General features: G+C 65.4%; 52 protein-coding genes and 1 pseudogene (2 of these 53 cut by a window edge). 34 read left to right on the top strand and 19 right to left on the bottom strand.

Going from position 1 to position 55,318, the window contains the following annotated elements:
• The 3 genes from ACVIYL_RS18785 to ACVIYL_RS18775 all read left to right on the top strand — a co-directional run.
• Positions 1–1,029 carry the 3' portion of a cytochrome P450 gene (locus ACVIYL_RS18785; protein ID WP_456779429.1) on the top strand. Its footprint begins 243 nt before the window's first position, so the window shows 1,029 of its 1,272 coding nt (coding positions 244–1,272); the start codon falls outside the window, past its left edge; it ends in the stop codon at positions 1,027–1,029.
• A 30-nt stretch (positions 1,030–1,059) separates the two neighbouring features.
• Complete coding sequence (locus ACVIYL_RS18780) at positions 1,060–2,334, top strand: cytochrome P450 (protein ID WP_092090081.1); 1,275 nt, start codon at positions 1,060–1,062, stop codon at positions 2,332–2,334.
• Positions 2,335–2,433: 99 nt separating this feature from the next.
• Positions 2,434–4,275 carry a methyltransferase domain-containing protein gene (locus ACVIYL_RS18775; RefSeq protein ID WP_456779428.1) on the top strand — a complete coding sequence of 614 codons (1,842 nt, stop codon included), beginning with the start codon at positions 2,434–2,436 and terminating at the stop codon, positions 4,273–4,275.
• A 239-nt stretch (positions 4,276–4,514) separates the two neighbouring features.
• On the opposite strand, the gene ACVIYL_RS18770 is transcribed toward ACVIYL_RS18775, so the two are convergent.
• Positions 4,515–5,024, bottom strand: a complete 510-nt coding sequence (locus ACVIYL_RS18770) for a MarR family winged helix-turn-helix transcriptional regulator (protein ID WP_456779427.1) — start codon at positions 5,022–5,024, stop codon at positions 4,515–4,517.
• Positions 5,025–5,130: 106 nt separating this feature from the next.
• Here ACVIYL_RS18770 and ACVIYL_RS18765 point away from each other — a divergent pair, with 106 nt between their 5' ends.
• Both ACVIYL_RS18765 and ACVIYL_RS18760 read left to right on the top strand, forming a co-directional pair.
• Positions 5,131–6,030, top strand: coding sequence for an alpha/beta fold hydrolase (locus ACVIYL_RS18765; protein ID WP_456779426.1), 900 nt, complete (start codon positions 5,131–5,133; stop codon positions 6,028–6,030).
• A gap of 68 nt (positions 6,031–6,098) precedes the next feature.
• On the top strand, positions 6,099–6,902 hold the full coding sequence (locus tag ACVIYL_RS18760; protein ID WP_456779425.1) for an isocitrate lyase/PEP mutase family protein: 804 nt from the start codon (positions 6,099–6,101) through the stop codon (positions 6,900–6,902).
• A 79-nt stretch (positions 6,903–6,981) separates the two neighbouring features.
• Here the strand turns inward: ACVIYL_RS18760 and ACVIYL_RS18755 are convergent, their stop codons facing one another.
• Together ACVIYL_RS18755 and ACVIYL_RS18750 are read right to left on the bottom strand one after the other, a co-directional pair.
• Positions 6,982–7,935 carry an ABC transporter substrate-binding protein gene (locus ACVIYL_RS18755; protein WP_456779424.1) on the bottom strand — a complete coding sequence of 318 codons (954 nt, stop codon included), beginning with the start codon at positions 7,933–7,935 and terminating at the stop codon, positions 6,982–6,984.
• 179 nt (positions 7,936–8,114) lie between these two features.
• Positions 8,115–9,833 (bottom strand): adenylate/guanylate cyclase domain-containing protein, encoded by a 1,719-nt coding sequence (locus ACVIYL_RS18750; protein ID WP_456781854.1) that lies wholly within the window; start codon positions 9,831–9,833, stop codon positions 8,115–8,117.
• 366 nt (positions 9,834–10,199) lie between these two features.
• Between ACVIYL_RS18750 and ACVIYL_RS18745 the strand changes: the two genes are divergently transcribed.
• Positions 10,200–10,760: a thiamine pyrophosphate-binding protein gene (locus ACVIYL_RS18745; RefSeq protein ID WP_456779423.1), complete on the top strand. Its 561-nt coding sequence runs from the start codon at positions 10,200–10,202 to the stop codon at positions 10,758–10,760.
• Positions 10,760–11,353 carry a thiamine pyrophosphate-dependent enzyme gene (locus tag ACVIYL_RS18740; RefSeq protein WP_456779422.1) on the top strand — a complete coding sequence of 198 codons (594 nt, stop codon included), beginning with the start codon at positions 10,760–10,762 and terminating at the stop codon, positions 11,351–11,353. The genes ACVIYL_RS18745 and ACVIYL_RS18740 overlap by 1 nt, the downstream gene beginning before the upstream one ends.
• Before the next feature lie 111 nt (positions 11,354–11,464).
• On the opposite strand, the gene ACVIYL_RS18735 is transcribed toward ACVIYL_RS18740, so the two are convergent.
• The gene (locus ACVIYL_RS18735) at positions 11,465–12,388 is read right to left on the bottom strand and encodes a LysR substrate-binding domain-containing protein (protein WP_456779421.1); all 924 of its coding nucleotides are present in this window, start codon (positions 12,386–12,388) and stop codon (positions 11,465–11,467) included.
• 152 nt (positions 12,389–12,540) lie between these two features.
• Here ACVIYL_RS18735 and ACVIYL_RS18730 point away from each other — a divergent pair, with 152 nt between their 5' ends.
• The 6 genes from ACVIYL_RS18730 (at position 12,541) to ACVIYL_RS18705 (ending at position 18,133) form a co-directional block, all read left to right on the top strand.
• Positions 12,541–13,710 carry an acyl-CoA dehydrogenase family protein gene (locus ACVIYL_RS18730; RefSeq protein WP_456779420.1) on the top strand — a complete coding sequence of 390 codons (1,170 nt, stop codon included), beginning with the start codon at positions 12,541–12,543 and terminating at the stop codon, positions 13,708–13,710.
• Positions 13,711–13,721: 11 nt separating this feature from the next.
• Positions 13,722–14,822, top strand: coding sequence for a CaiB/BaiF CoA transferase family protein (locus tag ACVIYL_RS18725; protein WP_057019286.1), 1,101 nt, complete (start codon positions 13,722–13,724; stop codon positions 14,820–14,822).
• A 27-nt stretch (positions 14,823–14,849) separates the two neighbouring features.
• Positions 14,850–15,704 (top strand): FAS1-like dehydratase domain-containing protein, encoded by an 855-nt coding sequence (locus tag ACVIYL_RS18720; protein ID WP_310880184.1) that lies wholly within the window; start codon positions 14,850–14,852, stop codon positions 15,702–15,704.
• A gap of 103 nt (positions 15,705–15,807) precedes the next feature.
• Positions 15,808–16,860 (top strand): histidinol-phosphate transaminase, encoded by a 1,053-nt coding sequence (hisC, locus tag ACVIYL_RS18715; protein ID WP_456779419.1) that lies wholly within the window; start codon positions 15,808–15,810, stop codon positions 16,858–16,860.
• Positions 16,861–16,946: 86 nt separating this feature from the next.
• Positions 16,947–17,837 carry an MBL fold metallo-hydrolase gene (locus ACVIYL_RS18710; RefSeq protein WP_456779418.1) on the top strand — a complete coding sequence of 297 codons (891 nt, stop codon included), beginning with the start codon at positions 16,947–16,949 and terminating at the stop codon, positions 17,835–17,837.
• Between the two features lie 107 nt (positions 17,838–17,944).
• Positions 17,945–18,133 carry a Rossmann-fold NAD(P)-binding domain-containing protein gene (locus ACVIYL_RS18705; protein WP_038386258.1) on the top strand — a complete coding sequence of 63 codons (189 nt, stop codon included), beginning with the start codon at positions 17,945–17,947 and terminating at the stop codon, positions 18,131–18,133.
• A gap of 118 nt (positions 18,134–18,251) precedes the next feature.
• On the opposite strand, the gene ACVIYL_RS18700 is transcribed toward ACVIYL_RS18705, so the two are convergent.
• Positions 18,252–18,851 carry a VOC family protein gene (locus tag ACVIYL_RS18700; RefSeq protein ID WP_456779417.1) on the bottom strand — a complete coding sequence of 200 codons (600 nt, stop codon included), beginning with the start codon at positions 18,849–18,851 and terminating at the stop codon, positions 18,252–18,254.
• Between the two features lie 113 nt (positions 18,852–18,964).
• On the opposite strand from ACVIYL_RS18700, the gene ACVIYL_RS18695 reads away from it, so the two are divergent.
• From ACVIYL_RS18695 to mdlC, 4 genes are all read left to right on the top strand, one after another.
• The gene (locus ACVIYL_RS18695) at positions 18,965–19,471 is read left to right on the top strand and encodes a winged helix-turn-helix transcriptional regulator (protein WP_092090099.1); all 507 of its coding nucleotides are present in this window, start codon (positions 18,965–18,967) and stop codon (positions 19,469–19,471) included.
• Positions 19,472–19,569: 98 nt separating this feature from the next.
• The gene (locus ACVIYL_RS18690) at positions 19,570–19,953 is read left to right on the top strand and encodes a tautomerase family protein (RefSeq protein WP_225160548.1); all 384 of its coding nucleotides are present in this window, start codon (positions 19,570–19,572) and stop codon (positions 19,951–19,953) included.
• Between the two features lie 128 nt (positions 19,954–20,081).
• The gene (blaBJP, locus tag ACVIYL_RS18685) at positions 20,082–20,969 is read left to right on the top strand and encodes a BJP family subclass B3 metallo-beta-lactamase (RefSeq protein WP_456779416.1); all 888 of its coding nucleotides are present in this window, start codon (positions 20,082–20,084) and stop codon (positions 20,967–20,969) included.
• A gap of 264 nt (positions 20,970–21,233) precedes the next feature.
• The gene (gene mdlC / locus ACVIYL_RS18680) at positions 21,234–22,862 is read left to right on the top strand and encodes a benzoylformate decarboxylase (protein ID WP_456779415.1); all 1,629 of its coding nucleotides are present in this window, start codon (positions 21,234–21,236) and stop codon (positions 22,860–22,862) included.
• Between the two features lie 124 nt (positions 22,863–22,986).
• Here the strand turns inward: mdlC and ACVIYL_RS18675 are convergent, their stop codons facing one another.
• On the bottom strand, positions 22,987–24,531 hold the full coding sequence (locus ACVIYL_RS18675) for a 4-hydroxyphenylacetate 3-hydroxylase family protein (RefSeq protein WP_456779414.1): 1,545 nt from the start codon (positions 24,529–24,531) through the stop codon (positions 22,987–22,989).
• 90 nt (positions 24,532–24,621) lie between these two features.
• On the opposite strand from ACVIYL_RS18675, the gene ACVIYL_RS18670 reads away from it, so the two are divergent.
• Positions 24,622–24,999 carry a TetR family transcriptional regulator gene (locus ACVIYL_RS18670; protein ID WP_456779413.1) on the top strand — a complete coding sequence of 126 codons (378 nt, stop codon included), beginning with the start codon at positions 24,622–24,624 and terminating at the stop codon, positions 24,997–24,999.
• The gene (locus ACVIYL_RS18665; RefSeq protein ID WP_456779412.1) at positions 24,974–25,237 is read left to right on the top strand and encodes a hypothetical protein; all 264 of its coding nucleotides are present in this window, start codon (positions 24,974–24,976) and stop codon (positions 25,235–25,237) included. Before ACVIYL_RS18670 ends, ACVIYL_RS18665 begins: the two co-directional genes overlap by 26 nt.
• 113 nt (positions 25,238–25,350) lie before the next feature.
• Here the strand turns inward: ACVIYL_RS18665 and ACVIYL_RS18660 are convergent, their stop codons facing one another.
• Together ACVIYL_RS18660 and trhA are read right to left on the bottom strand one after the other, a co-directional pair.
• Positions 25,351–26,145: an SDR family oxidoreductase gene (locus ACVIYL_RS18660; RefSeq protein WP_092081736.1), complete on the bottom strand. Its 795-nt coding sequence runs from the start codon at positions 26,143–26,145 to the stop codon at positions 25,351–25,353.
• Positions 26,146–26,293: 148 nt separating this feature from the next.
• Positions 26,294–26,989 (bottom strand): PAQR family membrane homeostasis protein TrhA, encoded by a 696-nt coding sequence (gene trhA, locus ACVIYL_RS18655; RefSeq protein WP_057019273.1) that lies wholly within the window; start codon positions 26,987–26,989, stop codon positions 26,294–26,296.
• A 194-nt stretch (positions 26,990–27,183) separates the two neighbouring features.
• On the opposite strand from trhA, the gene ACVIYL_RS18650 reads away from it, so the two are divergent.
• Entirely contained in the window at positions 27,184–28,647 is a 1,464-nt protein-coding gene (locus ACVIYL_RS18650) for a YcjX family protein (protein ID WP_456779411.1), read from the top strand.
• Entirely contained in the window at positions 28,644–29,675 is a 1,032-nt protein-coding gene (locus tag ACVIYL_RS18645) for a YcjF family protein (protein WP_456779410.1), read from the top strand. Before ACVIYL_RS18650 ends, ACVIYL_RS18645 begins: the two co-directional genes overlap by 4 nt.
• A gap of 115 nt (positions 29,676–29,790) precedes the next feature.
• Here ACVIYL_RS18645 and ACVIYL_RS18640 read toward each other — a convergent pair whose 3' ends face one another.
• Positions 29,791–31,332 carry a glycosyltransferase family 39 protein gene (locus tag ACVIYL_RS18640; protein WP_456781853.1) on the bottom strand — a complete coding sequence of 514 codons (1,542 nt, stop codon included), beginning with the start codon at positions 31,330–31,332 and terminating at the stop codon, positions 29,791–29,793.
• Positions 31,333–31,552: 220 nt separating this feature from the next.
• On the opposite strand from ACVIYL_RS18640, the gene ACVIYL_RS18635 reads away from it, so the two are divergent.
• From ACVIYL_RS18635 to ACVIYL_RS18615, 5 genes are all read left to right on the top strand, one after another.
• On the top strand, positions 31,553–33,298 hold the full coding sequence (locus ACVIYL_RS18635; protein ID WP_456779409.1) for an adenylate/guanylate cyclase domain-containing protein: 1,746 nt from the start codon (positions 31,553–31,555) through the stop codon (positions 33,296–33,298).
• Positions 33,299–33,460: 162 nt separating this feature from the next.
• Positions 33,461–33,688, top strand: coding sequence for a hypothetical protein (locus ACVIYL_RS18630; RefSeq protein WP_229192994.1), 228 nt, complete (start codon positions 33,461–33,463; stop codon positions 33,686–33,688).
• Between the two features lie 208 nt (positions 33,689–33,896).
• Entirely contained in the window at positions 33,897–35,096 is a 1,200-nt protein-coding gene (sorA, locus tag ACVIYL_RS18625) for a SorA family sulfite dehydrogenase catalytic subunit (RefSeq protein WP_057019321.1), read from the top strand.
• 11 nt (positions 35,097–35,107) lie between these two features.
• Complete coding sequence (sorB, locus tag ACVIYL_RS18620) at positions 35,108–35,419, top strand: SorB family sulfite dehydrogenase c-type cytochrome subunit (RefSeq protein WP_050386875.1); 312 nt, start codon at positions 35,108–35,110, stop codon at positions 35,417–35,419.
• A gap of 283 nt (positions 35,420–35,702) precedes the next feature.
• Positions 35,703–35,903: a cold-shock protein gene (locus tag ACVIYL_RS18615; protein ID WP_057019268.1), complete on the top strand. Its 201-nt coding sequence runs from the start codon at positions 35,703–35,705 to the stop codon at positions 35,901–35,903.
• A 213-nt stretch (positions 35,904–36,116) separates the two neighbouring features.
• Here the strand turns inward: ACVIYL_RS18615 and ACVIYL_RS18610 are convergent, their stop codons facing one another.
• From ACVIYL_RS18610 to ACVIYL_RS18600, 3 genes are all read right to left on the bottom strand, one after another.
• The gene (locus ACVIYL_RS18610) at positions 36,117–38,192 is read right to left on the bottom strand and encodes a tetratricopeptide repeat protein (protein ID WP_456779408.1); all 2,076 of its coding nucleotides are present in this window, start codon (positions 38,190–38,192) and stop codon (positions 36,117–36,119) included.
• A 209-nt stretch (positions 38,193–38,401) separates the two neighbouring features.
• Positions 38,402–39,025, bottom strand: coding sequence for a hypothetical protein (locus ACVIYL_RS18605; protein WP_375166689.1), 624 nt, complete (start codon positions 39,023–39,025; stop codon positions 38,402–38,404).
• A gap of 104 nt (positions 39,026–39,129) precedes the next feature.
• Entirely contained in the window at positions 39,130–39,591 is a 462-nt protein-coding gene (locus tag ACVIYL_RS18600) for an Lrp/AsnC ligand binding domain-containing protein (protein WP_038386239.1), read from the bottom strand.
• A 114-nt stretch (positions 39,592–39,705) separates the two neighbouring features.
• Here ACVIYL_RS18600 and putA point away from each other — a divergent pair, with 114 nt between their 5' ends.
• Positions 39,706–42,714: a bifunctional proline dehydrogenase/L-glutamate gamma-semialdehyde dehydrogenase PutA gene (putA, locus tag ACVIYL_RS18595; protein WP_456779407.1), complete on the top strand. Its 3,009-nt coding sequence runs from the start codon at positions 39,706–39,708 to the stop codon at positions 42,712–42,714.
• Between the two features lie 171 nt (positions 42,715–42,885).
• A complete protein-coding gene (locus ACVIYL_RS18590; protein ID WP_225646481.1) occupies positions 42,886–44,091 on the top strand; it encodes a CaiB/BaiF CoA transferase family protein in 1,206 nt (401 codons plus the stop codon).
• Between the two features lie 153 nt (positions 44,092–44,244).
• On the opposite strand, the gene ACVIYL_RS18585 is transcribed toward ACVIYL_RS18590, so the two are convergent.
• From ACVIYL_RS18585 to ACVIYL_RS18575, 3 genes and pseudogenes are all read right to left on the bottom strand, one after another.
• The gene (locus ACVIYL_RS18585; protein ID WP_456779406.1) at positions 44,245–44,409 is read right to left on the bottom strand and encodes a hypothetical protein; all 165 of its coding nucleotides are present in this window, start codon (positions 44,407–44,409) and stop codon (positions 44,245–44,247) included.
• Positions 44,410–44,508: 99 nt separating this feature from the next.
• Positions 44,509–46,056: a hypothetical protein gene (locus ACVIYL_RS18580; RefSeq protein ID WP_456779405.1), complete on the bottom strand. Its 1,548-nt coding sequence runs from the start codon at positions 46,054–46,056 to the stop codon at positions 44,509–44,511.
• Between the two features lie 194 nt (positions 46,057–46,250).
• Positions 46,251–47,325 (bottom strand): annotated as a pseudogene (locus ACVIYL_RS18575) (hypothetical protein).
• 204 nt (positions 47,326–47,529) lie between these two features.
• On the opposite strand from ACVIYL_RS18575, the gene ACVIYL_RS18570 reads away from it, so the two are divergent.
• From ACVIYL_RS18570 to ACVIYL_RS18560, 3 genes are all read left to right on the top strand, one after another.
• Positions 47,530–47,904: a Crp/Fnr family transcriptional regulator gene (locus ACVIYL_RS18570; RefSeq protein WP_456779404.1), complete on the top strand. Its 375-nt coding sequence runs from the start codon at positions 47,530–47,532 to the stop codon at positions 47,902–47,904.
• Positions 47,901–48,710: an MBL fold metallo-hydrolase gene (locus tag ACVIYL_RS18565; protein ID WP_028334939.1), complete on the top strand. Its 810-nt coding sequence runs from the start codon at positions 47,901–47,903 to the stop codon at positions 48,708–48,710. The genes ACVIYL_RS18570 and ACVIYL_RS18565 overlap by 4 nt, the downstream gene beginning before the upstream one ends.
• Before the next feature lie 139 nt (positions 48,711–48,849).
• The gene (locus ACVIYL_RS18560; protein ID WP_225646486.1) at positions 48,850–49,464 is read left to right on the top strand and encodes a glutathione S-transferase family protein; all 615 of its coding nucleotides are present in this window, start codon (positions 48,850–48,852) and stop codon (positions 49,462–49,464) included.
• A gap of 198 nt (positions 49,465–49,662) precedes the next feature.
• On the opposite strand, the gene ACVIYL_RS18555 is transcribed toward ACVIYL_RS18560, so the two are convergent.
• From ACVIYL_RS18555 to ACVIYL_RS18545, 3 genes are read right to left on the bottom strand one after another with little or no spacing between them, the layout of a single operon-like run.
• Positions 49,663–50,157: a TPM domain-containing protein gene (locus ACVIYL_RS18555; RefSeq protein WP_456779403.1), complete on the bottom strand. Its 495-nt coding sequence runs from the start codon at positions 50,155–50,157 to the stop codon at positions 49,663–49,665.
• 2 nt (positions 50,158–50,159) lie between these two features.
• Entirely contained in the window at positions 50,160–51,056 is an 897-nt protein-coding gene (locus ACVIYL_RS18550) for a TPM domain-containing protein (protein ID WP_456779402.1), read from the bottom strand.
• A 19-nt stretch (positions 51,057–51,075) separates the two neighbouring features.
• Positions 51,076–51,693 carry a LemA family protein gene (locus ACVIYL_RS18545; protein ID WP_028334935.1) on the bottom strand — a complete coding sequence of 206 codons (618 nt, stop codon included), beginning with the start codon at positions 51,691–51,693 and terminating at the stop codon, positions 51,076–51,078.
• Between the two features lie 160 nt (positions 51,694–51,853).
• Between ACVIYL_RS18545 and ACVIYL_RS18540 the strand changes: the two genes are divergently transcribed.
• From ACVIYL_RS18540 to ACVIYL_RS18530, 3 genes are read left to right on the top strand one after another with little or no spacing between them, the layout of a single operon-like run.
• Positions 51,854–52,708, top strand: coding sequence for an enoyl-CoA hydratase (locus tag ACVIYL_RS18540; protein WP_038386235.1), 855 nt, complete (start codon positions 51,854–51,856; stop codon positions 52,706–52,708).
• An 8-nt stretch (positions 52,709–52,716) separates the two neighbouring features.
• A complete protein-coding gene (locus ACVIYL_RS18535) occupies positions 52,717–53,862 on the top strand; it encodes an acyl-CoA dehydrogenase family protein (protein ID WP_456779401.1) in 1,146 nt (381 codons plus the stop codon).
• Positions 53,863–53,875: 13 nt separating this feature from the next.
• Positions 53,876–55,072 (top strand): acyl-CoA dehydrogenase family protein, encoded by a 1,197-nt coding sequence (locus tag ACVIYL_RS18530; RefSeq protein WP_456779400.1) that lies wholly within the window; start codon positions 53,876–53,878, stop codon positions 55,070–55,072.
• Between the two features lie 140 nt (positions 55,073–55,212).
• On the opposite strand, the gene ACVIYL_RS18525 is transcribed toward ACVIYL_RS18530, so the two are convergent.
• A protein-coding gene (locus tag ACVIYL_RS18525) for a xanthine dehydrogenase family protein molybdopterin-binding subunit (RefSeq protein ID WP_456779399.1) crosses the window boundary here: on the bottom strand, positions 55,213–55,318 show its 3' portion. Its footprint extends 2,222 nt past the window's final position; 106 of the gene's 2,328 nt are visible here — the last part of the coding sequence; its start codon lies beyond the right edge, outside the window; its stop codon occupies positions 55,213–55,215.

Here is a 55,318-nt window from a genome sequence, read left to right as displayed (position 1 = left end):
TCGGTGTTCTCCTCGGCTGCCTCGCTCGGCGGCATCACCATCCGCGACGTGCCGCCGGATCTGCGCCGCGAAAGCTTCATCGCGATGGACCAGCCGCGCCATTCGGCGCAGCGCAAGACCGTGGCGCCGATGTTCACGCCGACCCACCTTGACGAGCTCGCCACCAACATCCGCAAGCGCTCGACCGAGTGCCTCGACAATCTGCCGCGCGGCGAGGTGTTCGACTGGGTCGACAAGGTCTCGATCGAGCTGACGACCCAGATGCTCGCGGTGCTGTTCGACTTCCCCTGGGAAGACCGCCGCAAGCTGACGCGCTGGTCCGACGTCGCGACCACCCTGCCCGGCGCCGGCGGCCTCGTCACCACCGAAGACGAGCGGCAGGCCGAACTGATGGAATGCGCGAGCTATTTCGCAAGGCTGTGGAAGGAGCGCGCGAGCCAGCCGCCGAAGAGCGATCTGCTCTCGATGATGGCGCACAGCGACGCCACGCGGAACATGGACCCGAAGAACTTCCTCGGCAATCTGATCCTGCTGATCGTCGGCGGCAACGACACCACGCGCAACACGCTGTCCGGCAGCATCTATGCGCTGAGCAAGCATCCGGAGCAGTACCGCAAGCTGCGGGAGAACCCGGCGCTGATCGACAGCTTCGTGCCCGAGGTGATCCGCTGGCAGACGCCGCTCGCCCATATGCGGCGCACCGCGCTCGCCGACTACGAGTTCCGCGGACGCCAGATCAAGGAGGGCGACAAGGTGGTGATGTGGTACGTCTCGGGCAACCGCGACGAGGAAGCGATCGAGAAGCCCTACGAGTTCCTGATCGACCGCGCCCGGCCGCGCACCCATATCTCGTTCGGCTTCGGCATCCACCGCTGCGTCGGCCTGCGGCTTGCCGAGTTGCAGCTCAAGATCATCTGGGAGGAGATCCTCAAGCGCTTCGACACCATCGAGGTGGTGGAGGAGCCGCAGCGGGTGTATTCCAGCTTCATCAAGGGCTACGAGACGCTGCCAGTGCGCATCGCCGCCTGACGCGTCGCGAGCCAACCGGGATCAAGGAACATGAACGTCCAGACCGCCATCCGTGCCGACCGGGCCGAGCTGCTGCGCCAGGCCCGCGAGGAAGCGTATTCGACACCGCTCAAGGACTTTCATCCCGGCGCGCCAAAGCTGTTCCAGAACGACACGCTGTGGCCGTGGTTCGAGCGGCTGCGCCAGGAAGAGCCGGTGCACTACTGCACCAATGCGCCGATCGAGCCGTACTGGTCGGTGGTGAAGTACAACGACATCATGCATGTCGACACCAGCCACGGCATCTTCTCCTCGGACTCCACGCTCGGCGGCATCTCGATCCGCGACGTGCCGCCCGGCTACGACTATCCGAGCTTCATTGCGATGGACCAGCCGAGGCACGCCCATCAGCGCAAGACCGTGTCGCCGATGTTCACGCCCACGCATCTCGACGAGCTGGCAAAGCTGATCCGGCAGCGCTCGGCCAGCGTGCTCGACAATCTGCCGCGCAACGAGACCTTCAACTTCGTCGAGCGCGTCTCGATCGAATTGACCACCCAGATGCTGGCGACGCTGTTCGACTTCCCCTGGGAGGAGCGGCGCAAGCTGACGCGCTGGTCCGACGTCTCCACCGCGCTGCCGAAGAGCGGCGTCGTCAACTCGCCGGAGGAGCGGCGGCAGGAGATGGACGAGTGCTACGCCTATTTCTCGAAGCTCTGGAACGAGCGCGTCAACGCCCCGCCGCGCAACGACCTTTTGTCGATGATGGCGCATAGCGACGCCACGCGGCACATGGACCCCGACAATCTGATGGGCAACATCATCCTGCTCATCGTCGGCGGCAACGACACCACGCGCAACACCATGAGCGGCTCGGTGCTGGCGCTGCACGAGCATCCCGACCAGTTCAGGAAGCTGAAGGAGAATCCCGCACTGATCGACACCATGGTGCCGGAGGTGATCCGCTGGCAGACGCCGCTGGCGCATATGCGGCGCACCGCGCTTCAGGACACCGAGATCGGCGGCAAGACGATCAGGAAGGGCGACCGCGTCGTGATGTGGTATGTCTCCGGCAACCGCGACGACGAGGTGATCGATCGTCCGAACGAGTTCATCATCGACCGCCCGCGGCCGCGCATCCACCTGTCGTTCGGCTTCGGCATCCACCGCTGCGTCGGCATGCGGCTCGCCGAGCTGCAGCTTCGGATCGTCTGGGAAGAGATGCTGAAGCGCTTCGACCGCATCGAGGTGGTCGGTGAGCCGAAGCGGGTCTATTCCAGCTTCGTCCGCGGCATCGAGAACCTGCCGGTGCGGATCCCGGGCTGAAGCCAGATTGTCCTTGGCCACAAAGACGATCGGCCCTATGTCTTCCCGGGCGTGGTAGTTGATGCACCGCGTCTTGCAGTTCGGGCCAGTTGACGGAACATGAACCGAAAAGAGCGGCGTGCGGCCGGGAAGCAACGGGACGCGTCCAGCAAGAACGCACCTGCCTTCGGCTCTACGGGTCTCAACATTGGCGGCCTCGCCGCTGAGGCCAGCCGCTTCTACGCGAAGCGCCGCTTCAAGGAAGCGCAGGAGATCTGCCGGCAGATTCTCGCACGCGAGCCTGGCCATGTGCAGAGCCTCAATCTTCTCGGCCTGATGGCGCAGGCTGCCGGCGATCACCGGGCTGCCGCGAAGATGTTCACCAAGGCGATTGCCTCGGACGACGTCAACGCCGCCTGCCATTACAACGCCGGCAACTCCTACCAGGCGCTGGGCAATCGCAGCAAGGCGGCCGCGCATTTCAGCAAGGCGCTGGCGCTCGGCATGGACGCGAAGGCGGTCGGCTTCATCCTGCAGAGCCCGACCGTCACCAGCTATGTCGGGCGGATTGCAAGCAAGTGGCCGCTACCGGTCACAAGCGCCGAATTGTTCGGCAGCGAGGGCGTCGCCCCGCTCGCGAACGACCTGTTCCTGCGCTGCGCGATGGAAACGACGACGCTGGCGAGCATGCAGCTTGAGGTGCTGTTCGGATATGCGCGGGCCGAGCTGTTGCGGCTCGCGAGCAAGCCGGATCAGGATGACGTCGACGACGATATCGTAGCCTTTGCCTGCGCGCTCGCGCGGCAATGCTTCATCAACGAACATGTCTATGCGCAGACCGCAGCGGAAAGCGAAGGCGCGGGCGCGCTGCACGACCGGTTGCTGCAGGACCTGGCATCAGGCGCTGCGATCACGCCGCTCACGCTGGCCGTTGTCGCCGCTTACTTCCCGCTTCATAGCCTGCCCGCGGCGGACGCGCTGCTGCGCCGGGATTGGCCCGCGACCGTCGCCGGCTTGTTGCGGGTGCAGCTTCGCGAACCCCGCGAGGAGATCGAAGAGCGCACCGCCGTGGCGACGCTCACACCGATCAAGAACAGCGTGTCGGTCGACGTGATGCGCCAATACGAGGAGAATCCCTATCCGCGCTGGACCGTCAACCCGTTGACGGCCTTCGCGGCCGATCGGGCGCGGGGACGAACCGTCGCAACCGCGGACCAGCAAGCCGAACGGGATATCCTGATCGCGGGTTGCGGCACCGGCTCGCACGCGATCCAGATCGCTCAGGTCTATCCCAACGCCCGCTTGCTCGCGGTCGACATCAGCAGGACCAGCCTCGCCTATGCGCGCCGCAAGACGCGGGAATTCGGCTTGCGCAACATCGACTATGCGCAGGCGGACATCCTGGAATTGGGCTCGATCGGCCGCAGCTTCGACAGCATCGAGTCGGTCGGCGTGCTGCATCATCTTGCCGACCCCTTGGCCGGCTGGCGCGTGCTGGTCTCGCTGCTGCGGCCGGGCGGCACGATGCGCATCGGGCTCTACAGCGATCTGGCGCGCCGCGTCATCGTCCAGGCCCGCGATCGCATCGCGGCGCGCAATTATCGCGCCACCGCCGACGACATCAGACGTTGCCGGCAGGACATCTTCCGCGAAGCCGACAAATGGAAACCCCTGATCGGCGCCAAGGATTTCTACAGCATGAGCGGCTGCCGCGATCTGCTGTTCAACGTCATGGAACACCGCCTGACGATTCCGGCGATCGCGGCATTCCTGAACGAGCATGGCCTGTCGTTCGAGGGGTTCGAGCCGTTTGACGATCCGGCGGTCCTCGACCGATTCCGCAAGCAGTTTCAGGGCACGGCCGACGAGACCAATCTCGATCAGTGGCACCGCTTCGAGGTCGATCATCCCGAGACGTTCTGGGACATGTACGTGTTCATGGCGGGCAAGAGCGCGCGCTGACGGCAAGCTGCTGGAGCGTGAGGAGATGAGGTCAAATAGCGGCCGCGATGGCACCGCGCTCCCTCTCCCCGTTCTTACGGGGAGAGGGTTGGGGTGAGGGGCACTCTCCGCATAAGCGGTGATAGCTGTGTTTGCGGAAACTCCCCCTCACCCGGAACGCATCTAGCGATGCGTTCCGACCTCTCCCCGCACGCGGGGCGAGGTGAGCGGAGTTGGCCGCTCGATTCAGAGTAACCTCTCTAGCGCGCGTGCTGGCCCTTGTTGGTCGGCAACGGGCAATTGGTGCAGACGCGGTCGTCGCACATCCGGCAGATCGTGAAGCGATCCATCTCTGATGTATCCTGCCTTGCCAGCAGCTCGCGGATCAGCGTTGCGAGCTGCTTCCGCTCAGCGACCGACAGCACGTCGAGCAGCGACGTCACGGCCGAAATCCGCGACGCCAGCAGTTCGTTGCGGGACGCGGCGCCCGATGCCGTCAGGTGCAAGGCGACCTCGCGGCCGTCCTTGCCGGCCCGGCGTTCGACAAGCCGATCCGAAACCAGCCGATCGACCAGGCGGACCGTTCCGGAGTGCGACAGGCCAAGGATCCGCCTCAGCTTGTCGTTGGTCATGCCCTGACCATAGCCGATGACGATGAGCGCCGCGGGCGTTTCGCCGCCACGGCCGACGACCTCGCGCGCGCCTTGCTCGATCCGATCCATCACGGCGAGCGACAGCGCGCCCAGCAGATTAGCGATTCCGTTTTCCATGCCGGGAATAATATGTGCGCTGCGCACAAAAAACAACTTGACCAGATATGTGCGCTACGCACATATTTGCCCGGGAGCGCAACGACGACACAAATGGAGAGCAGCGATGACGACCCGAAGCACCGCCCTGGCAACTTCTGACGCCGCCGGCAGCGAACCCGCCCTGAAATACGTGCAGGCCAACGGCGTGCGGTTTGCCTATCTCGAACAGGGCAGCGGACCGCTCGTCATGTTCATGCATGGCTTTCCCGACAACGCCTGGTCGTACCGAAAGCAGCTGCAGGTGTTCGCGGATGCCGGCTATCGCGCGGTCGCGCCGTTCCTGCGCGGCTATGCGCCGACGGAGATTCCGGCCGACGGCATTTTCGATCCGATCGCGCTGGGCAAGGATCTCGAAGCGTTGATCGCGGCGCTGAGCGACGACGGACAGGCCTACGTCGTCGGCATGGATTGGGGCGGTGCGTCAACCTTCCAGGCGCTGGCCACGGCGCCGTCGGCGATCAAGGCCGCGGTGGTCATGAACACCGCGCACCCGATCACAATCCCAAGCCTCCGGAGCGACCCCGATGCCGTTCGATCGGTTTTCCATGTCTATTTCTTCACGGTGCCTGGCGCTCACTCGGCGGTCAACATCGAGGGACTTCCCTTCGTCGACTACCTTTGGAAGCTGTGGTCGCCAACCCTGCAGAACGACGAGCATCTCCGCTCGGTCAAGGAGACGCTCAGCTCTCCCGGCACCATGAAGGCGGCGCTGAAATACTACAATGGCCTGGTCGATGCGGGAGTTGCGGGCCGGCTACCGATCAACGACATGCATACACCAACGCTGACAATCTATGGCGGCAACGATCCGACGGCGCGGTATTCGATCAAGGAAGAGCCGCTCTTCAAGGGACCACATCGGCGCATCGTCCTGCCCGACGTCGGACACTTCCCGCATCTCGAGCGCGAGGCCGAGGTCACAGGTCTGATCATGGACTGGTTCACCACCCACGCCCCCAACTGAACGCCGGCGCGCGAGCAGCGGCCGCGTCAGTCGATATCTGTCAATTTCCCTGAGAAGGAGTGCGCGCAATGGACGCCACGACACAGCAGCACTACGCCGAAGCGTTTCACCGACTTCACAAGCAGGGCGATCCGCTCGTCCTGTTCAACGCCTGGGACGTCGCCACCGCCAAGGCGATCGCGAAGACTTCGCCGGCCATCGCAACTAGCAGCGGCGCGGTCGCGGCCGCACTCGGCTACGCCGACGGCGAAAATGCCCCGCTCGACATCGTGGAAGGCTTGGTCTCGCGGATGACCGCGTCGGTGCCGGTTCCGCTGTCGATCGATCTGGAGGCGGGATATGGCGACACGCCGGATGCCGCCGCGCATTCGGCGGCGAGGATCCTGAAGGCCGGCGCGATCGGCATCAACATCGAGGACGGGCTTGTCGGCGGAAAGCGGCAGCTCGTCGCTCCGGAGCAGCATGCCGCGAAGATCAGGGCGGTACGGGACGCCGCGCAGGAACTCGGCGTTCACCTCTTCATCAATGCGCGAACCGATCCGTTTCTGCTGAAGTTCGGCTCGCCCGAGCAATGCCTGAATGAGGCGGCAAGGCGCGCGGAAGCTTATGCCGATGCGGGCGCCGACGGAATTTTTGTGCCGGGGCTCACCGACCTTGCACTGATCGCGAGGCTCGTTCAGCTCACGCCGCTGCCGGTCAACATCATGGTAACGCAAGGTGTGCCCGAAATCGGGGAGCTCGCCCGCGCCGGTGTTCGCAGGGTGAGCCTTGGGCCGTGGCCGATGATGGCGGCAATGCGTGTCATCGGACAGGCGGCCGCCGCGGTCGCCACGAGCAAGCAATACGGCGCGTTTCTACAGCCCGGCAGTTGAGCACGTGAGCGCACGCGATGTCACGGTCCGGCCGGACCGTTCAGCCCGTGCCGGCCGGACTACCAGGTTCATGAACGAGTCACTCGATCACTTCGTCTGCGCCGCTGACGACTGAAGCAGAGAACTCGTGGCCAAGCAGTTTGGCGGTCTTCAGGTTGATGACGAACTCGACCTTGGTGACCAGCTGAACCGGAAGATCGGCAGGCTTCTCACCCTTCAGAACGCGGCCGGCGTAGACGCCCGCGCGTCGATGCGACTGCACGAAATCTCCGCCATAGCTCATCAAGCCTCCGGCTGTCGGGAAATCCCGGGTCTGCGTGATTGCGGGAACACGATACTTCAGTGCGAGATCGGCCAATCGCCGGCTGCGAAATGCAAAATAGGGATCGGAGGTGAAAACAAGCGCGTTTGTCGAATCTCTCTCTACGGAAGCGAATACGGCTTCGAACTCCTCCTCCTTGCTTGCCCTCGATATCTGCAGATGGACCCCTAAAGTTTCGGCAGCGGCCTGAAGCCTCTGCAGTTGCGAGCTGGCGGTTGGACTTGTCGGGTTGGTCACGACCCCCAACGTTTTCGCCGCCGGCAGAAGTTCGTGCATCAACTCGAGCCGCTTCGGCGACACGTCGACGCTCAGGCTCGAGATTCCCGTGATGTTGCCTCCCGGCCGCGACAGGCTGTCCACCACACCCAGCTGAACGGGGTCGCCGCCCATCTCGAAGACGATTGTCTTGGTGACGCCGGCAGCCTTGGCGGCGAGCGCGACGGGCGCGCCGCCGGGCGCAACCACCACATCGACGTCGCGCGCGATCAATTCGCCGGCCAGTGCAGGTAACCGGGCATATTGCCCATTGGCCCATCGATATTCGATCGCAACGTCGCGGCCCTCGACAAAGCCGGCTTCACGAAGTCCCTGGTGGAAAGCGTTCAGCCGGCTGCCAAACAACTGCGGCGATTCCGGACAAAGATAGCCGATCACAGGCATCGACGGCTTCTGCGCCCGCGAGGATGTGGTCCAGGCCGCGGCGGTGGCCATCAACAACAGGACCTCACGCCGGCTGCCGCGTCCGTGGGATGTGGCTGCACGAGAGTGAGCGCAACTCATGCTCTATCGACCCGCTGGCGTTCGCCGTCGGCGGAAGTATATCCCACGATCCGAAGCCAGTCGCCAATGGACTGCACCGAACCGCTCCTCGCGGCATCTGCCAACGCACATCAAAAAGATATTCCGAACACCGGAATGGCGTCATCGAAGCCCTTGATTTGCCGGCTCCCGATATCCTCGAGGGAGCGCTTGCCTCTGACGCTTGCGGCGGTCCCTGCGTCCATCAGGATTTCCCGATCTGCGGCAGATGCGCACAGGCGGGCGGCGAGATTCACGACACTGCCGATGGCCGTGTAATCGAGTCGGTCTTCGTAGCCGATCCGGCCAACCGTCGCCGATCCACTGGCAAGCCCTATTCCAAAGCCAACCTGGTAGCCCCGCGACCGCCAGCCGCCGATCAAGCCTTGCACGCGCTTCTGCATTTCGGTCGCAAGGTCGACAGCTCTCAGCGCCGGCTCCTCGACCGGCACGGGTGCGTTCACCAGCACCATCAGCCCGTCTCCCGAGAAGCTGATGAGTGTTGCTTCGAACCGCGCAATGACCCTGCCCAGAACCTCATAATATTCGGACAGCACGCTCATGACCTCCTCGGGAGCGACGCCTGCGGAAAACGCGGTGAACCCGCGCAAGTCACAGAACACAACGACGACGTCGGTGCGGCGGCCATCCAGCACGCTGTCATCGCCGGCACGATCGACGAGATCGGCGACTTGAGGCGCGAGAAATCGCTTGAGCTTCGCGATCCGCTCCTGGTGCTGCTGCGCCAGCGCGAGCTCGCCGGCCATCCTGTTGAAGCTGCTTGCCAGGCGCTGAAATTCATCCCCGGTCTGGATCGAAATGCGGTGCTCGAACGATCCGGCGCCGATCCGCTCCGTCCCCTCCTCGAGCAGCCTGATCGGCTCGGTCATCCGGTGCGCGAATGCATAAGCGAGCAGCCCTGCAAATACGGTGCTGCCTGCGAGAAGCACTGTGGTCCGTCGCAACGCGGCATAGATCGGGGCGTAAGCCTCGGAGAGCGGCTGCGCCACCACGACGGTCCAATCGGGACCTGTTACAGGAGCCGCGCTGGCAGCAACCGGACGTCCCTGTCCGTCGCGGCCCGTTGCAAAGCCCGCTCCCGGGCCGATCGCGTCGCGTATGGTGCGAAACGGCTGAGAGGTTGTTTCTTCCAGCCCGCGGAGGACGAGGCTGATGTCGGGATGGGCAATGAGGCGGCCCGGCCGGTCCAGCACGAAGGCGAGGCCGGTCTCTCCCACCTTGATCGCCGATACGACATCCCAGATCAGCTTGAGATTGACTTCGGCGATGACTGCGCCGACCGCGGATCGGTTACCCACGAGCGCAATGGTCAAATACGGCTCCGAGCCTCTGTTGTAGCTGACATCGCTGAACCAAACCTGGCGCGCGTGGGCGCCGACCAGCGCAGGTTCAGCCGATCGGTCGATACGACTTTCAATTCGATTGAGGCCGACCCGTGAGACGTAGAGACGCTCCAACCCATTGTTGTCGATCAGTGTCAGGCTGACGACGGCCGGCGCTTGACGAAACAGACGCAACGCATCGGTTCGGCGCCCCTCGTCGGCCTCGTCGGTCCAAGGAAGCTGGACCAGCCAGCCAAGCTGGCTTGCAATGTCGGAGATGAAGTTATGAATTTCAGCGGCCGCGGAAGTCGCCTGAACACCGAGCAACTGGTCCAGCCTTGCGCGCTGATCGCGGTAACCGAACCAGGCTTCGATCGACCCGTTGATCACGAGCGGAAGCGCGACGGCCAGGAACAGTGCGAGAAAATACTTTGGGAAGAGGCCGCGAAACCGATCTCGGACAATCATGCCCTGATCCCTGAAAATGCGACGGATATATCGATATGCGAAATGAAGCCTTGAAAATGAAGCCGGCGCTGCCGCCAACCGGCATCTTCTAGCATAGAGCGTCGTTTGAGGCCGTAATGGGGCTGTCATTCGACCCGACCAAAGGACGCAGCCGGCTCCAGCCGCCATTTCGCTTGCGTCGGCCCTGCAAAACCCTGGCCCTATAAAATTCCGGCATAGCTGGGCGAGCCAGATGCGAAGAGAATAGACCCCTGACCTGGCTTAAAGCCAGCGGTGTGAGGACGCGCCAATGCGCGTCCCTTGTATTGACGCGTTTTTCTTCGCGAACCGGTACCCGGTTCGTTCGAAAACGCTACCGCCGAGGCCATGATGGACCAGATTGCCGTTCACCAGGACAGCGCGACCAGCCGGGACTGGCCGGTTGCGATCTACCGCACGCTGAAGAGCTTTGGCGTGGCACAGGTGTCCTACGTTCCCGATGCGGGACATTCCAAGCTGATCAAGCTGTCGCACGCCGATGCCGACATCAAGACCACGGTGCTGACGACAGAGGAAGAGGGCGCGGCGCTTTCGGCCGGCGCCTGGCTCGGCGGCGATCGCGCGGTGCTGTTGATGCAATCGAGCGGCGTCGGCAATTGCGTCAACATGCTGTCGCTGATGGCGAGCTGCCGTTTCCCGCTGCTGACCTTGGTGACGATGCGCGGCGAATGGGCCGAATTCAATCCCTGGCAGATCCCGATGGGCCGGGCGACGCCGCAGGCGTTCGAGATCATGGGCACTACGGTGCTGCGGCTGGAGAACCCCGACGATGCCGAGGAGGTGATCTCGGCCGCCGCCTCGCTCGCCTATGACGGCGACCAGCAGGTCGCGGTGCTGATCTCGCAGCGGATGATCGGCCGCAAGAAGTGGACCAGGGAGACGCACTGATGTCGGCATCAACAGGCACTCTCGATCGCCGCGCCGCCGTGAAGGCGCTGCTCGCCGACCGCGGCGATCTGCTCGTGATCTCCGGGCTCGGCTCCTCCTCCTACGACGTGTTCGACGCCGGCGAGCATCCCGGCAATTTCTATCTGTGGGGCGCGATGGGCGGCGCCGCGATGGTCGGGCTCGGCCTCGCGCTGGCGCAGCCGAAGCGCCCGGTACTGGTCGTCACCGGCGACGGCGAGCAGCTAATGGGGATCGGCAGCCTGCTGACGATCGCGACCAAGCAGCCCGGCAATCTCTCGATCGCGGTGCTCGACAACGGCCATTTCGGCGAGACCGGCATGCAGCCGAGTCACTCCGGCCTCGGCGCCAGGCTCGAAGTGATCGCTGATGGCGCGGGCATCGGCAACGTCTCCGAGATCGCCGACATGGCCGGCATCGAGAAATTCCGCACCAGCCTGCGCGATCTCGGCGGCGGCCCGCGGCTGGCGCGGATCCGGATCGCGGCCGGCGAAGTCGAGCGCGCGCTGCCGCCGCGCGACGGCACCTACCTGAAGAACCGCTTCCGCGGCCATCTCGGCTTCAAGGTGAGCTGAGAGCAGAATGCGTGCGACCCCGTCATTGCGAGCGAAGCGAAGCAATCCATCGCGCAGCATTCGCGGACGGATGGATTGCTTCGTCGCTATCGCTCCTCGCAATGACGGAACTCAGGCGAGCTGGATATCCCAGAGCCCCTCGGCGCGCAGCGCGGCGACCTCGTCGCGCAACAGCTTCGCGACCAGCGTCATCGCGTTGGAGCCGGGATGCTCGACCGGCGAGGCCAGCGTCAGCTCGCGCCGCGGCGCCGGCCGCGCGATGGCGGCGGTCTCAAGCCGGCCCTCCGCTACCTCGGCGCGCACCGAGGACGGCGGCAGCAAGGTGTATCCGAGCCCCTCCTCGACCAGGCTGGTCAGCACGCGAAACGAATCCGCCTCGAGCTTGACGTCGAGATCGATCTTCTTCTTCGCCGCGGCATGTTCGAGCAGCGCACGGAGGCCGTGCGAGTGACTTGGCAGCACCAGGCGCTGGCGCATCAGCCAGCCGAAGTCGACCTGCTTCTTCGGCTTCAGCCCGCTGCCGCGTGGGCCGACCGCGACGATGCTGTCGCGGCCGAGGCTCTGCACCGCCAGATGCAGATCGACCGACGGGCCGTAGATCACGGCAAGGTCCATCTCGCCGCGATGCAGCCACTCGATCAGATGGCCGCTGTAGCTCTCGACGATGCAGAGCGAGATGCCGGGATAGCGCTCCACCGTGCGCCGCGCCAGCCGCGCCGACAGCACGCAGCTCACCGTCGGCACCAGCCCGAGCACGACGCGCCCGGACGGTGCACCGCCCGCGGACTGGATGTCGTCGCGGATCTGGTCGATCTGCCGCACGATACCGCTGGTGCGCGCCAGCAGCAGCCGGCCGGCATCGGTCAGCACCATGCCGCGGCCGTTGCGCGTGAACAATTCGGTGCGCAGCTCGTGTTCCAGCAGCTTGATCTGCCGGCTCAGCGCCGGCTGCGCGACCCGCAGGGTATCGGATGCCTTGCTCAGGCTCCCGAGTTCCGCGACGCACGCAAAGGTCCTAAGCTGGCGGAAATCCATACTTGCCAATCCTGGAAGGCAGGTTCATACGCTATAACAAAACAGCATAGGGAGTTTACCGGGGCCCCACAACAGCGGGCGTTTTCTTCACGCGAACCGATTTCCGCTTCGCTCGAACACGCTCTGGCGCAACCTCTCGGCAAGACGAAACAATGACCGCACACGATCAACACACCGACGACCATTCCGACATCCGCGACGCGGTGGCAAAGCTCTGCGCGCAGTTTCCCGGCGAATACTGGCGCAAGCTCGATCGCCAGATGGCCTATCCGAAGGAATTCGTCGATGCGCTGACGGAGGCCGGCTATCTCTCGGTGCTGATCCCCGAGGAATATGGCGGCGCCGGCCTGAAGCTGTCGGCGGCGGCGGCGATCCTGGAAGAGATCCAGCGCGCCGGCTGCAATGGCGGCGGATGCCACGCCCAGATGTACACGATGGGCACCGTGCTGCGGCACGGCAACGACGCGCAGAAGGCGAAGTATCTGCCGAAGGTCGCGACCGGCGAGTTGCGGCTGCAGGCGTTCGGCGTCACCGAGCCGACCAGCGGCACCGATACCTCGTCGCTAAAAACCTTCGCGCGCCGCGAGGGCGACCATTACGTCGTCAACGGCCAGAAGATCTGGACCAGCCGCGCCGAATATTCCGACCTGATGGTCCTGCTCGCGCGCACCACGCCGAAGGAGCAGTCGAAGAAGCGCACCGACGGTCTCTCGGTATTCATCGTCGACATGCGCGAGGTGAAGGGCAAGGGGCTGGAGATCCGCCCGATCCGCACCATGATGAACCACGCCACGACCGAAGTGTTCTTCACCGACATGAAGGTGCCGGCGGAGAATCTGATCGGCGAGGAAGGCAAGGGTTTCCGCTACATCCTGTCCGGCATGAACGCCGAGCGCATCCTGATCGCGGCCGAATGCGTCGGCGACGCGAAGTGGTTCATCGCCAAGGCGACCAACTACGCCAAGGAGCGCAGCGTGTTCGGGCGGCCGATCGGGCAGAATCAAGGCATCCAGTTCCCGGTCGCCAAGGCCTACGCTTCGATGCGCGCGGCCGAATTGATGGTGAAGGAAGCCGCCCGCAAATATGAAGCCGGTCTCGATTGCGGCGCCGAGGCCAACATGGCCAAGATGCTGGCGGCCGATGCCTCCTGGGAAGCGGCCAATGCCTGCGTGCAGACCCATGGCGGCTTCGGCTTTGCCGAGGAATACGACGTCGAGCGCAAGTTCCGCGAGACCCGGCTCTACCAAGTGGCGCCGATCTCGACCAATCTGATCCTGTCCTACGTCGCCGAGCACGTGCTCGGCATGCCCCGCTCCTACTGAGTTGCTTGATCATGCTGCCGCTTGAGGGATTGACCGTCATCGCCGTCGAACAGGCGGTTGCCGCGCCGTTCTGCTCGTCACGCCTCGCCGACGCCGGCGCCCATGTCATCAAGATCGAGCGGCCCGAGGGCGATTTCGCCCGCGGCTACGACGCCGCGGCGAAGGGCCAGAGCAGCTATTTCGTCTGGCTGAACCGCGGCAAGGATTCCGCCGTGGTCGACCTCGCCACCAAGGAAGGCCGCGCGCAGTTGGAAGAGCTGATCGCCGGTGCCGACGTGCTGCTGCAGAACCTCAAACCGGGCTCGATGGACAAGCTCGGCTTCTCGCGCGAGCGGCTGCGCAAGGATTATCCGAAGCTGATCATGTGCACGATCACGGGCTATGGCGACACCGGCCCCTATGCCGACCGCAAGGCCTATGACCTCCTGATCCAGGCCGAAAGCGGCCTCGCCTCGATCACCGGCGGCCCGGAAGGCGCCTCGCGCGTCGGCATGTCGATCGTCGACGTCGCAACCGGCGCCACCGCGCATGCCGCGATCCTCGAGGCGCTGATCGGCCGCGGTCGCACCGGAGACGGTGCCGACATCCGGATCTCGATGTTCGACGTGATGGCCGACTGGCTCACCGTGCCGCTGCTCAATGCCGAGGACGGCAAGTCGCCGAAGCGGATCGGCCTCGCCCATCCCTCGATCGCGCCCTATGGCGTGTTCCGCTCGAAGGACGGCAAGGAGATCCTGATCTCGATCCAGAGCGAGCGCGAGTGGAAGACGCTCTGCGCCAAGGTGCTGGGCCAGCCCGGCCTGCCTGACGATCCGCGCTTTGCCAATATGGTCGAGCGCGTGCGCAACCGCGCCGTTACCGACCAGATCGTCAGCGACAGCTTCGGCAAGCTGACGCGCGAGGAGTTGCTGGCGAAGCTTGCCGAGGCCGACATCGCCTTTGCCGAGGTCAACAGCATGGACGACCTCGCGAAACATCCGCATCTGCGCCGCGTCGAGGTCGACACGCCGAACGGCAAGGTCAGCTATCCGGCGCCGGCCGCGATCGTGGTCGGCGAGGACAGGCACTACGGCAAGGTGCCCGCGATCGGCGAGCGCACCAGACGTTCCTGAAATCCCTCCTGCCCGGGCAACACAATCATGAGCGACAAACTCGACCTCGATCATCTCCGCCAGTGGATTGGCAAGACCACGGAGGCCTCCGACGTCGTCACCAAATATCTCGTGATGGGGCTGCGCGCGACGCTGTTCCAGGAGATCGGCGAGCCGAAGGCCGGTGACGCCGCGCCGTGGACCACGCATTGGTGCCTGGCGCAGCCGGTGTTTCCGATGTCGCAGCTTGGCCCCGACGGCCACCCGACCCGCGGCGGCTTCCTGCCGCCGGTGCCGCTGCCGCGGCGGATGTGGGCCGGCGGCGAGCTCGAATTCTTCGACAGCTTGCGCATCGGCGATGAGGCCAAACGCACCTCGAAGATCGTCGACGTCACGGTCAAATCGGGCTCGACCGGCACGCTGTGCTTCGTCTCGGTCAATCACGAGGTGACGACGTCGCGCGGCCTTGCGGTGCGCGAACGGCAGGACATCGTTTATCGCGAGATTACGAGCACGCAGGGCGCTGCGCCCGCCAAGGCGCCGCCGCCTCCGCCGGTCGCGCAGCATCGCGAGAGCCACGTCTCCGACCCGGTGCTCTTGTTCCGCTACTCGGCGCTGACTTTCAACGGCCATCGCATTCATTACGACCGCGACTACGTCACCAAGGTCGAGGGCTATCCGGGCCTGATCTTCCACGGCCCGCTGCAGGCTTCCTTCATCGTCGAGTTCGGCGCCAAGCTGCGCGGCGGCAAGCCGCCGAAGAAGCTCGCCTATCGCGGCGTGCAGCCGCTGTTCGAGGGCAGCGAGTTCTCGATCAATGCCAGCGACAAGGACGGCGGCATGGAGCTGTGGACCGCGAATGCAGAGGGCCAGCCGACCATGAAGGGCACGGCGACCTGGTAACGCGCGAGCACGACGCGTGTCATAATGCGAGGGAATAAAGAGGCGCTTTCATCAGCGCCTCGTATTCCTTATTGTGATCGCGTTCATCCCTGGATCGCAGATCATGAGTCGCTTCTGGAGTTCGGTCGTCCACAATCTGTCGCCATACGTGCCCGGCGAGCAGCCGAAGATCGACGGCCTCATCAAGCTCAATACCAACGAAAATCCCTACCCGCCGTCGCCACGCGCGGTGGCGGCGATCACAGCGACCACGGATCGCCTGCGGCTCTACCCTGATCCGCGCGCAACCGCGCTGCGCGAGGCGATCGCGAGGCGTTACGGCGTCACGGCGGGCGAGGTGTTCGTCGGCAATGGCTCGGACGAGGTGCTGGCCCACGCTTTCCCGGCGCTGCTGAAGCACGACGCGCCGCTGCTGTTTCCCGACATCACCTACAGCTTCTACCCGGTCTATTGCCGCCTCTATGGCGTCAGCTGCGAGCAAGTGCCGCTCGACGCCGCGATGCGCGTGCAGCTTGCCGACTACCGGCGGCCCGGCAGCGCAATCCTGCTGTGCAACCCCAACGCACCGACCGGCACCGCGCTGCCGCGCGCCGCGATCGAGTCGCTGCTCGCCGAGCATCCCGACCGGCTCGTGGTGGTCGACGAGGCCTATGTCGACTTCGGCGCCGAGAGCGCCGTGCCGCTGGTCGCGCGCCGCGACAATCTGCTCGTCATCCAGACGCTCTCCAAATCGCGCGCGCTGGCCGGCTTGCGCGTCGGCTTCGCCATCGGCCAACGCCCGCTGATCGAGGCACTGGAGCGCGTCAAGGACAGCTTCAACTCCTATCCGCTGGACTGCTTCGCGATCGCCGGCGCGGTCGCCGCCATCGAGGACGAGGCGTGGTTCGAGGAGATGCGGCAACACATCATCAGGAGCAGAGAGGCGCTGGTCCGCAGCCTCATTGAGCTGGGGTTCGAGGTGCTGCCGTCGCAGGCGAATTTCGTGTTCGCCCGCCATCCCAGCCATCGCGGCGCCGATCTCGCCGCGAGGTTGCGCGAGCGCGGCGTGCTGGTGCGGCATTTCCAGAAGCCGCGGATCGAGGACTTTTTGCGCATCACGGTCGGCACCGACGATGAGTGCGGCCGCCTGCTCGGCCTGCTGCGCGGCATGGTCTGATAGCCGTTCACCAACTTGCGATCGACGGCGCCACCCTGCATAGTGACCGCGCGTTGGGATGCACGGTTCTCCGGGAAGGAGCGGTCATGCGATTTGCGATCGGCGACGCGACCGTCGACGTCATCGTCGACGACGACGATTTCGGCCTTCCGCTCGCCGAATTCCTGCCCGGATACGATCGCGGCTTGATCGAAGCGCATCGTGCCACGCTGGAGCCGGTGTTCATCGACCTCGCCCGGGGCGTCGCGAAACACGCGATCCAGAGTTTTGTGGTGCGAACCGGCGGCCGAACGCTGCTGATCGACGCTTGCATCGGCGAGCACAAGGACATCCCCGACATTCCGGCCTGGCATCGGCGCCGCGGCAGCGGCTTCCTCGACCGGTTGCGCGCGTGCGGCGTCGACCCGGCCGCCATCGACGTCGTATTCTGCACCCATCTGCATGTCGATCACGTCGGCTGGAATACCCACCAGGACAACGGCCGCTGGCAGCCGACCTTTCCCAACGCGCGGTATCTGTTCGGCCGCCGCGAGCTTGCCGACTGGATGACGCAGCATGATGCCGGGCGTGCTCCGCCGATCCACGCCCGCGCCCTGGAGCAGAGCGTCATCCCGATCGTCGAGGCAGGCCGTGTCGATCTGGTCGACGATGGCCATCAGTTGGGACCGGGCCTGCGGCTGGTCCCGCTGCCGGGCCACACCAGCGGCCAGATGGGGCTGATGGTAGACTACGCACAACATCGCGCGATCTTTTGCGGCGATGCCGTGCACAATCCGGTGCAGATCTTCCAGCCCGATCTGTCGACATCATCCTGTGCCGACCCGCAGCTCGCGCGCGAGACGAGGACGAAGATCCTGGCAGAGGCCGCGGACAGCGGCCGCCTCGTCATACCCGCCCACTTCCGCGGCCCGCGCTGTGCTCATGTTCGTCGGGACGGCGGTGGCTACGCGCCGGTACTCGATGCGCGGCATGGGTAAGATGCAACACCCGGAGCCACAGCTCACCGGGTGAAAGCCGGGTGTATCATCCGGCCCCTTGGAACCGAAACCCGGCTTGCGCGTTCCCCGCCCTGACGGAGGACGCCATGCTTAGAGACGAACAGGTCGCGGTTCTCTGCGACATCGCCCAATCCATTGCCTTCGCCGACGACGTGCAAGGCGAAGTCGACCGGCTGATCAGGGAGGGATACGTCGCCAAGGACGGCGACCTCTACGAGCTGACGCCGAAGGCCGAGAAGGTTTTGTCCGAGCGCGGTGCCTGCCTCAAGGCGTGACGCCGCCTACCCGGCCGGCATACACCACGTCCGGCAACCTTGGCGCCGAGCGCGGCGGTCCGTTCGCGAAACTGCGCGATCGATTGCGCCGCCATGACGGATACTCCTGTTTGATCCTTCACTCCGGCAGCGGGCTCCCGGCCTGTTCGCGCACGATGTAGTCGGCGTACCAGTCCGGCCAGTTCGCATCGTGCCCGCCGGTCCGCTTCTCGTGCTCGCCATGCGCGGCCGCCGCGCGGCGCAGGGCGGCGGCGAGATCGGCCGATGAGGTGAAAGTCGTGCTAATTCCGTCGACGCGTCCGGGCAGACGCTGCGTCACCTGCTGCAGCAGCCAGACATTGCCGTCGGGATCGTTGAAGGTCGCCAGCGAACCGTAGCTCGGCCGCTCCGGATCGGGTCCCTTGACGCGGCCCGCCGCCCCGCGATGAAACACCTCGCTGACATCGACGCCACGCGCGATCAGGTCGGCACGCGCCGCCTCGATGTCGTTCACGATCAGGAAGCGCGGCAGCGCTGATCCCTTGTCGAGATGGATCGAGGTCGGCGAGCCCGGCGGCGTCAGCTGCAGCGCCCGGGACCCGTCCGCCCTGACGAAATCGGCGTCGAGCCGCCAGCCGAGATTTTCATAGAAGCGCTTGGCGCGGTCGACATCGGACACGAGGATCACCACGACCTCGAGCTTCATGTCGATACCCGGTTTCTTGCTTTCGGTACTCATGGCGCGCTCCTTGAAATGTGAGGGACCGGGCGGAAAAGCCCGTTGCACCCACCTTGACGATAGCCCATATTGCTATGAAAATCATAGCAACAGTGCCGGATGAAGAAAACGTGATGGCAAGGCCAAAGGGCAACCCTGCTGACCAAACGCTGTGTCCGGTGGCGCGCGCGGAGACTGCGGTGGGCGACCGCTGGACGGTGCTGGTGCTGCGCGAGCTGTTCGCGCGCAACCATCGCTTCGAGGAGATTCAGGCCCATACCGGCGCGACCCCGCAGATGCTCACCGCGCGGCTTAAGAAGCTGGAGGCGGACGGACTGGTGACGCGGCGCGTCTACAACAAGCGGCCGCTGCGCCACGAATATCATCTGACGGAGAAGGGCGCGGCGTTCTTCCCCGTCATGTTTGCCCTGCGCGCCTGGGGCGAGACCTGGTGCAAGTCACCCAGGGACGGTCTTTCGATGAACTATACGCACCTCGTCTGCGGCAAGCCGGCCGGGCTCGGTCCGGTCTGCCAGTCCTGCGGCAAGCCGCTGTATTGGGCGGACATGGTTGCGGAGCGAACGCCCAAATATCAGAGAGAGCGCGATGCGCGCTGGGAGGCCTTCAAGGCGGCCCGCTGAACGCACCGACGCCGCCGGCGCAAGCGGACGATGCCCGTTTGCACCGTCGCACGTCCCGATCACGCGGGGCCGAGCCCCGCATCACACAGGAGACCACCATGCCATTCGTTCGTATCGACCTGAAGCGCGGCAAGCCCGCGGAATATCGCAAGACCCTTGGCGAGATCGTCTACAAGGCGATGCGCGAGGTGATCAACGTGCCCGAGAATGACAAGTTTCAGGTCATCACCGAGCACGACCGTAGCGACCTGAACTACGCCGACAACTATCTCGGCAACACCTACAGCGACGACCTCATCTTCATCCAGATCACCATGAATGCCGGGCGCACCGTCGAGATGAAGAAGGCGTTCTACAAGCGGATCGTGGACGACTATCAGAGCCAGCTGCAGGGACGGCCGGACGATGTTGTCATCAACCTCGTCGAGGTCGCCAAGGAGAACTGGTCGTTCGGCCACGGCATCGCGCAATACGCGAGCTGAACGCAGAACAGGAATGCGCCGGACGGACGGCCGCCTGCCCTGCGGCTTGCCGTCCGCAGCTTGCGGCCGGCGTCGCCAGCACGCATAGTGCCGCCCGTGCACGAACAACAACAAAGAGGGAGGCAACCATGAGGACGATCGCAGCCGCGCTGTGCGCGCTCACGCTGATCGCAACCGGTGCGCAGGCACAGACGCTCAAGGACTTCATGGCTGTTGTCATGAAGAAATGGACCGCGCCGTTCGAGCCGTTCCAGCTCATCGACAATATCTACTATGTGGGCACTGACGGGATCGCGGTCTACATCATCAAGACGTCGCAAGGGCTGATCCTGATGGACACGGCGATGCAGCAGTCGACCGGCATGATCAAGGACAACATCGCCAAGCTCGGCTTCAAGGAGGGCGACATCAAGATCATCCTCAACACTCACGCCCATCTCGACCACACCGGCGGCTTTGCCGAGATCAAGAAGGAGACCGGTGCGCAACTGATCGCCGGCGAGCGCGACAAGCCCCTGCTCGAGGCCGGCTATTATCCGGGCGACGAGAACAACGCCGATCTTGCTTTTACGCCGGTGAAGGTCGACCGCACCGTCAAGGAAGGCGACAAGGTGACGCTCGGCGATGTCACGCTGACCGCGCACACCACCCCCGGCCATTCGCCCGGCTGCACCAGCTGGGAGATCACGGTCAAGGACGGCAGCCAGGCGCGCAACGTGCTGTTCTTCTGCAGCGGAACGGTGGCGCTGAACCGGCTGGTCGGCCGTCCGACCTATCCCGGCATCGTCGACGACTACCGCTCGACCTTCACCAAGGCCAAGGCGATGAAGGTCGACGTGCTGCTCGGGCCGCATCCGGAGGTCTACGCCATGCAGGCCAAGCGGGCGCAGATGAAGGACGGCGCGCCGAACCCGTTCGTCAAGCCGGGCGAAAATGCCACCTATGTGGCCGGGCTGGAGCAGGATTTCGACAAGCAGCTCGCCAAGCAGACCGCCGCGCTGCAGAAGGCCAATTAGGTAGTCACCCCGTCATCCTGAGGAGCGCGTAGCGCGTCTCGAAGGATGAACGGCCCCGCCGTGGCCGTCGATCCTTCGAGACGCGCGCAAGCGCGCTCCTCAGGATGACGGGATAGCCGCCTACGCAAATTTGCAGCCGTTGCCGCGGCAACTATGGGCGCAGCGGCTTGACATCGTCAGGCAATCCATCGACAGGTGGATTGCCTTTCCGCTTTTGCCGCCCGCAATGACGGAACGTAACAAGACAGAAATGGGAGCCGCCCGATGTCCTCGCGCAAACCCGCCGCCAGCAAAGGCAAGACCGTCACCGTCAAGGACGCCACCTTCGGCCTGCTTCGCGCATGGGGCATCAAGAAGGTGTTCGGCAATCCCGGCTCGACCGAGCTGCCGTTCCTGAGCGACTGGCCCGACGACATCGACTACGTGCTCGGCCTGCAGGAGGCTTCCGTCGTCGGCATGGCCGACGGCTATGCGCTGGCGACGCGCAATGCCGGTTTCGTCAATCTGCATTCGGCGGCCGGCGTCGGCAACGCGCTCGGCAACATCTACAACGCCTATCGCAACCAGACCCCGCTGGTGATCACCGCGGGCCAGCAAGCACGCTCGATCATGCCGCTGCAGGCCTTCCTCTATGCCGAGCGGGCCTCGGAATTCCCGCGGCCTTACGTGAAATTCGCGGTCGAGCCGGCGCGCGCCGAAGACGTGCCCGCCGCGATCGCGCGCGCCTATTATGTCGCGATGCAGCCGCCCTGCGGGCCGACCTTCGTCTCGGTGCCGATCGACGACTGGGCGCATGCGACGCAGCCGCTCGACGCGCGCCAGGTCAGTCGCGAAATCGGTCCTGATCCATCCGCTATGCAGGCGCTGGCGGCCGCGCTCGGCGAGGCCAAGCGCCCTGCCCTCGTCGTCGGCCCGGCCGTCGATCGGGCCGAGGCAGTCGATCTCATGGTGAAGGTCGCCGAGAAATCAAAAGCCGCGGTCTGGGCCAGCCCGTTCTCGGCGCGCTGCTCGTTCCCCGAACGGCATCCACAGTTTGCCGGCTTCCTGCATGCCGCGCCGGGCCAGCTCTCCGATGCGCTGCGCGATCACGATCTCGTCGTCGTGGTCGGCGCGCCGGTCTTCACCTTCCATGTCGAGGGCCATGCCGCGATCTTCGACGGTTCGACCACGATCTTCCAGATCACCGACGATCCGGACGCCGCCGCGATGACGCCGACCGGCCACAGCATCGTCGCGACCATGAAGCCCGCGCTGACGGCGCTGCTCGAGATGCTGCTTGAGACGAAACGCACCGCGCCGGCTGGCCGTGTCCTGCCGCCGGCTCCGGCCGCCGGCGACCCGATCCCTGCCGAATACGCGCTGCATGCGCTCTCGGCCGCGATGGGGCCGTATGATGCGCTGGTCGAGGAAATACCGTCGCATCGCCCGCTGATGCAGAAGGCGATGCCGATGCACGGCCAGGACAGCTTCTACACCATGGCGAGCGGCGGCCTCGGCTACAGCCTGCCGGCAGCGGTCGGCATGGCGCTCGGTCGACGTCAGGGACGCACGGTTTGCCTGATCGGCGACGGCTCGGCGATGTATTCGATCCAGGCGCTGTGGACATCGGCGCAGCGCAAGCTGCCGCTGACGGTCGTCGTGCTGAACAATTCCGGCTACGGCGCGATGCGCTCGTTCAGCCAGGTGATGCAGGTGCGCAACGTGCCGGGCCTCGATCTGCCCGGCATCGATTTCGCCAAGCTCGCCGAAGGCCTGGGCTGCGACGCTGTGCGGGTGACGAAATCAGCCGAGCTCGCCGGCGCCTACCAGCGCGCGCTGTCGCATCAGGGCACCAGCCTGATCGAGGTGATGGTCGATTCCGCGGTGCCGCTGCTTTACACACAGAAGAGCTGAGCAGCAATCTCGCCACGTCATTGCGAGCGAAGCGAAGCAATCCATCTTTCGGCAAGTGGAGATATGGATTGCTTCGTCGCTGCCGCTCCTCGCAATGACGGCTGGACATATATTCGCAACCTTATTACGAGGGCATTGGATCGCCGAGCATGGGCGCCGCTGACGGCGTCGGCACCTCGCAGCCGGTTGCGCAGCAGCGTCCGGGCTGCTTCGACACCCGTTGTCCCTGGTCGACGAGGTCGCGGCCGAGCAAATTCTCGACCAGCTCGGCCTTCTCCATCACCGGATAGTTGCGCCAGATCTCGCGCTTCATCGCCTCCGGCGAGCCGCCGCCGTGCAACGAGATCACTGAATACCAGCCGGCTTCGTGCGAGACGGTGAGGTCCTCGATCAGCCGCGCCACCTCGGCACGCTGATCGGCCGGGATATCGGGACGTCCGCCCATGACAGCGGCAAGCGAGGCGCGCGTTTCCGGATTGTGATCCTCGTCGGGCCCCGGCAGCGCGACGATCAGCCCGCCGGAGACGTAATGCGCGACGCGGTGCATGTCGTAGATCTTGGTCGCCAGCAGCAGCTTGCCGATGTTGGAGAACACCGCATCCGGCATCACCGAGCCCGCCGGATCCTTCGTGCAGTAGACCGAGGAGGCGACGCCGCAGGCGTAGAAGCTTTCGGTGATGGTGATCAGCTCCACCATCGCCTCGCGGATATGCGCATGCTTCTCGGCATCGAGCCCGTTCGCCTCGATCATCAGCGCGCCGGCGCCGATCAAGAGATCGCCGAAGCCGGCACGGGCGCCGATGCAGGAATGCCGGTGATGCGTGGCGTAGGACGTGGTGAGGAAGCCGCCCTCCTCGGTCTCGCCGGCGAGGAACACCCGATCATGCGGCACGAACACGTCATCGAACATCACGACGCCGACCGACTGGCCGTACTTGGCCGAGAATTTCGCCGCGGCATCACCCGGCCGGCCGGCCGGACGCGCGACGATGGTGACGCCGGGCGCATCGACCGGCACGGCGCAACAGACCGCAAAATCCTTGTCGGCAGGCACATGGGTGCGGCACGGCATGACAAGGAATTCGTGCATATAAGGCGCGCCGGTCACGATCGCCTTGGTGCCGCGGATCACGATGCCGTCGGGCCGGCGCTCCTTGATATGGACGTAGACGTCCGCATTGGCCTGCAGGCCGGGACGCTTCGAGCGGTCGCCCTTCGCATCGGTCATGGCGATGCCGAGCGTCAGATCCTGGTCCTGCACCTCGTGCAGATAGTTGAGGAAGCGCTGGCTGTAATCGGTGCCGTGGCGATCGTCGGTCAGCCTGGTCGCCTGGTAGAGACCGTTCAGCGCATCATGGCTCAGGTAGCGCTGCGCGCAGCCCGACGTCCTGCACACCAGCCGCACCGCCTCGAGCTTGTCGAGCAGGTCCTGCGAGCTCCGATTGATGTGGAGCATGCGGTTGACGGTCTTACCAGAGGTGCCCTGCCGCGCCGTCATGATCGGCACATGCTCGGGCTGCAGCGCGAAATCATAGGTCACGCCGACGCCCGCCACGCCCGGCGCCAGCAACGGCTCGTCCGCGACGCTCGCAACCGCCGCGCCGTTGACGAACACACGCGGCTTGTAGCGGCGCAGGGATTCCCGGTAGTCCGCAGCCGTCATCAGCATGGCGCTTCTCCCTTGCTCATTTATTCTAACATTGTTAAATTATCTAACGCTGTTAGAATTGAGTCAAGACGGATTCGCCGGGCCATGCAGATGCGCGAGAGCAGGAAGGAAGCGGTCAGCCGCCACAAGCGGGAGCTGATCCTCGACGCGGCGCGCAGCGTGTTTGCGGAGGAAGGCCTCGAGGGCGCGAGCCTGCGGGCGATCGCGACGCGGGCCGGCTACACGGCGGCGGCGCTGTACTTCCATTTCGATTCCAAGGAGGCGATCTACGCCGAGGTGCTGCGGCAATCGCTGGCCTCGCTCGGCGAAGCCGTCAGTGCGGCAGTCGCGACGACGCGCGGCGCCAAGCAGAAGCTGCACGCCGCAGGCATGGGCTTCTTCCGCTATTACGCGGAGCACCCCGCGCGACCTCGATCTCGGCTTCTATTTGTTCCGCGGCGGCATGAAGCCGGCCGGGCTCGGCCATGACCGCGATCACGCGCTGAACGCCGCGCTGGAGGCGGCGCTGCATCCGATCGCCGAAGCCGCAGAGGCGCTCGGCGCCTCCAGACCGAAGGCGAACACGGTGATGGTGGACTGCTTCGCGCATGCGACCGGCCTCCTGCTGCTATTGCACACCGGCCGCATCAGGATGTTCGGCGCCTCGGCGCCCGATTTGATGGATGCCTATCTGCGCGACAGGATCGCGCAGATCGCAAAGGAGTGAGGCCGCCTCAGTTGCGCGGCCGATATCGTAGCTCGGATGAAGCGCAGCGAAATCCGGGATTCACGCGCGCACGTTCGCCCGGATTGCGTTTCGCACCATCCGGGCTACAGGTCTCATTTCCCGTGCGCTTCCCGCATCTTGGCCTGGATCTTGGCCATGCCGCCGATCCAGCGATCGTAATTCTCGGTCTTCTTGCGCATGTAGCCGAGCACCTGCGGGTGCGGCAGGATCAGGAAGGTCTCCTGCTCGATACCCTTGAGTGCATCCTGCGCGACCTGCTCCGCGGAAAGATCGCCGTCGCCGGACTGCGGGCCCTTCGGGATCGAGCGCAGCATGTTGGTGTCGACGCCCTGCGGGCAGAGGATCGAGACCTTGATGTTGTCGGCGCGGTGCGAGATCGCGAGGTTTTCCGCAAAGCCGACCGCGGCGTGCTTGGTGGTCGAATAGGCCGGGCTGCCGACCTGCGACAAGAGGCCCGCGGCCGAAATCGTGTTGAGGAAATAGCCGCCGCCGCGCGCCTTCATGCGCGGCACCAGATGCCGCGCGGCATAGACATGCGCCATCACATGGATCGCCCAGCTCCGCGACCACGGCTCGTCCGAGGTGCCGCCGGCGTTCACCGACAGCGGATCGAAGCCGCCGCCGATGCCGGCATTGGAGCAGAACAGCGCGATCGGGCCGAACATGCGCTCGGTCTCGTCGATCACATGCAGGATGTTCTTCTCCTGCCCGACGTCGCATTTGAAGGCGGCACCACCGACCGTGGCCGCGACCTTCTCGGCCGCGCCATGATCGAGGTCGACGACCACGACCTTCGATGCGCCCGCGGCATGGAACGCCTCGCACAGCGCCTTGCCGATGCCATTGCCACCGCCGGTGACCACCACAACCTTACCTGCCACCTGCATGGCCATCCTCCCGATATCTTGATTTCAGCGCATGATCCGGAGAGCCGGTCTCATGTTCAAACAGAGGGATCATGATATCCCATCTTTTGCCGATGCATGATCTTTTCGCGAAGCCGGCCCGGCCCTGTGCGTAACGCTGGCGGACCGCTCAGCTCGCCAACACGACGTCGAACACCGCCGTGTAGTGGCAGGCGGCCCCGAGCAGCACGAAGCAGTGCCAGATCGCGTTCTGGAAACGCAGCCGCCGCCAGGAGTGGAAGATCACGCCCAGGCTGTAGAGGATGCCGCCGGCCAGCACGAAGCCGAGCGCCATCGCCGGCAGCGCCTTCACGACGCGGTCGTAGAGCATGATGCCGCTCCAGCCCATCGCGAGATAAAGCCCGATCGAGAGCCGGTCGAAGCGGCCGGGATAGCGCAACTTCAGCCAGATCCCGACGATCGCCACGCACCACACCCCGACCAGCAGCGCGATCGCGAAGGTGCTGTCCTTCAGTTCCACGATGAACGGCGTGTAAGTCGCGGCGATCAGCAGGTAGATCGCGGAATGGTCGAAGCGCCGCAGCACCCATTTGGCGCGCGACACCGGCCAGAGATTATAGGTCGCCGACAGCACCAGCATTGCAAGCAGGCCGGCGACATAGACCGACACCACGGCGATGTCGAACGGGCCGGCATAGACTGCGGTCAGCACGATCAGCGCGGTGGCGGCAACCAGCCCGAAAGCGACGCCGACGAGATGGACGACGCCGTCGGCGATCAGCTCGGCACGGTCGTAGTTCCACAGCGCGGCGCCGGCCGCGTGGATCGAGGTCGAGGCAAGTTGCTTCAGGCGGAAGACCGTCATGCAGGCTTTCCCGTGGGCCGATGGACGATGGGTAGCGCGGGTGGTCTGACGCGTTCAATTCCCCTGCCCCCCGACAACCCCTCGCCTGCAAAGGCGCCGGAAATGTGAAGCTTGATTTTGGCCCGATAATCGCCACCTTGCGGGTGATCGCCCGCCCCTTTTGGTCCCTCCTGCCGGGTTTTCGTTAACCCTCCATGCCCCCCAGCTTCACTGATATCGTCGAGGAAGCCCGTCTCTCGGCGCGGGCGCTGCTCGACTACGGCGAGGGGTTCTTCAACCCGACGGTGCGGCTCGGCGTCACCGGCCTGTCGCGCGCCGGCAAGACCGTGTTCATCACCGCGCTGGTGCACGGTTTGACCCGCGGCGGCCGCTTCCCGGTGTTCGAGGCCTATGCCTCGGGGCGGATCGCGCGCGCCTATCTCGCCCCGCAGCCCGACGATGCGGTGCCGCGCTTCGCCTATGAGAACCATGTCCGGACATTGGTCGAAGAGCGGCGCTGGCCGAACTCGACCACCGACATCTCCGAGCTTCGTCTCGTGATCGAGTATCAGCGGCAAAATGGCGCGGACCGCACGCTGACCCTCGATATCGTCGACTATCCCGGCGAGTGGCTGCTCGACCTGCCGCTGCTTAGCAAGAGCTACGAGCAATGGTCGGCGGAGAGCCTTGCGCTGTCGCGCGAGCCGCTGCGCGCAAAACTCGCGGCGCCCTGGCACGCCCATCTCGCGACGCTGAAGCCCGAGGCCAAAGAGGACGAGCAGGCCGCGCTCACCGAAGCACGCCTGTTCACCGACTATCTGCGCGCCTGCCGCGACGAGCGCTTCGCTATGAGCCTGTTGCCGCCCGGCCGCTTCCTGATGCCCGGCAATCTCGCCGACACGCCGGCACTCACCTTCGCGCCGCTCGACGTGCCCGCAGGCGGCAGCGCGGGTGACGGCTCGCTGTGGGCGATGATGCGGCGGCGCTTCGAGGCCTACAAGGACGTCGTGGTGCGGCCGTTCTTCCGCGACCATTTCGCGCGGCTCGACCGCCAGATCGTGCTGGCCGATGCGCTCGCCGCATTCAATGCCGGCCCCGAGGCACTGCACGATCTCGAGGCCGCGCTCGCCGGCATCCTCGACTGCTTCCGGATCGGCCGCAGCACGATCCTGAGCGCGCTGTTCCGGCCGCGCATCGACCGCATCCTGTTCGCGGCAACCAAGGCTGACCATCTGCACCACCAGAGCCACGACCGGCTGGAGGCCGTGCTGCGGCGGATCGTGGCCAAGGCCGCCGAGCGCGCCGAATATGCCGGCGCCGATATCGACGTCGTCGCGCTCGCCGCGGTGCGCGCCACGCGCGAGGCGCAGGTCCAGCGCGGGCGCGACCGGCTGCCGTCGATCCTCGGCATGCCGGCGCCGGGCGAGGTCGCCAATGGCGAGCGGCTCGACGGCGAGACCGAGGTTGCGACCTTTCCCGGCGACCTGCCCGACAATCCGGAGGACCTGTTCAACGGCGGTTTCCGCGGTCTCTCAAGCTCGGACACGGAGGCCGCGGACTACCGCTTCCTGCGCTTCCGTCCGCCAAAGCTGGAACGAAACGGCGATGCAGAGCCGGCGCTGCCTCACATCCGCCTTGACCGCGCTCTCCAGTTCCTGATCGGAGACAAACTGCAATGAACGAGAAGACGCCCCCGCGGCGGCCGGCGACGTTCAAGCTCGACGATCCCGGCGTGGTCGTGATGGATCCGGACGACGGCGGCCGCCTCGCCCGCGGCACGATCCAGATCGTACCCGAGGCCGAGCCCGCGCAGCTTCCAGTCCCGGTCGATACGCCGCTGGTGCCGGCGCGCCGCGGCTTCCGCTGGGGCACGCTGTTCTGGAGCGCGGTCGCGGGCCTCGTGGTGCTCGGCACCGGGCTTGGCGTCCTCAACCTCGTCGAGGACCTGTTCGCACGCAATGAAGGCCTCGGCTTCCTCGGGCTCGCGCTCGCCGTCATCGCCGCAGTGGCGCTCGCGGTCGTGACCACGCGCGAGCTCGTCGGCCTGGCAAGGCTTGCGACGATCGAGAAGCTGCATCTGCGCGCCGCCGAGGTGCTGATCAGCGACGACCGCGCCGCAAGCCGGGTGATCGTCGCCGATTTGCTCAAGCTCGCGCACCAGACCCCGCAGCTCGCTCGCGCCCGCAGCGCGCTGCAGAGCCACACCGACGACATTATCGACGGCGCCGACATGATCCGCCTCGCCGAGCGCGAGCTGATGACACCGCTCGATGAGGAAGCGCGACGGCTCGTATCGACCGCCGCGCAGCGCGTCTCGGTCGTCACCGCGGTCAGCCCGCGCGCGCTGTTCGACGTGCTGTTCGTGTTCGTGGCGAGCTTGCGGATGATCCGGCAGCTGGCGCGGCTCTATGGCGGCCGGCCCGGCGCGCTCGGCATGATCCGCCTGCTGCGCCACGTCATCGCGCATCTCGCGATCACCGGCGGCATGGCGGCCAGCGACAGCCTGATCCAGCAGATGCTCGGTCACGGCATCGCGGCAAAACTGTCACAACGCCTCGGCGAAGGCATGCTCAACGGCCTGTTGACCGCCCGGCTCGGCCTCGCCGCGATCGACGTCACCCGCCCGCTTCCCTTCAACGCCCTGCCGCGCCCGGCGCTGACGGATCTCGCGAAAGACCTGATCCGCAAGCGCGAGGAAGAGGAATGAGGTGCTTGCCTCGCCCCGCTTGCGGGGAGAGGCCGGAATTTTCGCGAAGCGCAAATTTCGGGTGAGGGGGAGTTTCCGCGAGACCAACTCTCGCCGTCCCCGTGGAGACTCCCCCTCATCCCGACCTTCGCAGAGCGAGCTCTGATCGTCTCGTCCCCGCAAGCGGGGAGAAGGAGGAGGCCAGCACCCGCCAGCGGAAGAAGGTGGTGTCCGGCGGCGGCGACAGATCGGGGGTCCAGCCGCTGATCTTCTCCAGCGCATAGGTGTCCATCACCATGCCGCGCCAGCTGCGCGTCACGCGCTCCAGCGGCTGGCGCACCGCTGATGTCTCGCTCCACAGCGGCAGATTGTTCTCGGGCTCGCGCCCGACATAAATGCCGGCGTGATCGCGGATCTTGCTCATGCCGGGATCGGCAAAGCCCTGGAAGCGGCCGCGCTCGTTGATTTCGATGACCGTCACCTTCCCGCGCAGCAACCAGCGCAGCATCGCATAGGTGCGGTAATCCGTGGTCGCGACCCAGGTCGCGCCGGTCGCCTCAACCTGCGCCAGCGTGCGCGCAGCCACCACATCGTAGCCCGCCTCGGTGCCGATCGGATCGGTGCGGCCGATCAGATTCCACGGCGCGAACATGTAGTAGAGGAAGACGCAGACGACGAACACGATGCCTGATGTGATCGCGGTCCGCGCCCAATACACCGTCGATTTGACGAGCCCGACCGACCAGCCCTCGAACGGCATCCGCGTGACGTTGATGGCGACCGCCGCGAAGCCGGCCGGCCACAGGAACATCGGCCAGGTGTCGCCGACCCGCAGCGTCAGGGACTTCCAGAGGAAGTAGATGAACGGCACCAGCACCGCGGTCGCCAGCAGGATCGCGACCGGCTCGCGCTTTCGATAGCCGCGCCATGCTGTCAGCGCGGTGCCGAACAGCGTCACCGGCAGCAGCACGAAGCCGACCAGGCCGAACTGCATGCCGATGAACTCGCCGACGGTGCGCAGCGTGAAGGCGCGCTCGGCGGTGGCGCGCACCGCCTGGAAGCGGAACGAGGCCCAGTCGTGCTCGGCATTCCAGATCAGCACCGGCGCGAACACGACGATCGCGATCAGCGCGGCAAGATACGGATACGGGCTGCGCAGCCAGCGCCAGCGCCAGTCCGGCACCAGCGCAAAGGCGAGCACCGCCGGCGCGAACATGATCGCGGTGAATTTCGACAGCAGCGCCAGCCCGGCAAACAGCCCCGCCGCGAGCCACCAGCGTCCGTCACCACTTTGCGCAAGCCGCACCAGCGACCACAGCATCGCCACCGAAAACGGGATCAGCGCCGTATCGGGCGCGACCTTGGCCATCAAGAGGCCGTAATACAGCGCCGCCTCCGGTAGCAGCAGCGCCAGCATCACGGCGCGGACGTTGTTGGCCGTCACGCGGCGGACGATGTCGGCGAGCAGGAGCTGGGTGGCCAGCATCGCGACGATGCCGCCGAGGCGGACGCCGAGATTGGTGTCGCCGAGGATCGCGGTGCCGAAGCGGATGAACCAGGCGACCATCGGGGGATGGTCGAGGAACGACAGCACGTTTTCCTTCGACCAGGTCCAGTAATAGGCCTCGTCGGTGCGCAGATCGAGCGCATGGGCGTAGACCAACCGCATCGCGGTCATGGCAACGATCACGGCGATGACGCCCCGCCAGTCCGGCGCGCGCGAACGGGCCGGCTTAACGCTGTTGTTATCGGCTCCAGGTTCGGCTTGGGCTATCGTCACGGCGCGCTTTTTGTTCGACTCTTAACGGAGTGTCAACGTGCCGCGCGGCCCGCTCTCACGGCTGGTCCGGACCCGCGGTGGTGTTCAGCGCGGGAATTAACCACTAGACTTGCCGATCATGAATCACATGGCCTCCCCCTCGCGCGAGCACTTGCAGGACATGGCCCGCGGTATCGGCCTGCGGCAGGTCCGCATCGTCACGGGGGCGATCATGTTCGCCTACCTGACCAGCCATTTCCTCAACCACGCGCTCGGCAATATCTCGACGCAGGCGCTGGCGATCGGGGTCTACTACCACACCGAGTTCTGGCAGTTCCTGCCGGTCGCGATCGTGTTCTACAGCGCCTGCCTGGTGCATACCGGGCTCGGCATCTGGGCACTCTATCAGCGCCGCGAGTTCCACTGGAAGGCGATCGAGCCGCTGCAACTCACGCTCGGCCTCAGCATCCCGATGCTGATCGTCGCCCACGTCGTCGGCGTACGGCTCGGCCAGACCCTGTACGGGCACGAGAAGCTCTACCCCCAGGAGCTGTACACCTTCTTCATCGCCTCGCCGAACCGGCTGTGGCAGATGCTGGCGGTGCTGGTGATCGCCTGGGTGCATGGCTGCATCGGCCTGTATTTCTGGCTGCGGCTGCGTCCGTTCTTCGAGCGCGCCGCGCCGTTCCTGCTCGCCGGAGCCGTGCTGATCCCGACCCTGGCGATGCTCGGCGTCTACCAGGGCGGCCGCGCCACGGTCGCGGATTATCAAGATCCCGACTGGCGGCGCGAGGAGCTGTCGGTGCAGAAGCTCGGCACAGCGGCGCAGGGGAGCACGCTCGAGAAGATCACCGACGGCCTGACCATCGGCTATCTCGGCCTGCTCGGCCTCGTGCTGCTGGCGCGCGGCGCGCGGACCCTGCTGGAGCGCCGCGGCGGCATGATCGCGCTGTCCTACGGCAACGGCCGCACGCTGCGGGTACCGAAGGGATTGAGCGTGCTGGAAGCAAGCCTGCGCTACAACGTGCCGCATGCGAGCGTCTGCGGCGGCCGCGCACGCTGCTCGACCTGCCGCATCCGTATCATCGGCGACCACGCCGGATTGCCCGAGCCCTCGCCGCGCGAAGCCTTCGTGCTGCACCGGGTCGGCAATGACGATCCGTCGATCCGGCTGGCCTGCCAGTTGCGGCCGACCGCCGACCTGAATTTCTTCCAGCTGTTCCTGCCGAGCACGACATCGGCCAACGCGCACGCCGCCAATCCGGCACGGGTCGGCCAGGAGCGCTATCTGGTCAGCATGTTCGTCGACATGCGCGGCTCGACGCAGCTTGCCGAGAAGCGGCTGCCGTTCGACACCGTGTTCATCGTCAACCGCTTCCTCGGCGCGGTGTCGCAGGCGGTGCTGGAAGCCGGCGGGCGGCCCAACCAGTTCATCGGCGACGGCATGCTGGCGCTGTTCGGGCTTGCCACCGACCGGCAGGTGGCCTGCCGCCAGGCGTTGCGCGCGGCGGCGCTGATCGCAACCCATATCGACGAGCTGAACCAGTTCCTGAGCCACGATCTGCGCGAGCCGATCCGCTTCGGCATCGGCATCCATGGCGGCGAGGTGATCGTCGGCGATATCGGCTATCGCGACCACATGGTGTTCACGGCGCTCGGCGATGCCGTCAACGTCGCGGCACGGCTGCAGGACATGACCAAGGCGCTGGCCTGCGAGGCGATCATCTCGGACGAGGTGCGCGTCACCGCCGGGCTGGCCGACGATGCCCTGCCGGCGCAGGAGGTCGCGATCCGCGGCCGCAACGAGCCGATGACCGTGCGCACGGTCGAAAAGACGCAGCTCCTATCGACGCTGGTCGACGACCGGCGTGCCGTCGCGGCCTGACCGGTTCATCTCCGCTTCAGCCCAATGTGACCTGCCGCACACCCGCCGGTGCGTTCAGCAGAGATGCTCGAACGTGCCCGGTGCCGGATGCGACTGACTGGCGATGGGTAACACTGCAACCGCGCCGCGACAGAGCTCAACGCGCACCCGAAGGAGAAGACCATGTTTCGCAAAGTCACGCTCGCTCTCGCCACTGCCGCAACCCTCGGTGTCGCCGCGCTGGCGCCGACCGCAGCTTCCGCCAAGCCGTTCTTCTGGCATCCGCATCACCATCACTTCTGGGGTGGCCCGGGCATTGCCGTCGGCTTCGTCGACTCCGGCTGCTACGCCACCCGCCTGGTGCTGACGCCCTACGGCTATCGCTATCGCACCGTGAACGTCTGCTACTGATCGAACCTTCTACTTGGATGGAAACGCCCCGGTCGTCCACGCGACCGGGGCTTTTCGTTGTTGCGACGCAACGCTGCGAAAGCTCAATTGACTCGCGGTTGTCAGGTGCCACATTTGGACCGCGCGCATTCCATGATGCGAAGGCGCGCAAGGCAATCTGGGCCTGGTGATGACCGGCTCACGGCAGAACAGCTTCGGAGGAAGCGGAATGCTCGATCGACGAGACTTGATGAAGCGCGCCGGATTGGCCGCTTTGGTGACGGGGCTGGGATCAAGGGGTGCATTCGCCCTCGACACCGTGACGCTGCCCTTTGGCAATGGCGAGCGCCCGCTGGTGCGCTACCCGCAAAAGCGCCCGATGATCGGCCTGACCGCCCGCCCGCCGCAGCTGGAAACGCCGTTTGCGATCTTCAACGACGGCCCGATCACGCCGAACAATGCGTTCTTTGTCCGCTATCACCTCGCCGACCTCCCCTACAATCTCGATCCGGACAAGTTCACGCTGGAGATCAAGGGCAAGGTCGACAAGCCGCTGAAGCTGTCGCTGAAGGACATCAGGAAGCTGAAGGCGACCGATATCGTTGCCGTCAACCAGTGCTCCGGCAACAGCCGCGGCTTCTTCAGTCCGCGCGTCGCCGGCGGCCAGCTCGGCAACGGCGCGATGGGCTGCGCGCGCTGGCACGGCGTGCCGCTGAAGACCGTGCTCGACATGGCCGGCGTGCAGGCCGGAGCCAAGCAGGTCACCTTCAACGGCATGGATGGTCCGGTCAGCGACAAGACGCCGGATTTCGTCAAGGCACTCGACATCGACCACGCGCGCGACGGCGAGGTGATGCTGGCCTGGGGCATGAACGGCGAGGACCTGCCCTTCCTCAACGGCTTCCCGCTCCGCCTCGTGGTGCCCGGCTACTACGGCACCTATTGGGTGAAGCACCTCAACGAAATCACCGTGATCGACAACGTGTTCGAGGGCTTCTGGATGAAGTCCGCCTACCGGATACCGGATACGCCGAACAATGCGGTCGAGCCCGGCACCGCACCGAAGGCGACGATCCCGATCAATCGCTTCACGGTGCGCTCGTTCATCACCAGCGTTGCCGACGGCGCCAAGCTGAAGGCCGGCCGCACCATGCTGCGCGGCATTGCCTTCGACGGCGGTAAAGGCATCAAGGAGGTGATGGTCTCGACCGACGGCGGCAAGAGCTGGACGCCGGCCAAGCTCGGCAAGGACCTCGGCAAATACGCCTTCCGCGAATGGAAGTTGCCGGTGAAGCTCGCGGCCGGTCCCGCAGAGCTGAAGGTGCGCGCCACCAACAATGCCGGCGACACCCAGCCGATGGATCCGTTGTGGAATCCGGCCGGCTATCTGCGCAACGTCGTCGAAACCGTGCGCGTCACCGCAGCGTGAGGAGAAGCATCATGACCAGCAAGCTGCTTCCATCCCTCGCCGCGATCGCCGCGCTGTCGATCGGCGCTGCCATCGCCGCGCCCGTGAACTACACGGTCCCCGAGGAAACCGCGGCCTTCAAGCCGGGTCCCAACCTCGAGGTCGTGCAAAACAACTGCACCGCCTGCCACTCGGCCGACTACATCAAGACCCAACCGCAGGGCGAGAAGTTCAAGAAGGATTTTTGGCAGGCCGAGGTGACCAAGATGATCAAGGTCTACGGTGCGCCGATCGACGAAGCCGACGTCGGCAAGATCGTCGAATACCTCTCCGCGACCTATTGAGACGCCGCCGGTCGATCCCCGCGCGCCGGCCGAAAAGGCAGCGCGCGGGACGATCGATCCAGTTCGGTACACCGGAACCGATCCGTTTTTGCAGCGCATCAATTGACCACGAAACGGGCAATCCGGCGTAAAACCCCCGCAAAGCGGGTTGTTTCCGGTCAAAAACACACCGTCGTTTGATCTACCCAGCTTTTTTCAAACTGCTATCCTGTCGTTGCGGACAAGCCGGTTTTTGCGGGGACCGACTGGTCTGTTTTCGATTGATTCCGCGGAGACGACTGGAATGCCCAAAGGTACAGTGAAGTGGTTCAACCCGACCAAGGGTTATGGATTCATCCAGCCCGCATCGGGCGGCAAGGACATTTTCGTTCATATTTCAGCAGTTCAGAAGGCTGGCCTTCAGACCCTCAACGAAGGTCAGTCGGTTGAATACGAAGAGATTGCAAATCGCGGCAAGACGTCAGCCGAAAATCTCAAGGTCTAGCGTCACAGCGCCAGATCCGGCGGCGCACTCTCGGACGCCATCCGGGAGTGGGGGCCGATCCACACACCAGACGACGTGACGTTCGGCGGGGCGGGCACGATGCCCGCGCGCCATGGCGTTGAACTATATGGCGTTGAACTATTTCGGCGGCCACCGCTCGCGCGCCGACAACTGCCTTTTGCGCCGGGAAGCGCGCGGCTGCGCATTGCAGCATCACAGGCACGTGCCGCTCTGGCCGTTGCCGCACGGCACCCGCTTCGACAGCTGCTGAACCTTGCGCTTCGACTCGGCCTGCGCCAGCACGTCGAACACGCTTGACGGGGTGAGCTGCGTGGCCTTGCGGAAGTCCTCGGTCGCCTTGTCGACATGGTTGAGCGCCTCATGCGCCTTGGCGCGGGCGAACAGGCCCTCAACCGTCTCCTTCTGCGCGATCGCCCGGTCGAGATCCTCGACCGCCTTGTCGTAGTTGCGCAACGCCGACCAAGTGATGCCGCGCAATGTCAGCGCCGGCTGATAATCGGGCCGCGCAAAGAGGATGAAGTTGAGATCCTTCATCGCGTTATCCGGCTTCTTCAGCCCGAGATAGGCCCGGGCGCGCAGCACATGCGGGAAAGCATCGTTGGGCGCCCGCGTGATGATCTGGTCGAAGGCGGCGATGGCGCGGTCGTACTGGGAGGAAGTCAGCATCGCGAGCCCGCGGCCGAGCTGTGCCGTCGGATTGTTCGGGCTTCGCTCCAGCACAGCGTCGATATCGACCAGTCCCTCATCTGCGCGGCCCTTGAGCATCAACGCGAGGCCGCGCCACGATTTGGCGATCAGATTGGTCGGCACCAGCGCCAGGGCCTGATCGAAATCCAGGAGCGCCTTGTCGAGCTGATTGAGGCCGATATGGGCGAGCCCACGCTCGGTGAAAGCGAGCGTCTCCTTGGGATTGAGCGAGATCGAATGATCGTAGTCGGCGAGCGCGTCCTGCACCTTGCCGGTGCCGGCCTTGACGAGGCCGCGCGCCAGATACGCCAACGAATTGTTCTGATCGAGCGTGATGGCACGGCCGGCGTCGGCCATCGCTTGATCGAACTGCCGCGTGCCGGCGGCATTGAGCGCGCGGGCCGCCAGCAGCTGCGGATCGTCCGGCTTGACCTTGAGCAGGGCATTGAGATCGTTGCGCGCGTCCGCCGACCGGCCGAGCTTTGAATAGGCCAGTGCACGCAGGCGCAGCGCAGCCTCGTTGCGGGGATCGCCGCCCAGCACCTGGGTGAGATTGGCAACGGCGCCTGCGTAGTTGCCCTGTGCGACGAGCTGCTTGGCCTGCTCGACCTGCTGGTTACCCGCCGCCGGCGCAGCTGGCCGCGCCGGCGACGCGCCTGGAGCCGGTGCGGCCAGCTGCGGCGGCGCGGCGCCGCCTGCTGCCTTGGCGAGTTCGGCCTGCATCGTGGCCGCCTGCTGGCGCTGCTGCTGGATCTCCTTGTTGTCGGGAAGAACCGTCAACAGTCGGTCGAAGTCGACAATCGCGCGGGCATAGTCACCCTTGGCGCTGTAGAGCTGGGCACGGGCGAAATAGGCGTTGCGCTCTGCCCGCGGCGCCTGCGCGATCGCGCGCGAGAAATCCTCGATCGCTTTATCCATGTCGCCCTTGCGGCGATAGGCCTGACCCCGCCAGTAGAATGCATTCGGCGTGCCGGCGTTGACGGCAATCGCGGTGTTGGCGTCGGCCAGCGCCGCATCGGGCTGTCCGGTTTCGACATAGGCCCGCGCACGCCCGACACGGGCAGCGGGAAGATCCTGCCGCAACGTGATCGCCTGGTCGTAATCCGAGATCGCATCGCTCCAGGCGTGCTGGTCGGCGCGCAGATTGCCGCGCGCCAGGAAGCCGAACGGGTTCTTCGGCTCGAGTTCGATCGCGCGATCGAAGTCGGCGCGGGCCTGATCCGCGCTACCCTTGCGTTGCTGGACATAGCCGCGCGCGATCAGCGCCGGCACGAATTGTCCATTCAGCTGCACCGCCGCATCGGCATCGCTGAGCGCCTGATCGATCTTGCCGCGCGCGATGTGAAATCGCGAGCGGCCGGTGAAGGCCTTGGTGCGGTCCTCCGTGGAGCGTGCGGTATCGTTGATGATGCCCGAGCACGCCGCCTCGGCCTTGTCCGTCGGCGGCCCGCTGCAATCCTCGACATCGCCCGCGCGGGCCGGACCGGCGAGCACGGGCCAAAATAGCAGCGCAAGCGCCAGCAGCTGTGGGAAACGAACGCCGCGGGTGGCGGCATCAATGCAGATCGAACGTGAACGCATATGGTAGCCTCGGGTTGACCGAATGCTGCCGGTGTTAACGCGTCACTTGGTTCTTATGGTGATCGGCACTGAACGTATTTTTTGGAACCATATCGTGCGAAGCTATTGTTCGAATCCTGGCATTCGGTTCCCAGCGTCACGCGGAACGCTATCCCTGCGATCAATGAGGATGGAACAGCGCGGAACGCGCAGCTGCGACGCTCAGCCGTTCAATCTTCCGTCACCCATTTGGCGACGGTCATGACATCAGGCGGTTGCAGATAGCCGCGGGGCCAGAGATCGACCGCCCATTCCACCTTGGTCGCGCGCTCGACGAGAACGGCGGTGTTGTGCGGCGTTTGCGCCAACGAAAATCCGCGGTAGTGGGGATCCCCAACGTCATGAAACCTGAACAGGTTCCACGCCTGCATCACCAGCATCAGGCTGGTCGTATTCCGCGTCGTGTCCCAGCAATCATAATTGTGTTTGTCGTCGTTGGCGCGGAAATCCGCTTTCGCCACGCGCTTGTCGGTGCCGAGGATCGGCCCCATGCGCCGGTCGAACCAGATCACGGCCTTTTGCACGGCCGCGCGTTCGGCGGCGGCATTGGCGCGGCCCGTGGCCATGATCTTGGCCAGGGCCGCCCGGTCGGCTGCGCTGAAGTCGAGCATCTCGCGACGCCGGCAGACGAAGCCGTAACAGACGGTCATCCCCGTCGCCGACGGCGGATAGATCGAGACCGAGGTGTAGAGCTGCAGGATGCCGGAGCTGAGCTCGGCCGCGCGGGCCGGCATGGCCGACGGCAACGACAGCATGAGCACAGCAAGCGCGCCGGCAAATCCGGCCCGCTTCATTCGTATCGGCTGATCAGCGTCTTTCATGAACCACCGCCCCAACTCGACCAAAGGATTATCGCGGGCGTGTCGCGATGCCAAGACATCCGGCGCATGGCTGTGGATCAGACCGGCAGCGGCGCGTCGCGCTTGACTTCCTCCATCACCGCGTAGGTTCGCGTTTCGCGCACGCCCGGCAGCGCCAGCAGGGTCTCGCCGAGAAACCTGCGATAGGCGGTCATGTTGGCGACCCGCGCCTTGACCAGATAGTCGAAGCCGCCGGCCACCATGTGACACTCGAGCACTTCCGGCGCGGTCTGGACCGCCCTGGCGAACTTCTCGAATACATCGGGCGTGGTCTTGTCGAGCAGCACCTCGACAAACACCAGCAGACCAAGCCCGAGCCGGTGCGGATTGAGCCGGGCGCCATAGCCCTCGACGAAGCCGTCGCGCTGCAGCCGCTTCAACCGTTCGCCGACCGAGGTCGGCGACAGGCCGATCCTTTCCGCCAACTCCACATTGGCAATCCGGCCATCCCCTTGCAGGATCGAGAGGATTTTGCGGTCAGTCTTGTCGATTTCTGTCATATCTACGGTAATTCTCGAACTGATCCTGATTTTCTAAGGCAAATCTGCTAATTTGTCCATCGAACTACGGTTCACTAGCGCGTACGTGTTCCCACACAATCTCAAGGAACCGCCATGCCAGACCCGTCGCCGCTCCCGCTCCCGTTCAGTGCGCCCTACGCGCCCGACGACGCCGCCATCGCCGCCCGCCTGCGCCAGGACGCGAGGATTGGCGCTGAGGCGGAGACACGGATCGACCGCGCGGCAACCCGCCTGATCGAGGCAATTCGGGCCAATGACGATCCGCTCGGCGGGGTCGAGGACATGTTGCGGGAGTTCGCGCTGTCGACCAAGGAAGGGCTGGCGCTGATGGTGCTGGCGGAGGCGCTGCTGCGGGTACCGGACGCGCGCACCGCCGACCAGTTCATCGAGGACAAGCTCGGCCAAGGTGACTTCGTCAACCACGAGACCAGATCGAGCGCGTTCCTGGTCAACGCCTCGGCCTGGGCGCTCGGCATGTCGGCCCGCGTGATCCAGCCCGGCGAGACGCCGCAGGGCACGATCGGGCGGCTGACGAAGCGACTCGGTGCGCCGGCGGTGCGCGCCGCGACACGGCAGGCGATGCGGCTGATGGGTAGCCATTTCGTGCTCGGCGAGACCATCGAGGCGGCGCTGTCGCGCGCGCAATCGCACACGGCGCGCGGCTCGCGCTATTCGTTCGACATGCTCGGCGAGGGTGCGCGCACCGCCGACGATGCCCATCGCTATTTCGAATCCTACGCCCGCGCGATCGAGGCGATCGGCAAGGCGGCCGGCGATCAGCCCCTGCCCGACCGGCCCGGCATCTCGGTGAAACTCTCCGCGCTGCATCCACGCTTCGAGGCGGTGAGCCACGCGCGGGTGATGACCGAGCTGGTGCCGCAACTGGTCGATCTCGCGCGCCGCGCCAAGGCGTTCGACCTCAACTTCACCGTCGATGCCGAGGAGGCCGACCGGCTGGAGCTGTCGCTCGACGTCATCGCCGCCGCATTCGCCGACCCTTCGCTCGCCGGCTGGAGCGGCTTTGGCCTCGCGATCCAGGCCTATCAGAAGCGCGCCGCCGACGTCATCGACTATGTCGATGCGCTGACGCGCGCGCTGGATCGCAGGATGATGGTGCGCCTGGTCAAGGGCGCCTATTGGGACACCGAGATCAAGCGCGCGCAGGAGCGCGGGCTCGATGGCTATCCGGTGTTCACCCGCAAGGCGATGACCGACCTGAACTACGTCGCCTGTGCGCGCAAGCTGCTGGCGCTGCGGCCTCGGCTGTTTCCGCAATTCGCCACCCACAACGCGCTGACGGTCGCAACCATCCTCGAACTCGCCGATGATCCCTCAAGCTTCGAATTCCAGCGGCTGCACGGCATGGGCGAAGCGCTCTACGCCCAGCTCGGCGAGGACCGGCCCGAGATCGCCCACCGGACCTATGCGCCGGTCGGCAGCCACCGCGACCTGCTCGCCTATCTGGTGCGGCGGCTGCTCGAGAACGGCGCCAACTCGTCCTTCGTGGCGCTGGCCGCGGACAATCGCGTGTCCATCGTGGACCTGCTGCGCCGCCCGGCCGAGATCGTCGGCACCGACGACAAGGCGCCGCACTCCGCGATTCCGTTGCCGGCCGAGCTTTATTGGCCGCAGCGCGAGAACTCGCACGGCATCGAATTCGGCGAACGCAAGGCGCTCGGCGCGCTGACGTCGGCGATCGCGGCCGAACGGAAGGCTTCGCCTTCCGTCACGCCATCAACCACCGAGCAGGCGAATGCCGCCGTTGCCGCGGCGCGCCGCGGCTTCAAGGCCTGGAACGCCACGCCGGCGACAAAACGCGCGGCGATCCTGGACAAGGCCGCGGAGCTGCTCGAGCAGCGCCGCGCCCATTTCCTCGCTCTGCTGCAAAGCGAGGGCGGCAAGACCCTCGATGATGCGCTATCGGAAGTGCGCGAGGCGATCGACTTCTGCCGCTACTATGCCGCGCTGGGGCAAAAGCTGTTCGGCGAAGGCGAGGCGATGCCCGGCCCGACCGGCGAAAGCAATGTGCTGGAGCTGCACGGCCGCGGTGCGTTCGTCGCGATCTCGCCGTGGAATTTCCCGCTCGCGATCTTCCTCGGCCAGGTGACGGCGGCATTGATGGCGGGCAATGCGGTGATCGCAAAGCCGGCCGAGCAGACGCCGCGCATCGCAGCCGAAGCGGTTGCCCTGCTGCATCAGGCCGGAGTGCCGCCATCGGCACTGCATCTGGTCCAGGGCGACGGCGCGGTCGGCGCCGCGCTGGTGGCGCATCCCGCCATCGCCGGGGTCGTCTTCACCGGCTCGACGGAGGTCGCGCGGTCGATCAACCGCACGCTCGCCGCCAAGGACGGCCCGATCGTGCCGCTGATCGCCGAAACCGGCGGCATCAATGCCATGATCGTCGACGCCACCGCGCTGCCCGAGCAGGTCGCCGATGACGTCGTGACCTCGGCGTTCCGCTCCGCCGGCCAGCGCTGCTCGGCGCTGCGGCTGCTGTTCGTGCAGGACGACGTCGCCGACCGCATGATCGAGATGATCGCCGGCGCCGCGCGCGAATTGAAGATCGGTGATCCCTCCGAACCGTCGACGCATATCGGACCGGTGATCGATGCCGACGCCAAGCAGCGGCTCGATGCGCATATCGCGCAAATGAAGCAGGAGGCCCGCGTGCATCTCGCCGGCGAGGCGCCATCAGGCAATTTCGTCGCGCCGCACATCTTCGAACTGTCGGCGGCCGGGCAATTGAAGGAAGAGGTGTTCGGCCCGATCCTGCACGTCGTGCGCTACCGCGCCGACAAGCTCGGCGAGGTGCTGAGCGCGATCGAGGCGACCGGGTTCGGGCTGACGCTCGGCATCCATTCCCGCATCGACGACACGATCGAGCACGTGATCGACCGCCTCCAGGTCGGCAACATCTATGTCAACCGCAACATGATCGGCGCGGTGGTCGGCGTGCAGCCGTTCGGCGGCAGCGGCCTGTCCGGCACCGGCCCCAAGGCCGGCGGCCCGCATTACCTCGCGCGCTTCGCCACCGAGCAGACGATCACCATCAACACCGCCGCCGCGGGCGGCAATGCGGCGCTGATGGCGGGGGTGGAGTAATACTCATCACCGACATGTCATTCCGGCATGGTGCATGGGCGCCAGGTCCGGAATGACTTGGTTGCATCGTGCCCCCCAGATGGGTCAAATGGCGGTCCGATCGGGATCATTGCTTGCGATAATTCCAGCTACCGGAAAAACACCAACAAGCGCCACGGGAGCGACGGCACGATGGAAAAAGGCATTTTTGACGGGCTCAAGGTCCTGGACTGCGCGAGCTTCATCGCGGCACCCGCGGCCGCCACCGTGCTGTCCGACTTCGGCGCCGACGTCATCAAGATCGAGCCGCCCGGCGCCGGCGATCCCTATCGCAATCTGCCCAATCTGCCCGGCTATCCATCGAGCGAGCACAATTTCGCGTGGATGCTGGAGGCCCGCAACAAGAAGAGCCTCGCGCTCGACCTCACCAAGCCTGACGCGCAGCAGGTGCTGTACAAGCTCGTCGCCGAGGCCGACGTGTTCATCACCAACATGCCGCCGCAGGTGCGCGCAAAGCTCGGCATCACCTACGACCATCTTGCCCATCTCAACGACCGGCTGATCTACGCGTCCTTCACCGGCTATGGCGAGAAGGGCGAAGAGGCCAACAAGCCCGGCTTCGACTCCAACGCCTATTGGGCCCGCTCCGGCCTGATGGATCTGGTGCGCGCCGACGAGGAGACCACGCCGGCCCGTTCCGTCGCCGGCATGGGCGATCACCCCTGCGCGATGGCGTTCTACGGCGCGATCGTCACCGCGCTGTTCCAGCGCGAGAAGACCGGCAAGGGCTCGCACGTCTCGACCAATCTGATGGCCAACGGCGTCTGGGCCAATGGCGTGCTGGCGCAGGCCAAGCTCGCCGGCGCCAAGTTCAAGAAGCGCAAGCCGCGCGAAGAGGCGCTGAACGCGGTCACCAACCACTATAAGTGCAAGGACGGCCGCTGGCTGATCCTGTCGCTGCTCAACGAAGACCGGCAATGGCCGACGCTGGCGCGCTGCATGGGCCGCGAGGACCTCGTCGCCGATGCCCGCTTCGCCACCAAGGCGGACCGCCACGCGCGCTCGGTCGAGTTGATCAAGATCTTCGACGAGGTGTTCGCCGGCAAGGACCTCGCCGAATGGCGCAAGATCCTCGACGGCAACGGTCTCGTGTTCGGCGTCGTCGGCATCCTCGACGACATCCCGAACGACAAGCAGATGATCGAGAACGAGGTGCTGGTGCGCTTCGAGAACGACACCATGCTGACCGTCAACAGCCCGATCTTCATCGACGGCGCGAGGAAGGTGCAGCCGCGCAAACCGCCCGAGGTCGGCGAGCATTCCGACGAGATCCTGCGCCAGGCCGGCTACGACGAGGCCACGATCCAGAAGCTGCGCGCATCGGGCGCTGTGGCGTAGCGAACTAACCACCTTCGTGAGTAGCCCGGATGGAGCGAAGCGAAATCCGGGACAAGTCTCGCAATCGGATCACGCAATACCGGATTTCGCTTCGCTCCATCCGGGCTACGAGGTCATCGAGCATTCCATCGCAGGCATCCGACGCCTAGGAAGCTATCTTTTCATCCAGGCCCAGACGATGGCCACAACGATGATGCCGATGATAACCGCGAGCCCGATCGCCCAGCAGCTGACGCGGACGGCGCTGACCGCCTGACGCTCGGCCTCGTTGGCCGCGATCTCGCGGTCGCGCTGCTTGTCGTCCTCGGGAGCACTCATCGGCCGGTCTCCGCTCAAGGCTGGGCTGTTCGGGGCATGGTCGCGACGTGGAATGTAGCATCGAATAATGACGCGCAGCGGCTTCGGTTCCGGCGGAAATCACCGGCCCTTCACGAAGCACATGCCGATGCGCGAGGCCTTCCCGGCAACCTGGCAGGCAAGGCCGTCGGCGCAGGTCCAGCCGCGGAAGCTGCGGTCGGTCTCGGCGGGCCTCGCGCCCGGCAGATAGCAATGCGCGCCCCAGCCGTCGCTGTATTCGGTGCCGGCAAGTTCCGCGCTGCCGCGCTGCTGCGGCCGGTTGGAGAAGCCGCGCGAAAAGTCCGGCGCCTTGCCGTCGCGGAAGCTTGCGAGGATATCGCGGCGGCGAGGCTGGTCGCCGAAGAAATGCGGCGAGGCCGGCACCACGGTGGAGTTCGACGGCTTTGCCGCAATCCAGTCGACGCCGGGGAAATGGAAGCCGCCGATGCCGCGGGTCTGGTGACAGCCCGCGCAGGTGACATCGTTGAGGCGCCGCTCGAAGCCGGCCAGCGACTGGATGTTTTGCAGCTTCGTTCCGTCGGCCGCAGCCTTCTGCAGGGCGCCGACGACGTCACCATCCGAGAACACCGTATTGCCGGCCGTGCCCTCGCCTTGCACCATGCCGAACTCGGGCTCCAGCTCGCTGACATCGAAACCGGTCGGCGTTGGCGCGACCGCTGAGGTCGCGAGGAAGCGATCGGGGAGCAGCAAGGTGCCGCGATCGAGCTCGGCAAAATGTTTGGGATCGAGCAGCCACGCCTTGAAGTCGCGCCTCAGTGCCCCGTCCGCCAGAATGCGGTCGCGATCGATCTGGTTCTCCAGCGGCGCTTCGGCAAACCGCTTTGCCGCGCCGTCATAATCGAACACTTTGAGCAGATAGTCAGTGCGGAAATCGCGCGCCGCGGATTTCGGCGCGTGCGCGATCTGCAGATTGGTCTCGATACGATCGATATTGCGCGCATCGATCAGGTCGAGCGGACCATCCTTGCCGAGCAACTTCTCTATCGCCGGCGGCGCGCTGCCGGTCGCGAGCCAGCGTCGCGCGATTTCGCGGCAGCCGAGCGATGCGTCGTTGCCGTCGCCCTTCGCCTTCAGCACGAGGTTCAGCGTCATCGGCAGCCGTTGCGACACCGCGTTCTCGCCGATCGGCGGCACATCGGTACGGGTCAGCCGGTAGATCAGCCGGATCTCGCCGCAATCTTTCGGCGCCACATAGGCGCGGTCCATGCGGTTGACGATGCCTGACAGCACGAAGCGGACGTCGGGGGATTCAAGCAGCGCGCGATCGAACAGCTGAAACGCAAAGCCGTCGCCGACGCCAATGCTCTCATTCGGCAGGCTTGCCTTATGATTTGCGACGTAGCGATCGAACTCGCGATCAAGCGCCTCGCGCACCGGAACCATCGCGGCGAGCCCGAACAGACCGCGGTTGGACAGCGGCGTGTCGGCGGAACGCTCTGGGGCGAGCATCCGGCCGAGGCTGAAGCGGCCGTGGTCGAGCTCGCGCAGGGTGGCGGGATCAATCACCGCCGCGCCGCGCTCGAGCGCGCGATCCTCGGCGGCACGTGCGGGCGCGGCGCCGCAGAGCAGAACGGACATCAGCAGAAGGCATTTCAGCGCGCGGCTCATGCCCCCACTAACACCGCACGGCAAACCCTATTCAAGAAAAAAGGCGCTTCACATCGTGGTGAAGCGCCTTGGTGTTGTCGTGTTGCGGAGATCATAGCGTTTTCGAGCGAAGTGGAGCCCGGTTCGCGTGAAGAAAACGCGTCCAAACGACGAGCTGGAGCTTCGGTTCTGATTCAATCAGAACCGAAAATGCTCTAGCGCGAAACGATCAGGCCCTTGCTGGTGACGACCACCCAACGGCCATCCTGCTTACGGATGGCATCGACGCGGCCGAGACCGGGGACGGGGTCGCCGGCGTAAACCTCGTAGATGCCGCCGCGGCCCTCGATCAGCGCGCCGCCATTGCCGACGTCGCGCAGCGACCAGCCGTCGACCACCCGGGAGGCGGCCGACCTCGGGCCTGGGGGCGGCCGGCGCCGCCGCAGCAGTCGCCGGGGTGATCGAGCCCGTGACCTCGCGGGCGGGCGTCGCCGCGGCGACGGTCGTCTGCGGCGTGGCGCGGAGCTTGTCGACCGCCTCGCTGAGCTTGTTGAGCTTGGCCATCGGCTCGGCCTGGGCCTTCTCGACCTTCTCGATCCGGTCGCTGGCCTTGCTGAACTGGGCCTGGCCGGCCTTGGCGGTCTGCTCGACGCTGGCCTTCAGCGCGGCGATTTCGGACTCGATCCGGGCGAGCGCGGCATCGGCCGCCTCCTTGTTGGCGGCGGCGTCCTTGGCAGCCACATCCCTGACGGAAGCATCGGCGGGGGCGGCGAGATGGCCGAGCCCCGCGGTCGCGAGCGCACCGCCGATGGCGCCGGCCACGGTCGCCAGCGCGATCACCGCGGCCATCGCGCCGATCCGGCGCGTGCCGGCCGGCTTGCCCGCCGCCTTGGCCGCCTGTTCGGCGCCTGGCCTGGATGCCGTCGCCTCATGGTCCCAGGTGCGGTCACCCGGCGCCATGATCATCAGCTTGCCCGGAAAATGCGGCTCTTCCCGCTTGCCGGTCTCGACCTTGGGCACGTCCCTATTGGTCGGCTCGACCTTGGCCTCGACCTTCGGCTCGATCATGGACTCGATCTTGGGGTCGATCTTGGGCGGCTCAACCTTCGAGGGTTCAACCTTGGGCGCGTCCATCCGGGGCGCGTCCGCCTTTGGCGACGTCTCTTCCTGCTCGGGCGCAAGTCGGGGAGCTTCGACACCGGTCGCGGCCATCACGGGCTCGCTTTTCGCCGCCATTTCGGCGCCGGTTTGACCGCTGGCCGGCTCGCTCTGCTGCTCACTCACGTTCAAAGTCTCCAGACTAGGTTGACAATTCGGTAACTTTTATTGCTTGCGAAATGGTTACCCCGCTCCGCCATTACCTAAATTTTAGGGAGTTTTCCGGGCCGGATTTGGGCGATGCTGCCCTGCGGCAATCTGCGCCGCTTCCGTTTGCGCGCGGCGCTTTCCCGATTAACATACCGTCATCTTCCAGCCAGAAGGCAGGAGAGCACCATGACGATCGAGAAATGCATCAAGGAATTTGGTGTCGATGACGTCATCTTTGAGGAAGGCTCGACCGGCCGCGAGCTGTTTGTCGTGCTCGACGGCAAGGTCGACATCGCCAAGATTGATCGCGGAAACAAGACTGTTATCGTCAGCCTCGGCAAGGGCGAGTTCTTCGGCGAGATGGCCGTGATCGACGGCTCGGCGCGCTCGGCGACCGCGATCGCTTCCGCGCCCGCAACGCGGGTGATGCGGATCAACCACGCCCGCTTCGTCTACCTGATCAGCCAGCAGCCGGCGTTCGCGCTGATGGTGATGGATGCGCTCTCGAAGCGCCTGCGCGCATCCAACGCGGTCACTTACCGGACGGCGGCAACCCCATGAGCGACCGCAAGCCAAGCCCGTTCAAGACGCTGTTCGACGCCGAGGTCGCAACGCTGATCCAGGCCGCCGACGACGTCTATCAGATCCGCTTCAAGAACCGTGCGGCGAACGCCTATCTGGTGCGCGGCAGCAAGCGGACCATCATGATCGACGTCGGACTGTCGAGCAATTATCCGTCGCTCGTCGCCTGTCTCAACCATCTCGGGGTGACGCCCGAGATGATCGACATGGTGGTGCTGAGCCATGAGCATCTCGACCACATCGGCGCGGCGTACCATTTCCACGGCAGCGCCTACATCGCCGCGCACCGGCTCGCCGCCAACAAGATCATGCTGCGCGACGATTTCTCGATGCTGCGCAAGATGTTCAACGAGCCGAACGTGCCGATCGATATCGACATCTGGCTCGAGGAAGGCAACCTGATCGACCTCGGCAATTTCCGCCTCAACGTGATGTACACGCCCGGCCACACCTCGGCCTGCATCACGCTGTTCGACCAGGACAAGGGCCTGCTGTTCGCCGCCGACACGCTGATGCCGGGCGGCGTGATGGGCGGCGTGTTCGGCTCCGGCTCGATCGCCGACTATATCCAGTCGCTGGAGCGGCTGAAGGGCCTCAACTCGAAGATTCTGCTGTCGGGACATGGCCGGCTGTCGGACACGCCGCAGGACGATGTGCGGATCGCGCTGCAGCGCTCGCACGGCCTGCTCGAGGACACCGCGCAACTGTTCGATGCACTCGATGCGCGCTCGAATTTCGAGCCGATCATGCAGTCGGTGCGCGACCTCAACAAGCTCGACGATTGAGCTCAGTTCCTCCCCGTCGTTGCGAGCCAACGGGTCGCAATGACGTTCGGGCGACCGAGCGCCTTCACATTTGACAAATCCGCGCCCGGCCTGTTCAACAGCGGCAACAACAACGTTGAAGAAACAGGGAGCGAGGATCATGAAGCTTTACGACTCGATCGGACCCAATCCGCGCATCGTGCGCATGTTCATGGCGGAGAAGGGCATCGAGATACCCAAACAGGCCGTCGACCTGCGCAAGGGCGAGAACCGCGAGACGGAACACCTGAAGCGCAATCCGCACGGCCAGATGCCGGCGCTCGAGCTCGACTGCGGCAACTACCTCTCTGAGATCACGGCGATCTGCGAATATCTCGAGGAGAAGCACCCCTCGCCCGCGATGATCGGCACCACGCCGGAAGAGCGCGCGGAATGCCGGATGTGGACGCGCCGCGTCGATCTCAACATCGCCGAGCCGCTCGCCAACGGCTACCGCTTCGGCGAAGCGCTGAAATTCTTCGAGAAGCGCATTCCCGTTGCGCCCGAAGCCTCGCCCGGCCTGAAGATGATCGCCGCCAACCGCATCAAATGGCTGAATGACCAGATGGCCGACGGCCGCGACTACATCTGCGGCAAGCGCTTCACGCTCGCCGACATGCTGCTCTATTGCTGGCTCGATTTCGGCAACCAGGTCGGCCAGCCGCTGGACCAGTCGAACGCCAACATCGTCGCCTGGTTCAACCGCGTCGGCGCGCGGCCATCGGTGAAGGCGTAAAAGGCGGTCGTCTGATCCTCCCCTCGAGGGGGAGGATCGGTTCGCATGAAGCGTAGCGCAATGCGAACCGAGGTGGGGTGATCTCTCCCCTCGGGTAGCGTTCACGCGGAGAGACCTTCACCCCACCTCGCCGCTCATTGCATTCGCGTCGATCCTCCCCCTCCAGGGGAGGATGAAGAGCACCCGACCACTCAGTCCCTAAATCACCACCGGCTTATCCGGCAGCTCGTTCGGGCCGGCGGGAGGCGGGAAATGCTTTGCCAGCTCGCGCGACACCGCCTCGATCCCCTTGATCACGCCCTGCTCGAACCGGCCTGCCCGAAAGTCCGTTTCCATCGTGCGGCAGATCGCCTCCCAGCCGGCATGGCCGACCTTCGCGTCGATGCCGCGGTCGGCGACGATCTCGACGTCGCGGTCGGCGAGCAACAGATAGATCAGAACGCCATTGTTGTGATCGGTGTCCCAGATCCGCAAGTGCGAGAACACGTCGAGCGCGCGCTCCCGCGCGGGCTGATTGCGGAACAGCGGCACACCGTCGAGCGCGCCCTCGACGACGAAACGGATCTGGCCGGAATGAGTGGCCTCGCCGGCCTTGATCGCCCGCTCGATGGCGTCGAGCACGCGCGGCGGAAAATCACGCCGCACCCGCCAGCGGTGCTCGATCAGATGCTTGCCGATGCGCTTGATGCCCATGCCTACCAGCTCCCCGAGGCGCCGCCGCCGCCGAAGCTGCCGCCTCCGCCGCTGAAGCCGCCGCTGTCGCTCGAGCTCGAGCCGCTGCTCCAGCCCCCGCCGCCGGTCCAGCCGCCGGAATAACCGCCGCCGCGACGATACGGTCCCGAGCCTGCCGCCGGACCGCCGAAGTTCAACCCGCCGAAGATCAGCGCCGCGACGCCGGCGAACAGGCCGACCACCAGCGCCGTGGCGAGCGAGCCGGCCACCATCCAGGTGAAGACGCCGACAACACCGCCGGTCGCGACCGAGCCCAACAACCGTCCCAGTATCCCGCGCAACACGCCGGCCACGATGATGACGATAAAGATTGTCACCGGATTGGCGAAGTCGACCAGGTTCGGCCCTTGCCAATGCTCGGGCTCCGGCGCCGGCAATTGCTCGCCATTGATCAGGCGGATCATCCGGTCGACGCCGGCCGAGATGCCGCCGGCGAAATCGCCGGCCTTGAATTTCGGCGTGATGTCTTCGTCGATGATGCGGTGGGTGACGGCATCGCTCAGCACGCCTTCGAGGCCATAGCCGACCTCGATGCGCAAGTGCCGGTCGTTCTTGGCGACGACAAGGAGCGCACCGTCGTCCACCTTCTTGCGCCCGATCTTCCACGCCTCGGCCACGCGGATCGAGAACTGCTCGATGGTTTCCTCGCCCGTGGTCGGCACGATCAGGACCGCGATCTGGCTGCCCTTGCGGGCCTCCAGATCCTTCAGCCGCTCGGTCAGTGTCGCGACATCGCTCGCGGAAAGCGTCCCGGTCTGGTCGACGACGCGGCCGGTGAGCGGAGGCACCGCGACCTCGGCCCACGCCGGGCACACGAAGCCCAGCAGGAAGGCGAGCAGAATGACGCGTGCGGCGGTCATCGCGATGCGCGCGCCGGCGCTATTTCGACGGCGCGGGGGCCGGTGACGGATTATTGAAATCGACCTTCGGCGCGGTCGATATTTCCTTTTCATTGTCGACCGTGAAGTTGGGCTTCTCCTTGTAGCCGAACGCCATCGCGGTCAGATTGTTCGGGAAGGTGCGGATGCCGACGTTGTAGTCCTGCACTGCCTTGATGTAGCGATTGCGCGCCACCGTGATGCGGTTCTCGGTGCCCTCGAGCTGCGCCATCAGGTCGCGGAACAGCGCGTCCGATTTCAGCTGCGGATAGTTTTCGGTGACGACCAGCAGCCGCGACAGCGCGCTGGTCAGTTCGCCCTGCGCCTGCGTGAACTTCTGGAACGCAGCCGGATCGTTGAGCACCTCGGGGGTTGCCTGGATGCTGCCGACCTTGGCGCGCGCGTTGGTGACGCCGAGCAGCACGTCCTTCTCCTGCTGCGCAAAGCCCTTCACGGAGTTGACCAGGTTGGGCACGAGATCGGCCCGCCGCTGGTACTGGTTCACCACCTCCGACCAGCTCGACTTGACCTGCTCGTCACTGGTCTGGATCGCGTTGTAGCCGCAGTTGGTCAGGCTCAATGTCGCCAGCGCTGCGAGCACGGTCCAAAGCTTGCGCATGAAGATGATCCTCCCCGGGTGGATTCTGCGTCAGCGTAACAGATTTTCGCCGGATAATCCCGTGCGGCGGATTTCGCGGCTTCTTTTGCGGATGATGACGCTTGCCTATCCCTGCCCGCGCCGTTCATCATGGCAAAAAAATCGATCGCGGGAGGATCCATTGGCGTCTGAACAATTCGAGACGATTGTTGTCGAACGGCCCGAGCCCGCGATCGCGCGGATCGTGATGAACCGCCCCGAGGCCCGCAACGCCCAGAACCTGCAAATGACCTACGATCTCAACGCCGCCTTCGACCGGGCGGTGCAGGACGACGCGGTCAAGGTCATCATCCTCGCCGGCAACGGCCCGCATTTCTCGGCCGGTCACGATCTCAGGCCAGGGGCCAAGAACCAGGCCGGTGTCGATTTCCCGCCAGTCGGAAATTGGGGCGGCTTCGCCGAGCCCAACGCCCATGGCCGCTTCGCGCGCGAGCAGGAGATCTACCTGCAGATCACAAGGCGCTGGCGCAATCTCGCAAAACCGACGATCGCCGAAGTGCACGGCAAGTGCATTGCCGGCGGACTGATGCTGGCCTGGGCCTGCGACCTGATCGTTGCCAGCAACGATGCCGAGTTCTGCGACCCCGTGGTGACGATGGGCGTCTGCGGCGTCGAGTGGTTTGTGCATCCCTGGGAGCTCGGCGCGCGCAAGGCCAAGGAGATGCTGTTCACCGCCGATGTCTGGAGTGCCGACGAGGCGCATCGCCTCGGCATGGTCAATCACGTGGTGCCGCGCGGCGATCTCTCGTCGTTCACGCTGGCGCTGGCACGGCGGATCGCCGCAAAGCCCGCCTTTGCGCTGAAGCTTTCCAAGGAGGCGGTGAACCGCTCGATCGACATCATGGGGCAGCCTGCCGCGATCGATCAGGCCTTCGCGCTGCATCAGCTCTGCCACGCCCACAACCTTCAGGAATTCGGCATGGTGGTGGACCCCGCGGGTCTGCATCCCTCCGTCAAGAAAACCGCCAACGTGTAGCAAGCCAGATGGACCTCACCCTCAGCGACGAGCAGCGCCTGCTGCGCGAAAGTGCCGACCGCTTCGTGGCGGAAACCTTTAACCCCGAGCATCGCAAGAAAGCGGCGAACGATCCGCTGGGCTATTCGCCCGCGATCTGGAAGCAGTTCGCCGAGCTCGGCTGGCTGGCGCTACCGATCAGCGAAGCCCATGGCGGGCTCGGCGGCGGCGCGATCGAGATCGGACTGTTGATGGAAGCGTTCGGCCGCGGGCTGGTGTCCGAGCCGTTCCTCTCCACGGTCGTGATCGGCGCCGCGCTGGTCGCCGAATGCGGCACCGAGGCGCAGAGGCAGGCGATCCTGCCCAAAATAGCCGAGGGCGCGCTCACGCTTGCCTTCGCGCATTCGGAACGCGCCGCGCGCTTCGACCTCGCTCATGTCGACACGACGGCCAGCAAGACGGCCGACGGTTGGCGCCTGAACGGCAGCAAGATCGCCGTGCTCGACGGCGCTTCAGCCAACCAGATCATCGTCTCGGCCCGTATCGCCAACGCCAATGGTGCGTCCGGCAAGCTTGGCCTGTTCCTGGTGCCGGCGGGGACGCCCGGGCTCACTCTGCGCGACTACGCGCGGCTCGGCGGCGGGCGCGGCTGTAATCTTGATCTGAAGGACGTGCAGTTGCCCGCCGATGCGCTGCTCGGCGACGGCAGTGATGCGCTGCCCGCGACCGAAACCGTGGTCGATCGTGCGATGGCCGCGCTCGGCGCGGAGGCGGTCGGCATCATGCAGACGCTGCTCGACACCACGCTCGAATACACAAAAATCCGCAAACAGTTCGGCCGGCCGCTATCGGCCAACCAGGTGATCCGCCATCGCCTCGCCGACGTTGCGATGCAGGTCGACGAGGCGCGCTCGATGGCGTTGCGCGCCGCGCTGATGGCCAATGCCGAGCCTGTGGCCCGCAGCCGTGCGGCGTCCGGCGCCAAGGCGAAGATCGGCAAATGCGCGCGCTTCGTCGCCGAACAGGCGGTGCAGCTGCACGGCGCGATGGGTGTCACCGAGGAGCTCGACATCGGCGCCTATTTCAAGCGGCTGCTCGCCTTCGACACGCTGTTCGGCAACAGCGCCCATCATTATCGCCGCCACGCCGCGCTCAGCGGCCGCGCCCACGCCTAACGGAGAGCGCACCATGGATCTCACCTTCAGCGCCGAGGAACGCGCTTTCGAGCAGGAAGTCCGCGATTTCATTGCCGGGAGCCTGACGCCGGAGATGAAGCGCGCCACCGCGCTGACGCCATCGGTGTTCTCCGACCCCGACATCGGCATGGCGTGGCAGCGCGCGCTGCACAAGAAGGGCTGGGGTGCGCCGGGCTGGCCGGTGGAACATGGCGGACCGGACTGGACGCCGGCACAGCGCTGGATCTTCGAGGCCGAATGCGCGCGCGCCGGCGTGCCCAATGTCAACGTGATGGGCGTGAAGATGGTCGGCCCCGTCATCATCGGGTTCGGCTCGCCCGAGCAGCAGAACTTTTACCTCCCGCGAATTCTCTCCGGCGAGGATTACTGGTGCCAGGGCTATTCCGAGCCGGGCTCGGGCTCCGACCTCGCCTCGCTGAAGACCCGCGCGGTGCGCGACGGCGACGACTACATCATCAACGGCACCAAGATCTGGACCACGCATGCGCATCACGCCAACCGCATGTTCGCGCTGGTGCGCACCAATGACGGCGAGCGGCAGCAGGACGGCATCAGCTTCATCCTGATCGACATGAAGACGCCGGGCATCACCACGCGCCCGATCCTGACCATCGGCGGCGACCACGAGGTCAACCAGGTGTTCTTCGACGACGTCCGCGTGCCCGTCGCCAACCGCGTCGGCGAGGAAGGCAAGGGCTGGACCTACGGCAAGTATCTGCTCGAATTCGAGCGCGGCTCCGGCATCGCGTCGGCCAAGCTGCGCGAGGCGCTGAAGACGATCACCGATCTCGCTGGCTCCGAGGTCACCGGCCGCGCCATCGAGGATCCCGACATCGCGATCCGGATGTCGGAGGTCGAGGTCGATATCGACGCGCTCGAGATGACCGAGCTCAGGGTGCTGTCGGCGCTGCAGACCGGACAAAATCCCGGCGCGGTGTCGTCGCTGATCAAGCTCAGGGTCAGCGAGATCCGCCAAGCGGTGACGCGGCTCGGCGTCGACGTGATCGGCCAGGACGGGCTTGCCGTCGAGCCGGCGCGTCCGTTCTACCGGCTCAACCACGAGCCGGCGATCCCCGAAGAACTGCTGCCTGTGGTGCCGGAATATCTCAACGGCCGCGCCTATACGATCTTCGGCGGATCATCCGAGATCCAGCGCGACATCATCGCGAAGATGGTGTTGGGACTGTAGGGCACCGTCGTTCCGGGGCATCGCAAAGCGATGAACCTCAGGTGCGCAATTGCGCACCGGGAAACCTCGATGTTGTGGCGCGAGATTCCGGGTTCGCGCTAACGCGCGCCCCGGAATGACGGTGGAGGAGAAAGCGCGGCCTATGCCGCCCCCACCTTGGCGTCGCGGATCGCCTGCCAGATCTTCGACGGCGTCAGCGGCGTGTTCAGCTGGGTGATCCCGACCTCGCTCAGCGCATCCATCACG

The sequence above is a fragment of the Bradyrhizobium sp. USDA 3315 genome (assembly GCF_054056795.1).
Note: the sequence above shows the minus strand (reverse complement) of the source record. Positions and strands in the feature narration are given on the sequence as shown.

What these genes read in the sequence shown, in the direction of transcription:
- ACVIYL_RS18665 (WP_456779412.1), top strand. Translation starts at nt 24,974, where the DNA reads ATGAAGCCGGCCGGGCTCGGCCATGACCGCGATCACGCGCTGAACGCC.
- ACVIYL_RS18730 (WP_456779420.1), top strand. Translation starts at nt 12,541, where the DNA reads ATGACCGCACACGATCAACACACCGACGACCATTCCGACATCCGCGAC.
- ACVIYL_RS18610 (WP_456779408.1), bottom strand. Translation starts at nt 38,192, where the DNA reads ATGCGTTCACGTTCGATCTGCATTGATGCCGCCACCCGCGGCGTTCGT.
- ACVIYL_RS18580 (WP_456779405.1), bottom strand. Translation starts at nt 46,056, where the DNA reads ATGAGCCGCGCGCTGAAATGCCTTCTGCTGATGTCCGTTCTGCTCTGC.
- ACVIYL_RS18600 (WP_038386239.1), bottom strand. Translation starts at nt 39,591, where the DNA reads ATGACAGAAATCGACAAGACTGACCGCAAAATCCTCTCGATCCTGCAA.
- ACVIYL_RS18535 (WP_456779401.1), top strand. Translation starts at nt 52,717, where the DNA reads ATGGACCTCACCCTCAGCGACGAGCAGCGCCTGCTGCGCGAAAGTGCC.
- ACVIYL_RS18545 (WP_028334935.1), bottom strand. Translation starts at nt 51,693, where the DNA reads ATGCGCAAGCTTTGGACCGTGCTCGCAGCGCTGGCGACATTGAGCCTG.
- ACVIYL_RS18645 (WP_456779410.1), top strand. Translation starts at nt 28,644, where the DNA reads ATGAACGAGAAGACGCCCCCGCGGCGGCCGGCGACGTTCAAGCTCGAC.
- ACVIYL_RS18635 (WP_456779409.1), top strand. Translation starts at nt 31,553, where the DNA reads ATGAATCACATGGCCTCCCCCTCGCGCGAGCACTTGCAGGACATGGCC.
- ACVIYL_RS18775 (WP_456779428.1), top strand. Translation starts at nt 2,434, where the DNA reads ATGAACCGAAAAGAGCGGCGTGCGGCCGGGAAGCAACGGGACGCGTCC.
- ACVIYL_RS18770 (WP_456779427.1), bottom strand. Translation starts at nt 5,024, where the DNA reads ATGGAAAACGGAATCGCTAATCTGCTGGGCGCGCTGTCGCTCGCCGTG.
- putA (WP_456779407.1), top strand. Translation starts at nt 39,706, where the DNA reads ATGCCAGACCCGTCGCCGCTCCCGCTCCCGTTCAGTGCGCCCTACGCG.
- sorB (WP_050386875.1), top strand. Translation starts at nt 35,108, where the DNA reads ATGACCAGCAAGCTGCTTCCATCCCTCGCCGCGATCGCCGCGCTGTCG.
- ACVIYL_RS18735 (WP_456779421.1), bottom strand. Translation starts at nt 12,388, where the DNA reads ATGGATTTCCGCCAGCTTAGGACCTTTGCGTGCGTCGCGGAACTCGGG.
- ACVIYL_RS18605 (WP_375166689.1), bottom strand. Translation starts at nt 39,025, where the DNA reads ATGAAGCGGGCCGGATTTGCCGGCGCGCTTGCTGTGCTCATGCTGTCG.
- ACVIYL_RS18615 (WP_057019268.1), top strand. Translation starts at nt 35,703, where the DNA reads ATGCCCAAAGGTACAGTGAAGTGGTTCAACCCGACCAAGGGTTATGGA.
- ACVIYL_RS18585 (WP_456779406.1), bottom strand. Translation starts at nt 44,409, where the DNA reads ATGAGTGCTCCCGAGGACGACAAGCAGCGCGACCGCGAGATCGCGGCC.
- ACVIYL_RS18550 (WP_456779402.1), bottom strand. Translation starts at nt 51,056, where the DNA reads ATGACCGCCGCACGCGTCATTCTGCTCGCCTTCCTGCTGGGCTTCGTG.
- ACVIYL_RS18650 (WP_456779411.1), top strand. Translation starts at nt 27,184, where the DNA reads ATGCCCCCCAGCTTCACTGATATCGTCGAGGAAGCCCGTCTCTCGGCG.
- ACVIYL_RS18725 (WP_057019286.1), top strand. Translation starts at nt 13,722, where the DNA reads ATGCTGCCGCTTGAGGGATTGACCGTCATCGCCGTCGAACAGGCGGTT.
- hisC (WP_456779419.1), top strand. Translation starts at nt 15,808, where the DNA reads ATGAGTCGCTTCTGGAGTTCGGTCGTCCACAATCTGTCGCCATACGTG.
- ACVIYL_RS18750 (WP_456781854.1), bottom strand. Translation starts at nt 9,833, where the DNA reads ATGATTGTCCGAGATCGGTTTCGCGGCCTCTTCCCAAAGTATTTTCTC.
- ACVIYL_RS18705 (WP_038386258.1), top strand. Translation starts at nt 17,945, where the DNA reads ATGCTTAGAGACGAACAGGTCGCGGTTCTCTGCGACATCGCCCAATCC.
- sorA (WP_057019321.1), top strand. Translation starts at nt 33,897, where the DNA reads ATGCTCGATCGACGAGACTTGATGAAGCGCGCCGGATTGGCCGCTTTG.
- ACVIYL_RS18670 (WP_456779413.1), top strand. Translation starts at nt 24,622, where the DNA reads ATGCGCGAGAGCAGGAAGGAAGCGGTCAGCCGCCACAAGCGGGAGCTG.
- ACVIYL_RS18590 (WP_225646481.1), top strand. Translation starts at nt 42,886, where the DNA reads ATGGAAAAAGGCATTTTTGACGGGCTCAAGGTCCTGGACTGCGCGAGC.
- ACVIYL_RS18660 (WP_092081736.1), bottom strand. Translation starts at nt 26,145, where the DNA reads ATGCAGGTGGCAGGTAAGGTTGTGGTGGTCACCGGCGGTGGCAATGGC.
- blaBJP (WP_456779416.1), top strand. Translation starts at nt 20,082, where the DNA reads ATGAGGACGATCGCAGCCGCGCTGTGCGCGCTCACGCTGATCGCAACC.
- ACVIYL_RS18780 (WP_092090081.1), top strand. Translation starts at nt 1,060, where the DNA reads ATGAACGTCCAGACCGCCATCCGTGCCGACCGGGCCGAGCTGCTGCGC.
- ACVIYL_RS18765 (WP_456779426.1), top strand. Translation starts at nt 5,131, where the DNA reads ATGACGACCCGAAGCACCGCCCTGGCAACTTCTGACGCCGCCGGCAGC.
- ACVIYL_RS18570 (WP_456779404.1), top strand. Translation starts at nt 47,530, where the DNA reads ATGACGATCGAGAAATGCATCAAGGAATTTGGTGTCGATGACGTCATC.
- ACVIYL_RS18690 (WP_225160548.1), top strand. Translation starts at nt 19,570, where the DNA reads ATGCCATTCGTTCGTATCGACCTGAAGCGCGGCAAGCCCGCGGAATAT.
- ACVIYL_RS18675 (WP_456779414.1), bottom strand. Translation starts at nt 24,531, where the DNA reads ATGCTGATGACGGCTGCGGACTACCGGGAATCCCTGCGCCGCTACAAG.
- ACVIYL_RS18565 (WP_028334939.1), top strand. Translation starts at nt 47,901, where the DNA reads ATGAGCGACCGCAAGCCAAGCCCGTTCAAGACGCTGTTCGACGCCGAG.
- ACVIYL_RS18640 (WP_456781853.1), bottom strand. Translation starts at nt 31,332, where the DNA reads ATGACCGCGATGCGGTTGGTCTACGCCCATGCGCTCGATCTGCGCACC.
- ACVIYL_RS18720 (WP_310880184.1), top strand. Translation starts at nt 14,850, where the DNA reads ATGAGCGACAAACTCGACCTCGATCATCTCCGCCAGTGGATTGGCAAG.
- ACVIYL_RS18530 (WP_456779400.1), top strand. Translation starts at nt 53,876, where the DNA reads ATGGATCTCACCTTCAGCGCCGAGGAACGCGCTTTCGAGCAGGAAGTC.
- mdlC (WP_456779415.1), top strand. Translation starts at nt 21,234, where the DNA reads ATGTCCTCGCGCAAACCCGCCGCCAGCAAAGGCAAGACCGTCACCGTC.
- ACVIYL_RS18560 (WP_225646486.1), top strand. Translation starts at nt 48,850, where the DNA reads ATGAAGCTTTACGACTCGATCGGACCCAATCCGCGCATCGTGCGCATG.
- ACVIYL_RS18555 (WP_456779403.1), bottom strand. Translation starts at nt 50,157, where the DNA reads ATGGGCATCAAGCGCATCGGCAAGCATCTGATCGAGCACCGCTGGCGG.
- ACVIYL_RS18630 (WP_229192994.1), top strand. Translation starts at nt 33,461, where the DNA reads ATGTTTCGCAAAGTCACGCTCGCTCTCGCCACTGCCGCAACCCTCGGT.
- ACVIYL_RS18710 (WP_456779418.1), top strand. Translation starts at nt 16,947, where the DNA reads ATGCGATTTGCGATCGGCGACGCGACCGTCGACGTCATCGTCGACGAC.
- ACVIYL_RS18700 (WP_456779417.1), bottom strand. Translation starts at nt 18,851, where the DNA reads ATGAGTACCGAAAGCAAGAAACCGGGTATCGACATGAAGCTCGAGGTC.
- ACVIYL_RS18760 (WP_456779425.1), top strand. Translation starts at nt 6,099, where the DNA reads ATGGACGCCACGACACAGCAGCACTACGCCGAAGCGTTTCACCGACTT.
- ACVIYL_RS18745 (WP_456779423.1), top strand. Translation starts at nt 10,200, where the DNA reads ATGATGGACCAGATTGCCGTTCACCAGGACAGCGCGACCAGCCGGGAC.
- trhA (WP_057019273.1), bottom strand. Translation starts at nt 26,989, where the DNA reads ATGACGGTCTTCCGCCTGAAGCAACTTGCCTCGACCTCGATCCACGCG.
- ACVIYL_RS18740 (WP_456779422.1), top strand. Translation starts at nt 10,760, where the DNA reads ATGTCGGCATCAACAGGCACTCTCGATCGCCGCGCCGCCGTGAAGGCG.
- ACVIYL_RS18695 (WP_092090099.1), top strand. Translation starts at nt 18,965, where the DNA reads ATGGCAAGGCCAAAGGGCAACCCTGCTGACCAAACGCTGTGTCCGGTG.
- ACVIYL_RS18755 (WP_456779424.1), bottom strand. Translation starts at nt 7,935, where the DNA reads ATGGCCACCGCCGCGGCCTGGACCACATCCTCGCGGGCGCAGAAGCCG.